The organism is Streptococcus sp. CF8_St5-17 (assembly GCF_024295665.1).
In the GTDB taxonomy this organism is placed as follows: domain Bacteria; phylum Bacillota; class Bacilli; order Lactobacillales; family Streptococcaceae; genus Streptococcus.
Genome location: NZ_JANCOU010000002.1, coordinates 113,898 through 171,568, shown reverse-complemented (window position 1 = coordinate 171,568; position 57,671 = coordinate 113,898). Strand labels below are relative to the sequence as shown.

Here is a 57,671-nt window from a genome sequence, read left to right as displayed (position 1 = left end):
GTACCACCGACACCAACGTAGATATCTTTAATCCCTTGGTATATCAAATGGAGAATCAGTTGACCAATTCCCTTTGTTTGAATCTCTAGAGGATTACGTTTTTCAAAAGGAATTTTAGCAAGACCTATTAAATCTGCAACTTCAAATAGAGCTAGTTTCTCTTTTTGAAAGTAGGACATCAAAACCTCATCACCAAAAGGTCCAGTTACCTGGACTGTTTTTTCTTTCAAACCTAGAGAACTTTTAATGGCGTCTACTGTTCCTTCACCTCCATCACCAACAGGTAAAAGTAGACATTCAGCATCTGGTATCACCCTTTTAAATCCTCTTTTTATAGCTTCTGCTACTTCGTTTGCAGGAAGACTCTCCTTGAAGGAGTCAGGCGCAATAACAACTTTCATTTTGATTCCTCTTTCTATCTAAAGGAAGTCTATCATTTCCAAAACTTTCCCAAAATCTCTCTCATCTACCTGAAGTTTTATTTCCTTTTTCACAATATCCTTGGCACAAAAGGCTATACCAAGTCCTGCACTTTTAAGCATTTTTAAGTCATTAGCTCCATCACCGATAGCTATTGTCCTCTCGAAAGGTACCTCTAACTCTTTAGCCCAACTGAGCAATGTTTTTTCTTTAACTTCTCTGCTTATAATAGGGCCAATAAGATTTCCAGTTGAATGACCATCTCTGATTTCTAGCTGATTTGCAGTATATAATGAAATTCCTAAATCTTTTGCTAATCTATCCACGATAGTGGTAAATCCACCTGATACTAAACCGACTTCTATCTGATTTTCTTGAAGAACTTTTATAAACTGGGTAGCGTTTTTACTAAGGTGAAGTTCATGATAAATCTTATCAAAAACATTGATAGAGAGACCTTTAAGAAGGGAAACACGTTTTTTTAAACTTGCTTCGAAGTCTAATTCCCCTCTCATAGCTTGAGCTGTTAGCAAGGCTACTTCTTCTTCGCACTCTGCCTCTTTCCCTAATAAATCAATCACTTCTTCTTCTATCAAAGTTCCATCAACATCTAGGACACAGAGTCCTCTAGCTTTATTCATTTATTCCCCATACTTCCATCATCTCAAAAAATCGTATGAAAACTTCATACGATTTTAACTATTTAGTTTGCTAAACTGTGATACAAATCAAGGTAAGACTGACAAGCTGTATCCCAAGAAAAGTCACATTCCATAGCTTGAACTTGAAGATTTTTCCAAACATCTGGATGATTATAGTAAACATCCAAGGCAGTTTGTAGAGCCCAGTTAAGCCAATATGGAGTTAAGTTATCAAAACTAAATCCAGTGCCAGTTCCTTCAATCGGATTAAACGGTTGGACAGTATCTCTCAACCCGCCTACCTCATGAACAAGTGGTAATGTTCCATAACGCATAGCCATCATTTGAGAAAGTCCACAAGGTTCAAAACGACTTGGCATGAGGAAAATATCACAGGCTGCATAAATTTCTTGTGCTAGCTTGACATCAAAGGTAATATTTGCAGAAAGTTTATCTGGGAATACTTGACCAAACCATGAGAACGCTTGTTCAAAACCAGGATCACCTGTACCCAAGAGAACAATTTGAACATCTTCTTGAAGCATGCGATGCAAACCTTCAACAACGACATCAAAACCTTTTTGTCTTGTCAAACGCGACACAATACCAATCATTGGAACATTGGGACGAACTGGAAGACCAACTTTTTCTTGAAGTTTAGCTTTATTCTGAGCTTTTCCTGACAGATCAGATTTATTAAAATGGTAATCCAATAAAGGATCCGTCTCTGGATTGTAAAGATCTGTATCAATTCCATTTACAATACCAGAAACCTTACCAGACTCCATTCGAAGAATTTGATCCAAACCACATCCAAACTCTGTTGTCATGATTTCATAAGCATAGCTTGGCGATACAGTAGATACACGATCTGCATAGAGGATACAAGCCTTCATCCAGTTAAGGCAATCATTCCAACGAACTGTACCATCCGCATAACGCTCAAAACCAACTCGGAACAAATCCCAAAGCATACCTTCAGAGAATTGTCCTTGGAATTCCAAATTATGTATAGTTAAGACAGTCTTAATGTTTTGGTAGGCCTGTATCCATCTGTATTTTTCCTTCAATAAGAAAGGGATCATAGCTGTATGGTAGTCATGAGCATGGAGGACATCAGGGATAAATCCGATTCGCTCCATAGCTTCTAGAGCCGCAAGTTGGAAGAAGGCAAAACGTTCACCATCATCAAAATCCCCATACACATGACCACGGAAGAAATAATACTGGTTGTCAATAAAGTAGAATGTAACACCATTTAAAACTGTCTTCTTAATGCCACAAAATTGTCTACGCCAACCAACGTATACTTCAAATTGAAGAACATCTTCAATTTGATCACCAAACTTGGCTTCCACCATGTCATAGTATGGCAAGATAACAGCAACTTCATGACCAGCTTTAACTAATGATTTTGGAAGAGCCCCGATAACATCTCCCAAGCCACCTGTTTTAGAGAAAGGGGCTCCTTCGGCTGCTACAAATAAAATTTTCATGAAAGAATGTCCTCTGTTACTTTTTCACCTTTTTTGATGACAACAGGATTTTCTGCTGTACCACGAATAACAACTCCATCAGCTACTTCAGCACCCTTATCAATAATTGCATACTCAACTTGAGCGCCTTCACCAATGATAACACGAGGGAAAACAATAGATTCTTTAACTAAGCTATCTTTATGAATTTGAACATTACGAGAAATAACTGAACGAACAACTTTACCTTCGACAATACTACCAGAAGCAAACTGCGAAGTATTTACTTCACAACCAGGTGCATAATAAGTTGGTTCTTCGTTTTTCACCTTTGTATGAATCTTTTGATTTGGAGAGAACAAAGAGTAGAATTTATGCTGATCAAGCATATCAATATTCGCTTGGTAGTAAGTTTCTACAGAATGAATATTTGCCAAATAGCCAGTATACTCGTAGGCAAAAGCACCTTCTTTAGCTGCCAAATCACGAAGAACATAGCGAAGTTTTTCTGGATGTTCTTTCTGAGCTTCTTCTTCAAGACGTTCAATCAACCATGGGGTATCAACGACAAAGATATCGGTAGACATGTTGTAAAGATTTTGGTCTAATTTTTTATCAAAGAGCTTGTGAGAAAGTACATGGTCAGTTTCATCGATATCAAGGATTGCATTTACTTCTGAAATATCCTGCTTAGGTAGTTTCTTATAAACAACTGTGATAGGAGATTTGGTAGTATTGTGCAAATGGAAAACCTGAGCAAGATCAATATTTACCAAAACATCGCAGTTCAAGGAAACAGTTTGGTTAGATCCAGAACGTTTTAAATAAGTCAAGAGTTGTTGATAATACTCTTTACCGACTGTGCTACTTTCTACACGTGTATTGTAAATACCTAAATAGTAGTGACTAAGTAGTGTATTCAAGCCCCACTCGCGACCTGAACGAATGTGGTCGAAAACTGAGCTGATATTATCTTGTTGGAAGATTCCAAAGACACTACGAACACCAGCATTTGCTAAACTTGAGAGTGGGAAGTCAATCAAGCGATACTTTCCTCCGAATGGCAAACTCGCCACAGGACGATTACTCGTCAAGGTTGACATATCATGAAAACCAACAGTGTTTCCTAAAATCGCTGAATATTTATCAATCTTCATCTGTTGCTACCCCCACTACTTCGTTATATCCGACTACTTCAACTTCTTCAGTTCCATCAATTTCTACACCATCAGCAATGATAGCACCTTCACCAATAATGGCACGTTTAATCTTAGCACCTTTTCCGACTACTGCTCCACTCATGATGACAGAATCAACAACTTCTGCTCCTTCACGAACTTGTGCTGCTGTAGATAAAATGGAGTGCTTCACAGTACCATTTACATAACATCCATCTACTACAAGAGAATCTTCTACATGAGCATGTTCTCCAATAAAGTTTGGTGGAGAGATAAGGTTACGAGAATAGATTTTCCATTGACGATTACGACTATCTAGAGCGTTGTCTGGAGAAATATATTCCATATTTGCTTCCCAAAGCGATTCGATAGTGCCGACATCCTTCCAGTATCCACTGAATTCATAGGCATAAACACTTTCTCCAGACTCTAGGTAGTTAGGAATAACATTCTTACCAAAGTCTGACATGTCAATATTATTCTTTTCAGCTGCAACGAGCATATTGCGCAGACGTTTCCAATCGAAAATATAAATCCCCATTGATGCCTTAGTTGATTTTGGTTGGGCAGGTTTTTCTTCGAATTCAACAATACGATTATTAGCATCTGTATTCATGATACCGAAACGACTAGCTTCTTTTAATGGTACATCCAAGACAGCTACAGTCAAGCTGGCATTGTTATCCTTGTGTGATTGGAGCATATCATCATAGTCCATCTTGTAGATATGGTCTCCTGAAAGAATCAAAACATACTCAGGATTAATGCTATCGATATAATCGATATTTTGGTAAATCGCGTGACTTGTACCTTCAAACCAACGATTTCCTTCACTTGCAGAGTAAGGTTGAAGGATTGAAACACCTGAATCAATTACATCTAGACCCCAGCTTGAACCATTCCCGATGTGATTGTTAAGAGCAAGAGGTTGATACTGTGTGATAACCCCAACATTGTGGATTCCAGAGTTGGCACAGTTAGAAAGAGCAAAGTCAATGATACGGTAGCGCCCACCAAATTGCACAGCTGGTTTTGCAATGCTTTGGGTGAGTTTACCAAGACGAGTTCCTTGCCCACCGGCAAGGATTAAAGCTAGCATTTCATTCTTCATTTTCTACTCCTTTTTGAGATTTATTCGATTCATTTTTTGTAGGTTTCAAGCGACGTTTGATTTTCCAAATACTTGCACCCATAGCTGGCAAAGTAAAGGTCAATGTCTGCTCATAATCCTTCCATAACCCTTCTTGAGTTTGAACAGTTTGGTTGTGTTCTTTCCAAACTCCACCCCATTGTTCCAACTCTGTATTCCAAATTTCTTCGTAAATACCTGCAACTGGTAATCCAATTGTAAAATCAGGACGTTCAACCGGTGCCATGTTGAAGACACAGACTAGCATCTCGCCTTTTTTACCCTTACGAATAAAGGAAAGAACACTTTGATCTCTATTATCAGCATCGATGATTTCAATTCCATCATAACTTGTATCAATTTCCCAAAGACAACGATGGTCTTTATAAAGTTGATTCAGTTGAGATGTGAAGTATTTCATCTTAGCATTCATTGGATCTTCAAGGTTTGACCACTCTAATTGCTCTTCTGATTTCCACTCTAAGAATTGACCGAATTCGCTACCCATAAAGAGTAATTTCTTACCAGGGTGACAAATTTGATAAGTATAAAGGTTTCTCAGGCCTGCAAATTGATTGTAACGATCCCCCCACATCTTATGCATCATACTCTTCTTACCATGAACCACCTCATCATGTGAAAATGGTAGGAGATAATTTTCATTAAAGACATACATAAAACTGAAGGTTACAAGGTTAAAATCATACTTGCGGTAAATTGGATCTTCTTCGTAGAAACGGAGAATGTCATTCATCCAGCCCATGTTCCACTTGTAGTCAAATCCAAGACCACCAATCTCTTTCGGACCTGTAATTTTAGTAGCTGAGGAGCTCTCTTCTGCAATCATCATGACATCAGGGTGAGCTAGCTTAATAACAGTATTTAAACGCTGAAGGAAATAGTAGCCTTCGTAGTTAAGATTTCCACCGTCTTTATTTGGTGTCCAAGGTGCATTATCATAATCAAGATAAAGGATATTACTTACAGCATCTACACGAATACCATCTAAATGATAAAAATCAATCCAGAACTTAATGCTAGAAATTAGGAAAGATTGTACTTCGTTTTTCCCTAAGTCGAAGTTTAATGCTCCCCAACCATAGTTATGAGCTTTGTTATGGTCTTGATATTCAAAAGTTGGTGTTCCGTCATAATAAGCTAGAGCATCATCATTGATTGTAAAGTGACCAGGAACCCAGTCCACAATAACTCCGATATTGTTTAAATGACACTCTTCAACAAAGTCTTGAAACTCTTCAGGTCTTCCGTAAGAATGTTCTAAACCAAAATACCCCATCAGTTGATAGCCCCAGCTCAAACCAAGCGGATGCGCCATCAAAGGCATAAACTCAATATGAGTGTAGTTCATCTCAACTAAGTAAGGAATCAACTCTTCTTTTAATTGAGCAAAACTGTATGGAGTTCCGTCTGGATTTCTCTTCCAAGAGCCTGCATGAGCCTCATAGATATTAACTGGTCTTTCAAAAAATCCCAAACGTTTTCTACGAGCTAACCAAAGTCCATCCTTCCATTTCTTTTCTGGGATTTCTGTTAAAACAGCCCCTGTTCCTGGACGTGCTTCATACCGAACAGCTAAAGGATCAATCTTCATAAGCTGATGACCGTTAGACCGTGTGATATGATATTTATAAATCTGACCCTCTTGGGCTAAAGTTGTAAAAACTTCCCAAACTCCAGATTCATTTCGAACCATAGGGATTTGATTTTCAACCCAATTAGTGAAATCACCAACTAGATGAACAGCTTGCGCATTTGGAGCCCAAACACGGAATGTGTAACCCCATTCCCCGTCTTTCTCCTCACGATGTGCGCCCAAATAGTGCTGAAGATGGAAATTTTCGCCTGTTGTAAAAGTTCTTAAAGCTTCTAATGTATCCATAAATCCCCCTTTATATTGTAAGCGTTTTCTATATTTCTATTATACTATCTTTTAAGAGAAGTTTCAAGTAAATTACTATATTTTAAAAATTATTTTGAAAATCTGAAAATAATTTTCTGATGTGTCCCAGGAAAATAGTTTTAATTTTCTGTTTTATCTTCGTTTCTTTTCATTTCCTTACATTTTTATATAATAGTAACAAAATATTCGGGTTTAAGCAATTTTTAGCCTGATATTTTTTAAAAATATATTCAAACTCAGTAAATATAGAGTTTATGATATTCAACTTAGATTGAAATTATTCAGAAAGCAAGGATTTTCCCCTAAAAAATAGAGCAGATCTTCCAATCTGCTCTGTCTTTATTTACTATTCTTTACGATTTATCTGCATTTCCCTGAAAAATAAATTTCTCTGGATATTTTTTGATAAAACTTAGTTCATTCTCATTTCCATCATAATCATAAACAAAATCATCTGCTTCATCCAACTTCTGATAAAAAGCATCACCATGCTCTTCTTCCATCTGTGCTAGCATCTCCGATCTCTCTTCTCTAACAAAGGAGATAGCTCCACCAAAGTATGCAAGAAGATTTTTGAAATTAACAGCATGCTCCGTCATTCCAAATAGTTCCAACCCCTTTAAAGTATCTTCCCAGACAATCCCTGTCGAATTATCGAAAAATTGATAGTGGCCTCCATTGTTTACTTCGATAAAATACCAGATAATCGCCAGAAGGTATCTTTGTTCTAAAGTAAAGATTTTTGCAGAATCGAGATAGTCTTCATAGGTGTTATAGATGTTAACAGTTTCGTATACTGGTTTAATAATATCCCATGAGTCTCTTGCCTTTTGAACGTCTTCTACCGTAATATTCTTGTATAATTTCTTATTCTGCGCAATTGTCATTTCTTGATTAGTTTCATTAACATCTTCAAAATAGTATTTTTCTAGCAAGGGATAATCTGCTGGCTTAGCTTCAAGAACTTCCCTTAGAGAACCTACTTTAACCAACTCAATACACCATTCAATGACTGGATTTGTTGAGGAATCAGCATTTTTGATAGCATTTTCTAATAAAGCTAGAGCCTGATTAGCTTCAGTTTCAAAGTCATTCTTCGGGTCACTAGATAAACGCCAATGGGTAAAACCATTTCTATAATACCAAATAGCATCCCTATCTTCTTCAGAGACTATCTCTAAAACTGTTTTTGCCTCTTCAAATTGACTCCAATTATTACAAACTTTGGCTAGTTCACTAAGTACTTGACCACTTAAATTTTCTAAACCAAGCTCTGAGATGATTTCCTTTATCTTTTCGAATTGGTAGGTATGCTTAATGTCTTTGAGACACTGAAGTTTCTCCTCTTCATTTAAGGTGATAAATTTTTCCAGAGTAATTGTATTGATATCCATAAGTATCTCCCACTAAAAGTAATGAACTTTTCTAATTTTAATTCAATTAATAATGAAACTTCTGCTTTTTTCTATCTGTCCGGTACTTGAAAATGAACTACTTTTTCTGAAAATTTTAGTTTTATTTTCGACTTCAAAGAAGACTTTCTAGAAGTATAGGCCGGGATCAAAAATCCCGACCTCGTATTTTTAGTAGAAATGAGCCTTTGAAACATTTTTGTTCATTCATTGGACTCTACAAAATAGCTTTGCCCTACATTTCATTGACTCCGTCTTCAATCTAAGACTTAGGATAAAACATTCATAACTGCAACACTCACATTATCAAGAGTGTTTTCTTGGTTTGAACGACTATTAGTGATTCGCATTTCAAGATTTCCCGCATTTTCATAATAGTGGGATTCTCCCTTAGCATTAAAGACCACTAAATAATGCTCGTCATCTTCTTGAATTTCATAGACAATCCAGCCACTATTTTCAATAGCTGTGTGAACAAAGACGTGACGGTATACTTCCTCGTATGTAGGGTATGAAAAGGCACTACTCTTTGTTTTAAGACCTATAATCTGACGAATAAATTCAATACTATCCTGACGCTCATTGATTAAGTCCCAGTCCACCTGGTTAACAGCGTCTGGAGCATTGTAACTGTTCATGGCACGTTCGCGATCATCATGAGTCAACTCACCGTTTTCACCTGTAGGAACCAGTTTGGTACGTCCAAACTCTTGACCAAGTTCCATAAAGGAGATACCTTGCATGAGTAGATTCATTGCAGTTGCTGTTTCTACCTTTTTCATGATACTTGCTTGGTCTTCTGTTGGATGAAGTGTCGCTAATAAATCATGCAAGTTATAGTTATCATGGGCTTCTACATAGTTGACAACCTGGTTAGGGCTTAAATAAGAGCCCAGTTCACGACTACCAAGAATAGCTTTGGCAACAATTGGTTCAGTTGCAGCACCACTTACGAAGCCTGATTTGATATCACCATAAACTTCAGCACCCTTAACTGCATTACGTTGATCATCATTGAAAAATCCAATATTAGGCAACTGATAGGCATTGTCTTTCTTAGCCTTATCGTAAGGTGCTAGACCAGTACCCATATCCCAACCTTCTCCATAAAGGATGATTTTAGGATCAACTTCATCCATAGCCCAACGGATCATCTGCATGGTTTTAATGTCATGGATTCCCATCAAGTCAAAGCGGAAACCATCAATATTAAACTCATTCACCCAATAGAGAAGTGAATCAATCATGTACTTACGGAACATTTCGTGTTCACTAGCAGTTTCGTTTCCTACACCTGTACCATTTTGATAACTTCCATCACGGTTCATTCGGTAATAATAATCTGGTACTGTTGTTTGGAATGGAGCATCAACAGTTGAAAACGTATGGTTGTACACCACATCCATAATAACGCCAATTCCAGCATCATGATAAGCTTGAATCATCGTCTTCAAATCGCGGATGACTTGCCCTGGATCATTTGGATTCGTAGACATGCTGGTTTCTGGTGCATTGTAATTTTGTGGATCGTAACCCCAGTTGTAGGTCACATTACCATCTGCATCATACTCTTTGTGACGATCAGCAATTGGCTGTAGTTGAACATAATTCACACCAAGTTCCTTGATGTAGTCAAATGCCGTAGACTGTCCATATTGATTGATCGTTCCAGTTTGAGCAGCCCCCAAGAATGTTCCTCTTAACTCTGGAGCGACACCAGAAGTTTCAGATTTTGTCAAGTCACGTACGTGCATTTCGTAAACAACCGCTTGGCACGGATTTTCCAATCGCCAAGTTGCTTCCGCCCCGTTCTTAACTTCAAATCCATCAACTTGACGTTCTTCTTCTGAAAGGATTGCTGAACGTTTCCCATTTGGACTTGTCGCAATTGTGTATGGATCGCGGGTCAATGATTGATGATGTGGAAAATCAATCTGATATTGATAGGCACGACCTGCAAGACTTTCAGGAATTGTCAAATTCCAAACGCCAATTGTATTATCCTTGTGACTATAGGAATAACTATTCCCACGTTTCATTTCATAAGTTTTTAGGATAGGAGCGTCATTGCTTGCGGATTCATAGACTACAACTTGTACAGTTGTTGCTGTTGGCGACCAAAGTTTAAAGCTTGTTTCTTCTTCGGAAACCTGGCATCCCAACTCTCCTTGGTAACCCCAGTGGTGATCAAAACTTGCACTATTGATTGCTTTATCAAAAGCAAATGGATTTTGGTCTTTATAGTGTGGACTTGCAATGGCTGGATTTTCAGAATAATAAACCGTATCATCGCCATCCAAAATCCATACTTCTGTCAATAGTGGATAATAATTAAATCGGATAGGGTATTCTTTGGTAACTCCATCTTTTTCAACCATAAAAACCATTTGTGAAAGAGCACTTTCACTTGATTGAGTAAATGAAAACTTCTCTCCAAAATATTCTTCCTCTTTAACAAATTCTACTGAATCAGCTGACCCCTTACTAAAGTTGCAATTCTGATACGCTCCATCCTTACGATGATAATGAATAAGTACAGGATAATTGTACATAGTTCTCCCTAATTTCTAATTGTTAAATTTTAAAAAATAATTTCTTGTTTATATTTTCGAGTTGGAGCAAGAAATCTAAGATAGTCATTCTTTAGTGTGTAATGATTATAAACTCTCCAACCAAGCTTCATCTCGAATCTCAATTCCAAGTTCTTGTGCTTTTTGGAGTTTGCTTCCTGCATCGGCTCCTGCTACCACAAGGTCAGTCTTCTTCGATACGCTACCCGTTACCTTGGCACCAAGATTTTCTAGCTTACTTTTGGCTTCCGAGCGAGTAAGACGTTCAAGTTTCCCTGTCAATACAACAGTTAGACCTGATAAGGCAGCATCTGCTGCAACGACCTGGCCTTTATAGTCTAGATTAACACCTAATTCTTTCAATTCACTTAAAAGAATTTTTGCACCCTCAGTCTCAAAATAAGATTGGAGACTTTGAGCAATAACACTTCCCAAACTTTCGATGCTTGCTACTTCTTCAGGATTTGCTTGTGCAAGTGATTCGATTGAATGGAAATGTTGTAAGAGTAACTGACTTGCCTTGCTTCCAACATGACGAATCCCTAAACCAAACAAAAGTTTTTCAGCAGAATTTTCTTTAGAAGCTTGAATAGCCTGGTAAAGTTTTTGAGCTGATTTCTCCTTGATGCCATCTAGCAAGAGAAAATCTTCCACAGTTAAGCGATAAATATCTGCAACATCTTTAACTAAATTGGTGGCAAATAATTTTTCTACGATTGATGGACCAAGGCCAGAGATATTCATGGCATCACGGGATGCGAAGTGAATTAGACCTTCCTTGATTTGAGCTGGACAACGTGGGTTTATACAACGAAGAGCCACCTCATCTTCAAAGTGTAATAGCTTGCTCTCACAACTTGGACAGTTTGTTGGAATATCTAGTTTCTCCTCAGAAACTCGCTTAGACTCAACCACTCGTAAAACAGCTGGAATAATATCGCCTGCCTTGTAGACAATGACTGTATCATCCTTGCGGATATCCTTTTCAGCGATATAGTCTACATTATGCAGGGTTGCACGACTAACTGTTGTACCTGCCAATTGCACCGGAGTAAGATTAGCAGTCGGAGTTACAACTCCCGTACGACCAACTGTCCAGTCAACAGAAAGCAATTTTGCTTCTTTTTCTTCTGCTGGGAATTTATATGCTACTGCCCACTTAGGTGCTTTAACTGTAAAACCAAGTTGCTCTTGACCAGCTAGATCATTGACCTTAATCACGACACCGTCGATATCATAAGGCAATTGGTCTCTTTCTTGACCTACTTCTTGGATAAATTCCCAAACTTCGTCCATGCTATGGGCTAATAGTCGTCTAGGGTTAACCACAAAGCCCAACTGTTCCAGATGATTTAAAACCTTCTCTTGGCTGTCTCTAGTTGAAGGACTTGCTTCCTGATAGAGGAAAGTTGCAAGATTACGCTTAGCTACTACTCCTGTGTCTAACTGGCGAAGGGTTCCTGCAGCTGCATTTCGTGGATTAGCAAACTCCGGCTCCCCGTTTTCTTGACGAGCAAGATTGACTTGATTGAAAGAAGCTCTTGGCATATAACATTCACCACGAACTGTTATATCTATTTTTTCAGATAATGATAAAGGAATGTCCTTGACACGTTTGAGATTTTCTGTGATATTCTCACCGACTGAACCATCACCACGAGTAGCTCCAGCAACAAAAATTCCTTGCTCATAAGTCAAGGAAATCGATAAACCATCAATTTTCAACTCACAGATATAAGTAACATCATCCAATTCTTTACGAACACGCGCATCAAAGGCATCAAGCTCTTCACGAGAAAAAGCATCCTGCAAACTATAGAGAGGATACTGATGACTATATTTTTCAAAACCATCTAGAATCTTACCGCCAACACGGTGGGTTGGACTATCTGGCAAGACTTGCTCTGGATGAGCTTTTTCCAACTCTACCAATTCACGATAAAGACGGTCATACTCACTATCAGATACAGATGGATTGTCACTTGTATAATACTCTGTCGCATAGCGATTGAGCAACTCAACGAGCTCTTTCATTCTTTCATTCATAGAACCATTTTACCATAAAAAGGGCCATAGAAACAATACTCAAGCTCTAAAAAAGAAAATGAGAAGGGCTTTTCTATCCCTTCTCACTAATTTTTATTTTTTACGGTTCAAAATAGCGTTCAAGATAATAGCTACTGTACTTGCAATAACGATACCATTTGAGAAAAACATTTGTAATTCAGTCGGTAAAGTATTGAAGAGATTGCTTCCATTTAATCCCACCCCTGCAGAAATAGAAACTGCTGCAATGAGGAAGTTGTGTTCATTGTGCTCAAAGTCTACACGAGCCAAGATTTGCATCCCTTGGAGAGACACAAAACCGAACATAACAAGCATAGCTCCACCAAGGACAGGGCTTGGGATAATCTGTGCCAAGGCTCCAAACTTAGGCAAGAGACCAAGCAAGATAAGGAAACCAGCTGCGTAGTAGATTGGTAAACGTGTACGAATACCAGAAAGTTTCACCAAACCTACGTTTTGTGAAAATCCTGTATAAGGGAAGGTATTGAAAAGTCCACCAAGTAAAACAGCAAGACCTTCAGCACGATAACCATTACGGAGACGAGTGCTATCAATTGGATCTTTAGTAATATCAGAAAGGGCAAGATAAACCCCAGTTGATTCTACCATGGATACAGTAGCGATGATACACATCATGACAATAGATGAAATCTCAAATTGTGGAGCGCCAAAGTAGAATGGAGTTGGGATATGAACCAGTGGAGCTTCTGCTACTGGAGAAAAATCAACCAAGCCCATAGTCGCTGCAATAATCGTACCGGTAATCAAACCAATCAAAATCGAAATAGATTTGATAAATCCTTTTGTAAAGATATTGACCAAAAGAATGATGAGAACAGTAATCATTGCCAAGGCTAGACTTTGTCCAGTTGGTTTTTCAACGTTATTTCCCATATTTCCGATAGCAACTGGAATCAAGGTCAATCCGATAGTTGTGATAACAGAACCAGTTACGATTGCAGGGAAAAGATTGGCAACCTTAGAGAAGATACCTGAAATCAGGATAACATAAATCCCTGAAGCAATCAAGGCACCAAACATGGCACCACTACCATGACTTTGTCCAATCATAATAAGTGGAGCAACAGACTGGAAGGCTACCCCAAGAACAATAGGCAAACCAACACCGAAGTGTTTATTGAGTTGCAATTGTAGGAGAGTTGCAACCCCACACATAAAGATATCTGTAGAGATAAGGTATGTCAACTGTTGAGCTGAATACCCCAAAGCACTTGCAATCATGATGGGTACTAGGATTGAACCTGAGTACATAGCAAGTAAGTGTTGCAAACCAAGAACGGCTGCCTGTGAGTGTTTTTCCTGTTGTTTCATTAGATGTCTGCCTCCTTGAAGATAACTCTTCCATTTTCAAAACGCTCTAAACGAGCAAGTGATACTACCTGATGACCTGATTTTTCTAACAGCTCACGACCATCTTGGAAGGATTTTTCAATCACAATTCCGACGGCCTCAACTGTAGCACCAGCTTGCTCGATAATCTGAATCAAACCTTTAGCTGCTTGACCATTAGCCAAGAAATCATCAATAATTAATACTTTATCTCCTGGAGATAAGAACTTCCCTGCAATAGATACAGTGCTAGTAACTTGTTTCGTGAAAGAAAATACTTCTGCAGTTAAAATTCCTTCATTCATGGTAATATTTTTTGCCTTCTTAGCAAAAATCATAGGTACATCTAATTGTTCTGCAACATATAGAGCTGGAGCAATTCCAGATGCTTCAATGGTTACAACTTTTGTAATGCCAGCATTTTTAAAATGCTCTGCAAAAGTACGACCAATCTCACGCAGCAAGGAATAGTCAACTTGGTGGGTCAAGAAGGAATCCACCTTAAGAATATTCTCACCTAGAATATTCCCATCTTTTAAAATACGTTCCTCTAGTAATTTCACATTAACCTCCGAAATAAAAAGGGACTTACAAAGTAAGCCCCTTAGAAAGATTGAAACAGATATCTCTGCTTCTTTTATCTCTCTTGACTTACTCATTGTTAGGTATTTACGGTACCTTGTAGAAACGCCACGCCAATTCGCGGCATAAATAAGTAATGATATTTTTTAGTGAGCATCTCCATTCCAGATAGAGTTCTTCACAATTACATAATCTACATGTCTAAGATCAGCTACTTTACGACCTCCAGCATAAGAAATTGAACTTTGCAAATCTTGTTCCATCTCAGTTAGGGTATCTTGTAAATGTCCTTTGGCAGGAAGAAGAATTTTCTTACCTTCGACATTCTTATAGGCACCTTTTTGGTATTCTGAAGCAGAACCATAGTATTCTTTAAATTGTTTACCATCGACTTCGACAGTTTTACCAGGGCTTTCGATATGGCCTGCAAATAAAGAACCAATCATAACCATACTTGCACCGAAGCGGATTGACTTTGCAATATCTCCGTGTGTACGGATACCACCATCGGCAATAATCGGTTTACGCGCAGCTTTAGCACACCAGCGAAGAGCTGCTAGCTGCCAACCACCTGTACCAAAGCCTGTTTTAACCTTAGTAATACATACTTTACCTGGACCGATTCCGACCTTAGTAGCGTCTGCTCCAGCATTTTCAAGTTCACGAACTGCCTCGGGAGTACCAACGTTACCAGCGATGACAAACGTATCTGGCAATTCTTTTTTGATGTGCTGAATCATTGAAATCACACTGTCGGCATGTCCATGAGCGATATCAATAGTGATATACTCTGGCGCATCTTCCTTTAATTGACTAACAAAATCATATTCGTATTCTTTAACACCAACAGAGATAGAAGCAATCAAACCTTTTTCATGCATGCGTTTCACAAAAGGAATGCGCCCAGCTTCATCGAAGCGATGCATAATATAGAAATAACCACCTTTTGCAAGTTGTTCTGCAACATCTTCATCCAAGATAGTTTGCATATTTGAAGGAACAACTGGTAACTTAAAGGTGTGCTTCCCAAGTGTCACTTGTGTGTCAGCTTCTGCACGACTTTTAAGGACACATTTGTTAGGGATTAGCTGAATATCTTCATAGTCAAAGATCGGAAATTCGTTTAACATTTCGATGTCTCGTTTCTTTTATAATGACCTACCTATGCTTTCGCATCGCTACGTCTTTTCCGACGTTTCCTCTAACGATTATAAACTAAGGTAAAGTTTTTGTCAAACATTTTGAAACATTAAAATTATTATGTTCGGATTTTACTTGTGATTTCATAAAAAATAGAGAGATTATGAGCTCTCTATTTTTGTTTTATATTATCTTGAAAAATTTTTTCTGATATCCCCAGCATTTCATAAAATTCGCTGTAGGATGAAGCCTTCTGAGGAATTTGGATAGAACACTTTTTAAGCAAGACCTCATAACCTACAACCGTTCCTATTTCACTACTTACTGTCTGATCTATGCTAGGGAAAATCAAGCCAGCTTTCTCTGCTTGTAAGATATAAGCATAAGAAATCAATTGAAATAGATCATCACGATTGATTCCTTTTTCAGTCAATTCTAGTTTTTTATATTTAGCATCTAGTACAGTCTTTAATTCCCTATTATAAAAATCTGGATATACCTTTCGTTTCCCACCAGAAAATACAGAGATACCATCTTTCTTTTCTTTATTGCGTGGATGTATGAAATCTTTTGGCAACAAGGTATGAACATATTCTTCCCAAAGCCAAGCAACGTCAAAGAGAATGCCATGAATTTTTTGCTCTTGATATCCTAAACCGTGCTTTTCTCTGTTTAATATCATCAGACACAGCTCTTGCAACTTTCTGTATTCTCGAAAGTAGGCATGACGAAGGGGGTTAGTTTGATTTCGTCGAATAATCTTAGCACGATCAGCTAGTTTATAAGATGGGGTTACACGAATTATTTCTGTAATATTTTCGCGATTACTATCAATAATACTTCTCCCTAGAGATTTCTGATTTTTAATGTACTCAATCGTATGACGAATCAGCTGCATTATTGGATTATCAAAAGTAAACTCTCTGGTTGTATAAGCAATATTACCTGTGAAAGGAAGATTTTTCTTGAGATGGTTTCTTACATCAATCACTCCCTTAATATGGCTATCATTATGAGAAAACCTCTGGTATTCCTTATAAAGTCCCTTTCGCATAGCACCTTCCAGATACTTTGGAAAGAGGTAAATTAAAAGTTGATAGAGTCTATCCTCATACGATAACCCTACATCTAAGCTAGTGAGATTGATATTTAGAACTTTCTGCAATAGATAATGCAAAAAATAGTCATCACTTTTACTCGAAAAGCGAGATGAAATCGTTAATCTCTCCTGACCACAACCCAGAAAACCAATCACATTTCCTGTCTTAATTTTCTGATTGACTGTTTCCAAAATCTTTAGGTCCTTATCCAAATTAAGTGAATTTTTCAGGTCATTTGGAAATATAAAGATACTATCTTCTTGAGAGAGATTATCTAGGGTTCTATCTAAAAAAACTTGACTAATTTTAGGATACTTTGCGATAAACTCTTCTTTGCTTATGCTCTGTTGATTATCAGTTAACTGCATCGTCATCACCAATATCTTGCTGAATTGTCAAATCAAACGCTTTTTTCAAAGTAATCAGTGTCGTATCCTCTTCATAAGAACCACGCAGGTAATCTTCCAAAAGTGGTTTAAGATAATCGGACCAGAGTAACTCATAGTCAAAGTCTACTTCTTCTAGTTTAAGGAAATAACTTGGTCCGATATGGTAATGACTATTTAATTCCTGAACTTTCTCAATTTCGGCATTCAAGTTTCTTAGACGCGCCTTCGCTTCTTCAGCTTTATCGCCAAGAACATCATCCAGCATTCCTAGTTGGCTTTCAGCTGTAACTTCAATAAAACGGAAACGTCGACGCATAGCAAAATCAAAGGTATCCACTGATCGGTCAATATCATTCATAGTTCCGATAATATAGACATTTTTAGGGATATAAAACTTGTCATCAGTTTCGTGTAAATTTGCATATTGAGTAGAAACACTTCCCTTTTCACCACGATAGCCAGGGTCAATAGAGAAAAAGAGCTCTCCAAAAATCTTAGAAATCTCACCTCGGTTAATTTCATCAATGATGAAGACGAATTTCTTATTAGTATCAATTTCTGTTGGGGAAATATAGTCTTTCAAACCAAATCTCTTTCTCAATCTTTCTAGGACAGTTTTCCCACCACTTTTGTAGTATTCTTGCTTATTATAATTTTTATCTTTATACAACTCATAAACATATTTACGAGGTATTGACCATCCTGGAACACCACTATCATAATTTACTGACAAATTTTGTCTACTATTAACAGATAAGTAAGATGTTCTTGTTATATATTCTTTTTCTTCAGCAACATTTATATATTCTAAGTAAGAATCCCAAGCTTGGTCAAAATTATCTTGCCCCCCGATCTTCTGAGCTTCTTTAGCTAATTGACAAAACTTCTTAAAAATACCATCTTGTAGTTTAAAATCAATAGTTCCATCCTCATTTGAATCCGGTCTTAACCCCTCAACAAAATCCGTATAGTCATAAGATGGGTGGAATTGCACAAAGCCTATTTGATCTTCATTGCCACCTGTTAATTCTAAGGCAATTTCTTTAGCAAGATATGTTTTTCCCGTACCTGGTGCACCACGGAGAATGAGGTTTTTGGACGAGAGTAAAGTTCTACTCAATGGATTTTGTAGATTAATTTGTGTACACATTCGTTCCTCCCGTTTATTATCATTACTGTCCATAAAACCTTTTGAATACTCATGTAGTATTCTTCCTAACATTGAAGATGTTAGTTCAGGAAAAGTTTTAGAAACCAGTTGACAAATTTCATGATTCTGAAGGTAGGGTCCTCCTTGATTTTTCTGAGAAACAAAGCTGTTCCAAAATTCTCTATTACTATTAGTATTCACACCGAAGAAAGAACTTTCCTCAGAATAGATACAAAGTAATTTTGTTACCATCGCAGAACGACCAATAAATTCATTTGTTGATTTTTTTATATCAAAGATAGGTTTATCAAATTTGAAATGAATACCTTCTTTAATAATTTCATACAAATCTGATTTTAATTTAGTAAATCGATGATCCAACTCTGAAAGCGGAATTACTTTATTAGCTTGATCTTTATAACTCTTTGTTTTTTCATTCCAATAAATACCAAATTTTGAAGATCCACCTCCACCAATTCCCAAAAATAGTGTTTTGTATTTTCCATGCTCTAGTTCATAGCAAAAAGAGTTGTTTTGTCCCCCTTTCCCAATGACATAATCATCAATAGACATAGTTAAAATCTTGTCAAGTGGCCACTCCTTAAGAAACTCTTCTTTAAATTTTTCAGTATAAGCGTCTTCAATCATTGCGTTACCTAATAAATATTCTCTAATTGAAAGGTACCATTCGCAGAAGTCTTCGAAACCAGCTTTTCTATTCTTCATCAATCTTACTCCTTTTTTCTATCGATGTTTGAATATTGCTATTTGCTATTTACATATATAATATCATATCCTATGGAAAATGAAAAGAATATCTAAAGAAAAAGCCCAGTATTAGGAGCGTCAACTCCTCTTAATACTAGACTCTTTTTATCTTAATAATACTCACCTTGACGATAATCCCATGAGTTAAAGGTATCTGATAAGTGCATCATGATTTTATCAATATCCAGTCCTTTACGGATCACAACTGGAGCTGGTGAGATTGAACGTGCTCCACCTTGTTCTGGTATGAGTTTGCCATCCTTATCAACCATAGACACCATCACACCTTGTTCGTATCGTGTTTCAACTGTTTTGTCTGGTTGGATAGATGCAACATAGTCGTCTGCTTCGATGACAAGATCCACTACTCCTTCGATACGTTCACCGATTCCTTCAACCTTACCTCGGTTTCCTTTTCCAGAAGGGTTTGCAGATGAAGCATATACCATTTTGCCTTCTTCCCAAAGTTTAGCTGCCAATTGTTCACCAGCTTTCCCAAATTTGATAACAAAACAGCTAGTACCACGCACATCAGTCATAAGTTCTTCACGTTCATCACCGTATGCTTTGAGTTTCTCAAAGGCTTCTGGTTTCCATGGAAGGATACAACCGAGGAGAATGTCTTCGTCCCAATGTTTTTGGTAGAAGGCTGCAATTTCTGGGTTGAGTTGTGCTAAAGCACGAAGCTCGTCCATGCTACCACAAAGTACAACACCTGGTTTGTTACGGTTACACTCTTTAGCTTCAAATTTGCGTTCAAGACCTGCCTTATCGCTAGTCATGATAATGTAACCAACTTTAGTAGGACAAACGATACATCCGCCCTGACCCTTTAAAATGTCATATCCTTCTTGTGAAAGTGTTCCGTTCCATTGAATGTGTTTTGTCATAATTCTATATTTCCTTTTCTATTTTTTCTAATCCTGCCAGTAGGCTGGTCGTTGTTTTTCATAAGCAGCAATCAAGTCTTCATACTGCAAAGTAATACCGATATCATCCAAACCATTTAAGAGCTTGTGTTTCCATTCGCTATCAATTTCAAAGGGGAATTCTCCAACTGGCGAGATGATTGTTTGCTGTTCCAAGTCCACAGTTACCTGGTCGGTCGGTTTGAGTTGGGCTAGCTTTTCTCTAACCTCCCTAGGCTGAACAATAGGTAACATGCCATTATTGAGCTCATTATTGTAATGTATATCTCCAAAAGAGCCTGCAATTACGACCTTAAAGCCGTAGTCTGCTAGTGCCCAAGCTGCGTGTTCCCTCGAAGAACCAGCCCCGAAATTATCTCCTGTGATGAGAATACTGGCTTTGCGATATTCAGGTTGGTTAAAGACAAAGTCTGGATTCTCAGTATACTGATCATCAACATAACGCCAAGCATACATGAGATATTTTCCAAAACCTTTCTTATCAATCAACTTCAGAAACTGTTTGGGTAGGATTTGGTCGGTATCGATATTATCATTCATAAGAGGAACCGTTGTTCCTGTATAAACTGTAAATTTTTCCATATCCCTCTCCTTACTGGGCCTCTGGCATTTGCCGAACGTCTACAAAACGTCCTGCGATAGCTGCTGCAGCTGCCATTGCTGGACTACAAAGATGAGTCTTCGCTCCAAATCCCTGTCTATCTTCAAAGTTACGATTGCTAGTTGAGGCGCAGTGGACACCATCAGGTACCTTGTCAGGATTCATCCCTAGACACATAGAGCAACCTGGATCTCTCCACTCAAAGCCAGCATCTTGGAAAATCTTATCCAAGCCCAACTTTTCAGCAGCTCGCTTGACTGGTCGAGAACCCGGTGCCACGATTGCTGTCAGGTTGGGAGCAATTTTCTTCCCTTCGACAAATCGAGCTGCTAGTTGCAAATCACTTAGTCTTGCATTGGTACAAGAACCTATAAAAACATAGCCAAGTTCGATATCTGCTGGTTTCTGACCTGGCTGTAAATCCATGTAATGATAGGCCCGTTCATCATTCATATCCTTTATTTCTGGGAAACTAGAATCAAAGTCAACTCCCATGGCAGGATTGGTTCCCCAAGTCACCATAGGTGCTAATTCAGAAACATCCATACGAATCACCTTGTCATAAACAGCATCGTCGTCGCTAACAAGCCTTTTCCAATCAGCAACTGCTGCGTCAAAATCCTTTGGGACACACTCGCGCCCCTTAAGATAGTCATAGGTGGTCTGGTCTGGATTCATAATTCCCATCTTAGAGCCAAATTCAATGGACATATTGCAGATGGTCATTCGCTCTTCCATACTAAGTGCATCAACGGCCTGACCTCGATACTCCACCACGTAGCCTACACCACAGGCAACGCCGTACTTAGCAATCAAGGCTAAAATGAAATCTTTGGCATAAACTCCTTTTTGAGGAATTCCAGTGAATTCCACCAACATTTTCTTGGGTTTAACCTGCCAAATGGTTTGAGTAGCAAATACGTGCTCGACCTCACTGGTTCCAATCCCAAAGGCGATGGCTCCAAAGGCTCCATGGGTCGCCGTATGGCTATCTCCACAAACGATAAATTTTCCTGGTTGTGTTCGTCCTGTTTCTGGACCAACCATGTGAACGATACCTTGTTTTTCAGAACCGTGGGCCGCATGTTCAATCCCGAATTCCCCAACATTTTCTGCCAACTTATCAATCTGTGCTTTAGAGATTACATCTCGAATATCGTAGATATTTACTGTCGGTACATTGTGGTCAAAAGTGCCAAATGTTAAATCTGGTCGTCTCAATCTTCTCCCTTCATCTCGTAATCCTTGAAAAGCTTGAGGACTGGTCACCTCGTGAATATAGTGCTGATCTACATACATGAGTTGTGGTTGTCCCTCTTCTCCTGTAATCACATGGAGGTCCCATAATTTATCAAAAATCGATTTTCCTGCCATTCATTACCTCCATATCAAATACAAAGTTGCTAGTGTAGTCACTATTCCTAGGAACCAAACCGTTTTAAAATACCATTTTCTGGTCTTGTGGTGAAAAGTAATTCCTGCCAACCAAGCACCAAAACCACCACATAAGAATGCAAATGATAATAAATATTTTTCAGGGATGCGCCAAGCACCTCTTTTGGCTTTGGATTTGTCAATGCCATAGATGACAAAAATCAAAAGATTCCAAATTAAGAGAGCAAAAGTAATTCCTTCGTTTAGTTTCATAGTCTTTCAATGATGGCTTCTGTCATTTCTCTAGTCGAAGCCTGTCCTCCTATATCTCTCGTTAAAATACCTGCAGCTAGACTTGCCTCAACAGCACGCTCGATACGCTCCGCATCCTCATAACGTCCAAAACTATCACGCAACATCATAGCGACTGATAAAATCATGGAAATAGGATTGGCAATGCCTTGACCTGCTATATCAGGTGCTGAACCATGAATCGGTTCATAAAGACTTGGTCCATTTTCAGAGTGACTAGCCGATGGCATAACTCCAAGTGTACCAGATAGAACGCTTGATTCATCAGATAAGATATCTCCAAAAAGATTCTCTGTCACGATAACATCAAACTTGGCTGGATTTGTAATCATGATCATGGCAGCTGAGTCAACAAGCTGATGCTCCAAGGTTACATCCGGAAAATCTTTTGCGACTTCTTCAGCCACTTTCCTCCATAGTTTTGAAGTTGCTAACACATTTTGTTTATCGATACTGGTAAGGATTTTTCTCCGACTTCTTGCAATCTCAAATGCCTTGCGTATAATCCGCTCTACTTCCTCATAGCTATAATCGTTGATATCACGCGCTTTGCGCTCTTCGAGCATATGTTCTCCAAAGTAAATTCCACCTGTCAACTCACGCACTACTACAAAGTCAGCACCAGCAATTCGTTCTGGCTTCAGGGGTGATAAGTGCTTGAGACTCTCAAATATCTTTACTGGACGAATATTAGCATAGAGATTTAATTCCTTTCGGAGAGCCAGAAGCCCTTGTTCAGGTCGAACTGCGGCATTATTATACTGAGGACTACCGATAGCTGCTAGGAGAATAGCGTCCGCTTCTCTACATGCCTTGAGTGTTCCGTCTGGTAAGGGATGACCTGTGGCACCAATACCTGCACCTCCAAATGGTCGTCTGTCTATCTCAAAGCCAAATCCTGTTTTTTCGGCTATCGATGCTAGAACTTCTAAACCAGCTTCCATGATTTCTGGTCCAATTCCGTCGCCTGCTAGGGCAACTATTTTCTTTGTCATGGTATTCTCCTTTAAAGACTAGGCATGTCGCGGTAGGAAACATTTGGACCGATCTCGCCAGTATTCTCTTTTTGAACAAAAGTATTGGCATTGATATAGGCAATAGCTGAAGCCTTCAACACATCGAAATCAAGTCCGGCTGCGTTAAAGATAGTTTCAGTATCTCTGTTTTCAACAGTAACTAAGACACGTGCCTGGGCATCAATCCCGTCTGTTACCGCATCAATGGTGTAGGATACCAAGCGAACAGATTGATTAAAGAATTTGTCGATAGCGTTAAAGATGGCCTCAACCGAACCTTGTCCAGTCGCATTAAAGTCGACTTTCTCACCATCCAAATTAGCCAAACTAACAGTCGCTTCAATGTCATTTCCCGCATGAGTTTGAAGATGTAAATCATCAAAGTGAAAGCCTTCTGGGTTTTCAACCATGGTTCCAGCTATCAGAGCACGAATATCCGCGTCTGTGATTTCTTGTTTCTTATCAGCCAAAGCTTTAAACTTAGCAAAGAGTGACTTGATATCTTCGTCTGTAAAGTCTAGAGCTAAATCTCTCAGTTTTTCTACAAAGGCATGGCGACCAGACAATTTCCCAAGCGGAAGACTGTTACTCTTAACACCCACCAGTTCAGGTGTGATAATTTCATAGGTAAGAGGGTTTTTAAGAACACCATCTTGGTGAATACCTGATTCGTGAGAGAAGGCATTTCCACCGACAACTGCCTTATTTTTTGGAACTGGAATTCCTGAGAAGCGAGAGACCATTTCGGACGTATTAATCGTTTCGTTTAGAACAATACTTGTCTCTGCTTGATAATAATCTTGGCGAATTTTGAGGGCCACCGCTATTTCTTCTAAAGCAGCATTCCCAGCTCGTTCTCCAATACCGTTAATGGTTCCTTCAACACGTCCTGCACCATTCTTAACAGCTGCAAGGCTATTTGCTACTGCCATCCCAAGGTCATCGTGACAGTGAGGGGAATAGATTATCTGACGGTCAGTTTTTACATTGTCAATCAGATATTTAAAGATACTTCCATATTCCTCAGGTGTAGTAAAACCAACCGTGTCAGGAATATTGATATAGGTCGCACCTGCGTCAACTGCTGTCTGAACGACTTGTAGGAGAAAATCGAGCTCAGTTCTTGTCGCATCCTCTGGAGAGAATTCTACTATTTCAAACTTGCTCCTTGCATAGGAAACATGCTCTTTAATAGCTTCCAATATTTCCTCTTTACTCTTATTCAACTTAAATTCACGATGAATAGGACTAGTTGCAATAAAGACATGGATTTGTGGATACTTAGCATTCTTCAGTGCATCATAACAAGCGTCAATATCAGATTTAACAGAACGAGCTAAGCCTGTCACTGCTGTTGTTTTCATGGCTTTGGCAATCTCTTGAACAGCTGTAAATGAATCTGGACTAGCTGCTGGAAAACCAGCTTCGATGGCTGAAATACCCCATTTTTCAAGCTGTCTAGCTATAGCAACCTTTTCTTTAATTGAAAAATTGACACCCGGCGTCTGCTCACCATCTCGGAGACTGGTATCTAAAAACTCAACTACACGCATGAGAATTCTCCCTTCACATTTTCGATATAGAAAAAACATCTCACTCGGAGTTCCAAGCGAGATGTTGATTTACTCCCGCTTGGTAAGCCAAACAGGACTAATGCTTTTGCACTAGTCCGAGTACCTCAACAACAAAGCAAATTGATTAAACTTAGCTGTTTTCATGTTTGGCTTTCTCCTTTGTTTGATGTCTTGTTTAGTATTCTAGCATAGGAAAAATCACTTGTCAAGAAAAAATCCAATATTTTCTGAAAATTTCTTCAATAAAGAATATTTTGCCGATTGAAAGTATTTGAAAACTCAAATATGTTCCTTCATTTCTTAGAGGTTAAAAACCAGCTTCTTTCAAATAGTTCAAGAACCTGTTCATCCGATAAAGTGTCATCTAGTGGAAGACTTATCCAATAGCGTTTATTCATATGAAAGGCAGGGTAAATGACTTTTTCTAGTAATAAGTCAGCTACTTGGTCATGCTTAAGATTAACGACTTCTACGTGTCCTTCTCGTGCCTTATCTAGCCTATCCCAAGGAATTCTCATTAAAATAGCATACCATTTCTGATTATCTTCATGGCGCAAAACCGCCGTATCAGGTGATTTCTCCCATAGATATTCCAGCTGATTGCCATACTTTTCTTGAACAAGCGCCATGATTCTCTTGGTCTGCGGACAGAGAAATTCCTGTACCTCAAAACAAGCCTTTCGAATGCCATAAAGAACTTCTAAACAAGCCTCTCGAACGCTTCCGACAAAAGTACCTCTCATACTTTCCATATGAACTTGAGGATATAGGTCACCAGTTTCTTGGTCATAAACTTGAAAATTTAAATCTCCATCCTTAACTGTAAGCATCATGAGAAAATCTCCCTGCAAGATAGTCGAATTATAGGTCCATACACCTTGATTTTCTACAAATCCATACTCTTTAGCCTTTTTACTATTAAACTGATAGGCTTTAAAAATTTCAAACATAAGCGAAAACTGCTACCAAAAGCTAGCAGTTCCTTTCTATTTTTTAAAAGACAACCTTAGTTCCATGTAATTGTGTCACGCCTAATTGATCGATAAAGGTTTGACGGTTGTCCATGTCAATCCCTCCTCCAGGTAAAATTTCAATTTTTCCTGCAGCGTGTTCTAGAATTCTGCGGTAGTGAGCAAAACGTTTCTCTAACGAATCGCCAGATACACCTGCTCGAGTCAGGATGCGTGTCACTCCAGCTTGACTAAGCCAATCAATAGCTTCTAGTTGATCTTGGTCACTTAAGTCATCAAAAGCCATATGGAAGACAATCTCCATACCTTTAGATGCAGCAATCAACTTTTCAAGGTTGGCCTTATCCAATTTCTTATCTGCTGTTAAAGCACCGAAGACGACCCCTTGGCTACCTGCCTGAGCAGTTAGACGAATATCCTCGAGCATAATAGAAATCTCGAGGTCATTGTAAACAAAGTTACCACCACGTGGACGAATCATAGTCATAATAGTCGTATCGTAGTTTGATGCAAGTTCAACAGCTGCCTTGGTTACTCCGTAGCTTGGTGTCGTTCCACCAACAGCAAGATTATCACAGAGCTCAATACGGCGAGCTCCAGCCTGCATAGCCTTTTCAAGCAAGGTCACATTTTCAGCACAAAATTCGTAAATCATTTGATACTCCTTGACGATTTATTTGATATTATTATATCATATTGTTTTAAGTAAACCCTACTTTTTAACAAGGAAAATCATTACTTTTTTAGCTATTCTTTATCTGGAATCACCTTAAAGAGATAATAGGTTATAAATATTGTTAAACATCCTAAAGCAATTTTTACTGGTAAAAGCGGTGCGAAATAAATGGAAATTCCCATCAAGATATAAATTGAAACAATGATCTTCTTTTTACGTTCACGCGCAATAGACTTGGTTTCTCTAAAATCCGCAACATAAGTTTGATAAAGCTTGGTATGATAGAGCCAATCTTCAAAACGTTTAGAAGATTTTGAAAAACAAGCTATTGACAACAAGAGAAAGGGTGTTGTCGGTAATAGTGGCAAGGCAACTCCAACGATAGCCAAAGCTAATGAAATGAATCCAATGCTAAGATAAATAATGCGCATATCTACTCCTAAGAAAGAATAATCTTCTTCTAGTTAAGCATAAAAAGATAAAATCTGTCAAGTTTAAATTAAAAAGAGCTGAAATTATCATTTCAGCCCTAATTATTTTTATTTAATCTTTTCTTCTTCGTAGTCACCATTGCTACATACAATTTGTTTCCCACCACCACGGATTTTTTTCTCCATGAGGAAGTGACCACATTTAGGACAATCACGTCCAACAGGTTTATCCCAAGAGGTAAACTCACATTCTGGATAACGATTACATCCATAGAAAATACGATTACGTTTGGTTTTGCGTTCGATGATTTGCCCTTGATGACAATTTGGACATGTAACACCAACTTCTTTAACAATGGCTTGTGTATGTCGGCAATCAGGGAAATTGCTACATGCGTAAAACTTACCGAAGCGTCCAATCTTAATCACCATAGGACTGCCACAAACTTCACAGTCAAATCCAGCTGGCTCATCCTTGATTTGAATTTTTTCCATCTCTGCTTCAGCTTTTGCAACCTCTTTAGAGAATGGTTTGTAAAATTCATCAATAACCCGTTGCCACTCTTCTTTTCCGACCTCAACATCGTCCAGTTTACCTTCCATTTCAGCGGTAAATTTCACATTAACAATGTCTGGGAAGTATTCGACAATCAGCTTGTTAACGACTTGTCCTAAATCAGTTGGTTCAAAGCGTTTAGATGCAAGTCTTACATAGTAACGTTTTTGGATTGTTTCAATGGTTGGAGCATAGGTAGATGGACGTCCAACTCCATTCTCTTCCAAGGTTTTAATCAGTGTTGCTTCTGAATATCGTGCAGGCGGTTGTGTGAAATGTTGTTCAGGTTTGCTATTGATCTGTTTGACTACATCTCCTACTTCCATATCTGGCAGCATCTTATTCTTATCAGAATCGTTGTAAATGGCTAAATAACCATCAAACTTAACCTGACTACCATTCGCTGCAAATTGAACACCATTTTGCGAAAGCTTAACAGCCATAGTATCAAAGATAGCACCCGTCATTTGACTCGCTACAAAGCGGTTCCAGATAAGGGTATAAAGTTTAAGCTGGTCTTTATCCAAATACTTAGCAATTTTTTCAGGAGTATTAAAGACACTTGAAGGACGAATAGCTTCGTGGGCGTCTTGAGCGCCAGAGGCATTTTTTACCTTGCTACCATGTTTAGAATACTTACTACCAAAACGTTCATTGATGTAGCTAGCAGCTTCATTCTGAGCAACTGGACTGATACGAGTAGAATCCGTACGCATATAGGTAATCAGACCTTGGACACCTGTACCAATATTGATTCCTTCATAGAGTTGCTGAGCAACCATCATAGTCTTGCGAGTACGGAAATTTATCTTGTTAGCAGCATCCATCTGCATAGAAGACGTTGTATATGGAAGAGGAGCATTGCGCTTTCTTTCCTTTTTATCTACTTGATCAACAGTAAAGTCTTTACTGCTAAGGTGAGATAAAACTTCTTTGACTTCTTCATTGGTAGTCAACTTCATCTTCTTGCCATTCATTCCATAAAAAGAAGCTTGGAATTGCTTGGTACCTTTTTTAAAGACACCATCAATCGTCCAATATTCTTCAGGTTGGAAGGCATTGATTTCATTTTCACGATCAATGATTAATTTAAGCGCAACAGACTGAACACGTCCTGCCGATAAGCCTTTTTTAACTTTTTTCCAAAGAATTGGTGAAATTGAATACCCTACTAAACGGTCCAAAACACGACGGGCCTGTTGGGCATCGACCAAATCCATATTGATTTTACGAGGTTCTTTAAAGGCATTTTTTACCGCATCCTTGGTAATCTCGTTGAAAACAACACGGTTAGTATCATTCTCGTCAAGATTTAAAATATGCGCTAAATGCCAAGAAATAGCTTCTCCTTCACGGTCCGGGTCACTTGCAAGAAAGACTTTATTGGCTTTCTTTGCTTCTTTTTTCAAATCATTGATAAGAGGACCTTTACCTCGAATATTGATATATTGCGGCTCGTAATTATTTTCAACGTCAACTGACATACTTGACTTTTTCAAATCACGGATATGTCCGACACTGGCTAAAACCTTATAATTACGTCCTAGATATTTTTCAATCGTTTTAGCCTTTGCAGGCGACTCTACGATTACAAGATTTTTTTTACTTGTTGATTTTTTCTTTTTGGTTGCCGTTACCACAGTATCACACCTTCTCAAAGTAATTAAACTTTATAAAGTGTAAACCATTTTTAAAAACCTGTCAAGACTTAACACCCATATAATAGAAGAAAAGTTTGCTAAATGAAATGATTCTATTTCTAAAACTCAAACTCAGCGAGAATATCCTGCCCACATGTTGCTAGTTTTGCTCCTTCTTGGATCAAATGATGACAGCCGTCTGAGCGTCCATCTAAAATGGAACCTGGAATCGCAAAGACATCTCTACCTTCCTCCATCGCACGCTCACAAGTGATTAAGCTACCAGATCTCATTTTAGCTTCTGCAACGATAACTCCTCGACACAATCCTGCAATAATGCGATTTCTGGCAGGAAAGTGAAATTTCAAGGGTTCTTCCCCTGGTCCGTACTCACTTAGTATTAAATGATTGTCTCCAATATATTCTTGAAGACGTTTATTGGAGCGGGGATAATGGACGTCTAAACCAGTTCCGATCACTGCAATCGTTTTGCCACCAGTTTGAAGAACTGACATATGGGCTGCTGTGTCAATTCCTCTAGCAAGTCCGCTCACCACAACTAATTCATTCTCCAGTTCTTCGATGACTTTCCGGACTGATTTAGTTCCGGTTTGACTACAAGAGCGACTACCTACAACTGCTATCTTTGGTAATTTTAAGAGATTTAAATCTCCTTTATAAAAAAGCAATACAGGTGCATCGTAAATTTCACTGAGTGCAATTGGATAAACATCATCCAAAATCGAAAATGATGGGAACTTTTCAAAATCTTTCTTTAAACGTTCCATACTTTCAAAAGTCAGCTTATGATACCGCTCCATAAAAACTACTGGGTTACGACACTCCGAGGCTTCAGCGATTGTCTCTAAACTCAATTCCTGATCATAAATTTCTCCGTATTGAAGTACTTTCAGAACCTGCTGATTACTTAATCCTGCTTGCTTTAGCTTATAAATTTCAAAATTATCAATCTTAATTTTCATGATCGACTCCTTTTTCTCTCTCTATTTAACTATTCGTAGAAAAAGAAAAAAACTCCCAACAATTTTACTTGTTAGGAAGTTTCTATTTATCTTAGTTATATTAGTAATCAGGTCGAAGAACTCCAGTGACAGTCGCTTTAGTTGCTTCGTAGTCTCCGTCAATAACAACCTTGATAATGCGTTTAGCATCCTCTTCAGGCGCAGGAACCAATGGGAGGCGAGTTGGACCAGCTTCAAATCCCATATAGTTGAGTACTGCCTTAACAGGTGCAGGACTTGGGTATGAGAAGAGAGCATTAACCTTGGGAATAAATTTACGTTGAATAGATGCCGCTTTCTTCATATCACTCTCTTCAATCGCAGTGAACATTTCATGCATTTCATCACCATTCGTATGAGAAGCAACAGAAATTACACCGTCAGCACCAAGATTCATAGCATGGAAAGCATCCCCATCTTCACCAGTGTATACCAAAAAGTCTTCAGGCTTATGCTCAATCAAGTAGGCCATATTGGCAAGACTAGTACATTCTTTGACACCGATAATATTTGGATGGTCAGCCAAACGAAGTAAAGTATCTGGAGTCATTTCGACAACTACACGACCTGGGATGTTATAGATAATAATTGGCAAATCTGATGCGTCTGCAATGGCTTTAAAGTGTTGGTACATACCTTCTTGAGATGGTTTATTATAGTAAGGTACAATCGCTAGACCGGCTGCAAAACCACCAAACTCCGCTACTTCTTTAACGAACTCGATCGAGTCGCGAGTATCGTTAGTACCAACACCCGCAATTAAAGGAACACGGCCTTTAACAACCTTTTGTACAGCCGCGAACAACTGCAACTCTTCATCGTGGGTTAGGGTTGGACTCTCAGCAGTCGTACCTGCTAAGAGAATTCCATCTGTATGATGTGCCAATAAGTGTTCAATCAACTTTGGAATAGCGTCGAAATTTATTGAACCATCTTCATGAAAAGGAGTAATAAAAGCAGTGATAATTTTACAATCTTTTAAATCTTGATAAGACATAGGAAAACCTTTCTCTATATAAGAAAGAGGCTGGGGCATACTTGCCTTTGCCTCCCGTTCTGTTCGTAAAATAAGTAGATTCGCTAGCTAGCGAGGAAGAAAACAACTCTTCGAGTTACTGATTTCTGTTTTGCTCCCTATTTCAATTCAAACTTCAACTCAGCTGTTGGGCGAACTAGACCACGTTCATGAAGGGTTTCTGCAATTTGAACCGAGTTCCAAGCAGCACCCTTGAGAAGGTTATCGGAAACAACCCACATATGGATCCCTTTTTCAGCATCCAAGTCTTTACGGATACGTCCGACAAATGTATCACGTGAACCGACAGCATTGACTGCTTGAGGATAGATTTGGTGAGCCACATCGTCTTCAAGAACTGCACCTGGAAAGGCAGCAATCGCAGCCTTGACTTCATCGATTGGAGCCACTTCTTTTGTTTCAATGTAAACAGACTCAGAGTGAGCTGACAAGACAGGAATACGCACGCAAGTTGCTGAAACGGCAATGCTATCGTCTTCCATGATTTTCTTAGTTTCGTTTGTCATCTTCATTTCTTCATAAGTGTAGTCATTATCAGTGAAGACGTCGATTTGAGGAAGAGCATTAAAAGCAATTGGATAATGTTTCTTGTCTCCACCTGATGGCAAGATTTCCGCATGCAAATCACGTGGATTCACACCGTCATTTAAGACTTCACGAAGCTCACGTTGAGTTTCAAGAATAGCTCCCATACCAGCACCTGAAACTGCTTGATAAGTTGATACGATGATACGGTCCAAGCCCCATTTTTGACGAACCGGCTCTAGAGCAACCATCATTTGAATAGTTGAACAATTAGGACAGGCGATGATCCCGTTATGAGCATCAAGAGCATGGGCATTGACCTCAGGTACTACCAATGGTACATCAGGATTTTGACGGAAGTAAGAAGTGTTATCTACAACTACTGCCCCTGCTTTAACAGCATAAGGTGCGTATTTTGCAGAAGTTGAACCTCCAGCTGAGAAGAGAGCAATATCAACTCCTTCAAAAGCTTCTTCTGTTGTTTCTTCAATAGTCACATCTTGGCCCTTGAATTGCAAGACCTTTCCTGCAGAACGTGCAGATGCAAGGTAACGAATCTTATCGATTGGAAGAGTTGATTCTTCCAACATTTTGATCATTTGAGCACCAACGGCACCTGTAGCACCGACAACAGCAACTGTATATCCCATAACAAACCTCTTTTTGAATTTTCTAAAAATTTCTATAATAGAAACATTATACTACTTTTTAGAAAAATTGAAAAGTCTTTACCTTATCTATTTTCTGAAATTGACAAGAAAAGGCGGTGGGACAGAAATCGATAGACAAAGTCTCGATTTCGTAGTCCCAGCCCCGCGAGGATGATTAGGTGCTTTTTGGAGTCTAAAAGACGAACAAAAAGTTCAATCAGCTACCGCGTCAAAGTTTGATTGCTAATAAAAAATGAGGTCGGGCTCTTTTGTCCCAACCTCTTCTACTATTCATAAAATTGTTTATATGGTTTATTAAATGATTGCAATATTTCTGGGGAAGCTTCTAAATAGTTTTTAACTTCTTTCAAATTTGCTTTAACAATAATCCGTTCTGTAGCATTAGCATCTTCACAGGTTACTAAAGTCAACTCGTCAACCCCATCTCGGTCTTCTATAACATCGATTCTATCTGGAGTCACCTTATTAACTTCTACAATTTCATATTTATAAACCTTTTCTTTATCAGTTAGATAAATGAACATTCCATTAGTAGCGCGTGCTAAGGGTGAAAATAGCTTCTGATCTGCATCTTTACCAGTAAAAATACGGTGGCTTGCCAATGAATAATTTCCCTGTCCCATAACCTGATTGGCTTTCATCGTTCCAGCGCCGTAGAAAAGGTTAACATTATCCAGCCCCTTAAAAATAGGCAAGTTCATTTCAAGTTCTGGGATAGAAATACCACCAATTACTGGAAGTTGCTGGGAACTCCATTGAGCAGAAAGTACTGCCTCTGAAGATAAGGATTTTACAGAGTCAAAATCAAAATTTCCAGTAGCAGTTTTATTTTCCTCAATTTCCTCTTTTGAAACCTGACTTACTTGATATTTATTGGTATTCCAAATCATAATTACGTCACGTATCTTCGAGTTAAAAATCAATGCTAGAGACAAAAGGATTAGAAAGCCAGCTAAAATATTAATCAGCAGATTCTTACGTTTATTTTTTTTACTCTTAGTTCTTTTTTGAGACATTATTCTTCACTTTCTGTTTCGTTTTCTGCCCCAACTTCTTCTTTCTCAGCTGCCGCAACTGTTGTAAAGGTTACAATCTTAGCGTTCTCATCTAGACGCATAACCTTAACTCCCATAGTTGAACGTCCAGTCTTAGAAATATTGGCAACATTTGTACGAATCATGACACCGGTATCTGTGATAACCATCAAATCTTCGTCGCCTTTTACTGTTAGAAGACCAGCAAGATGACCATTCTTATCTGTAATATTAGCAGTCTTCATACCTTTACCAGCACGACCTTTAGTTGGATATTCAGTGGCAACTGTACGCTTACCGTATCCTTTTTCAGTAATGATAAGAACTTCATCTTGATCGGTAATCACTCTAGCACCAACTACAGCATCACCTTCACGAAGATTTACTCCTTTAACACCTGTAGCACTACGACTCATGCTACGAACGGATGATTGATTGAAACGAACTGCATATCCCAATTTAGTACCAATGATGATATCAGTATCTTCTTGAGTCAGAAGAACATTAATCAATTCGTCCTCATCTTTCAAATTCAAGGCTTTTAGACCATTTTGACGAATGTTAGCAAATTCTTTTACGCTAGTTCTCTTAACAATACCTGCTCGAGTCGTAAAGAAGATGTATGCATCATCACTTCGTTCTGATTCGACGTTAATAATGGTTTGGATACTTTCTCCCTCATCCAGTTTCAAGAGGTTCACTACAGGTAATCCCTTGGCTGTACGACCATATTCTGGGATTTCATAACCTTTCAAACGATAGACACGACCTTTGTTGGTAAAGAAGAGCAAGTGATCATGGGTGCTGGTAGAAACCAACTCCCTGACAAAGTCATCATCCTTAACACCAGTACCTTGAACACCACGTCCACCACGTTTTTGGGCAGTAAACTCGTCTTGGTCCAAACGTTTAATGTAGCCTTTATTTGATAAAGTGATGAGAACATCAGACTCTTCAATCAAGTCTTCATCTTCAAGTGTCAAGACTTCACCAACCATCAACTCAGTACGGCGTTTATCTCCAAACTTCCGTTTGACTTCATCCAATTCTTCTTTGATGATTTGTGCTACGCGTTCTGGTTTTGCAAGAATATCAGTTAAATCAGCAATCAAAGCAATCAATTCGTCATACTCTGACTGAATCTTATCACGTTCCAAACCTGTCAAACGACGGAGACGCATGTCTAGGATTGCTTGACTTTGACGTTCAGAAAGCTTGAACTTGCTCATCAATTCTGCTTGAGCCTCTTCATCAGTTTCACTGGCACGGATAATACGAATAACTTCGTCGATGTGGTCTAGTGCAATCAGCAAACCTTCCAAGATATGTGCGCGTGCTTCGGCTTTCTCTTTATCAAATTGAGTACGACGAGTCACAACTTCTTTTTGGTGCTCAATGTATGCATCCAAGATTTGGCGAAGCGATAAAATCTTTGGAACACCATTTTGGATAGCAAGCATGTTAAAACCAAAGCTAGTCTGCATCTGAGTCATCTTGAATAAGTTGTTCAAAATAACATTAGCTGATGCGTCGCGTCTAACTTCAATAACAAAGCGAACACCTTCACGGTTAGATTCATCACGAACAGCAGTAATTCCATCGATACGTTTCTCTTGAACCAGACGCACAATATGTTCATGTACTTTGGTTTTGTTGACCATATATGGGAATTCAGTAACAACGATACGTTCGCGACCTGTTTTAGTTTCTTCAATTTCCGTACGAGAACGAAGAACAATAGATCCCTTACCAGTCTCATACGCTTTATGAATACCTGATTTACCCATAACTAGGGCACCAGTTGGGAAGTCTGGACCAGGCAAAACCTCCATCAAGTCTTTGGTTGTAACTTCAGGATTATCCATGACGAGTTTAACAGCATCAATGGTTTCACCCAAATTATGAGGTGGAATATTAGTCGCCATACCAACGGCAATACCTGTGGCACCATTGACCAAAAGATTTGGAAAACGAGCTGGTAAAACAACAGGTTCTCGTTCATTGGCATCATAGTTATCAACAAAGTCAACGGTATTTTTATTGATATCGCGAAGCATTTCAAGAGCAATCTTACTCATACGTGCTTCGGTATAACGTTGCGCAGCAGCACCATCACCGTCCATAGAACCAAAGTTACCGTGCCCATCTACAAGCATATAGCGGTAGCTCCACCATTGAGCCATACGAACCATAGCTTCATAGATAGATGAATCCCCGTGTGGGTGGTATTTACCCATTACGTCCCCTGTAATACGGGCAGATTTCTTATGAGGTTTATCAGGCGTAACTCCTAATTCGTTCATTCCGTACAAAATACGACGATGAACAGGTTTTAACCCATCACGAACATCAGGAAGAGCTCGCGATACGATTACACTCATAGCGTAGTCGATAAAGCTAGTCTTCATCTCCTTTGTCAGATTGACATTCACTAGATTTTTATCTTGCATTAAAAAATGCCTCATTTCCCTATTAGTAACTAGATATATTATACCATAGTTTAGCCTAAATTTCAGTCTCTGGATATGCCTAAAACGTTTACATTCTCATCTGGATGTTATATCCGTGACAAAGCTATTTAAAAGTGATAGAATGAAATCAAATGGGGAATCCCCCCTGAAAAAAACAAAGGAGATGTTTAGACAAATGACAGTTACTAAACAACACAAAAAAGTTATCCTCGTTGGTGACGGTGCCGTAGGTTCATCTTACGCTTTCGCTCTTGTTAACCAAGGTATTGCTCAAGAACTTGGTATCATTGAAATTCCTCAATTGTTTGAAAAAGCAGTTGGTGATGCTGAAGACCTTAGCCACGCGCTTGCTTTTACTTCGCCTAAGAAAATTTATGCTGCTAAGTATGAAGACTGTGCGGATGCTGACCTTGTAGTTATCACTGCTGGTGCTCCACAAAAACCAGGTGAAACTCGTCTTGACCTTGTTGGTAAAAACCTTGCTATCAACAAATCAATCGTTGAACAAGTTGTTGCGTCTGGTTTTGACGGTATCTTCCTTGTTGCTGCTAACCCAGTTGACATTTTGACTTACTCAACTTGGAAATTCTCAGGATTCCCTAAAGAACGTGTTATCGGTTCAGGTACTTCACTTGACTCAGCTCGTTTCCGTCAAGCACTTGCTGAAACTATCGGCGTTGACGCTCGTTCAGTTCATGCTTACATCATGGGTGAGCACGGTGACTCAGAATTTGCAGTTTGGTCACACGCTAACGTTGCCGGTGTTAAATTGGAACAATGGTTGCAAGCTAACCGCGACTTAAATGAAGCTGACCTTGTTGAACTCTTCATCTCAGTTCGTGATGCTGCTTACTCAATCATCAATAAAAAAGGTGCAACATACTACGGTATCGCAGTTGCTCTTGCTCGTATCACAAAAGCTATCCTTGATGATGAAAATGCCGTACTTCCACTTTCAGTCTTCCAAGAAGGACAATACGGAGTTGAAAACGTCTTTATCGGTCAACCAGCTATCGTTGGTGCACACGGTATCGTTCGCCCAGTTAACATCCCATTGAACGACGCTGAAACACAAAAAATGCAAGCTTCTGCTCGTGAATTGCAAGAAATTATTGACGAAGCATGGAAGAACCCTGAATTCCAAGCTGCTTCTAAAAACTAATTTAATTAGATATTTAAAAAAATGTCTAGACAGTCCAGTCTAGACATTTTTTATATCGTTAATCCATCTGAGCAAAAGCTGCTTCCGCATCTGCGTTACTAATTGCCCCTAATTGAATCTTAGCAATTTTACCATTTGAATCAATTAGGTATTCAGTTGGGATACTTCGAATCTGATAGGCTTGGAAGGTTGTTCCCTTAGTGTCATATAAGACAGGTATATCCTTATAGCCCTGCTCCTCAAACCATTTTGGAAATTGGTCTATGGTTTTTTCGCCTTGAAGACCTGGTGCAATCACAGATAATATTTCGAAATCACGATCTTCTTTTGCAGCTAGTTCCATTAGTTCAGGCATACTCTTTTTACAAGGTCCGCACCAAGAAGCCCAAAATTTAAGATAAACTTTTTTACCTTTATAATCAGATAATTTGACTTCTTTTCCATCCATAGATTGTAGCGTAAAATCCGGTGCTTCGGCTCCTACAGCTATTTGCTTAACCGTTGCTTGTTGCTGAGTTTGACTCGTTTTAGTTTGCTGACTTGATTCCTTCCCTTGCTTACCACAAGCAATCAAAAGAAAGATAGATAAGAAACTAAGTCCAAAATAGATTATTTTTTTCATAAATAACTCCTTTTATCCTAATATTCCAGATAAGACATTTAACTGTCCCAACATCAATAAAATTCCCATGAGAATAATCAGTAAACCACCAATTCTTTTCAGTAAGAGCAGGTGAGATTTAATTCTACTAAAATAAGGCATGATCAGACCTGATGCCAAGGCCAATACTAAAAATGGGAGCGCCATTCCGAGAGTATAGATAAAGGTCAATAAAGCCCCCTGAAGAGCTCCATTTCCTCCCGAGGCAGCCAGTGCTAAAACAGAACTTAAAACTGGACCAATACAGGGAGTCCAACCAAAGCTAAAGCTGATACCAAGTAAAAAGGCCGATAGATATTTACTAGACTGTTTTTGATTAAATGTTACTGTTTTTTGGAACTCTAATTTACGTAGATGAAGGATTTCCATCTGATGCAACCCCAATATGATAATAATGACTCCCATGACATAACGGAACCAATCAGCATAAAGTAAGTTACCTAGAAATCCTGCTCCAAACCCTAGAATAAAGAAAATCAAAGAGATACCTGCAATAAAACAGAGTGTCCGAATTAATCCTGACCAGGCAACCTCTTTACCTAAAAAACGAAATGTTTTTGACTGTTCTTGATCATCTAATAAAACACCTGCATAGACTGGTAACAAGGGAAAAATGCAGGGCGAAAAGAATGACAAGACACCAGCTAAAAACACAGAGATAAAAAATATAATACTTTCCAATTAAGAACCTTCTTTCATATAGTCATCTTTTATTTTACTACAAAAGAAAACGTTTGTAAGATATCTGCTACGCAAATTTAATTTCAACTTTAACGAATAAAAAAAGGAGCCCAGCTCCCTTTTTTGATTAATAAGTACCCTCTTCACCTTGACTTGTCAAGATTACAGGTCCATCCTTGGTAATAACAAACTGGTGTTCATACTGACATGATAAACCACCGTCAATAGTTTTGTGAGCCCATCCTGTTTTCATGTCTGTATCGATTTCCCAATCACCTGTATTAATCATCGGCTCTATTGTCAATACCATACCTTCACGAAGACGAAGGCCACGACCTGCAATACCATAGTTAGGAACCATTGGCTCTTCATGCATCGTTGGACCAACACCATGTCCTACAAGATCGCGAACAACTCCATAGCCACGACTTTCAGCATATTCTTGAATAGCAGCTCCAATATCACCGATACGGTTTCCTACAACAGCCTGTTCAATTCCTTTATACATAGCCTCTCTGGTAACATCCATCAAGTTTTTAACTTCTTCTGACGGTTTACCAACTGCATAGGCCCAACAAGAATCGGCTAATCCACCCGTAAAGTTTTGCGTATATTTCTTAACTTGCTTGACATTATTGAAATTCAATTTAGAAACATCAAGGTCTGATTTAGCTATCGGTCCTCCAAGAACCATATCAACCTTGAGCAAATCACCTTCTTTTAAAATATAGTGGCGAGGAAAAGCATGAGCTACTTCGTCATTGAGTGAGCAGCATGTTGCATATGGATAATCCATGATGGCTCCATCCACACCGATTTGTAGTGGAAGGAAATTCTCTTCTTTACAACGACGGCGAACATACTCTTCTACTTCCCACATATCTACACCTGGTTTGATGATATCACGCAAGCCAATGTGGATACTTGCAAGAAAATCACCAGCCTTATCCATAGCTTCGATTTCTCTAGCTGATTTTAATGTAATCATGTTTTCTCCTAGATTCTAATTAATTTTTACAGTAACATTTGCTTTTGATACAATTTGATGATTGAGATAAATGTCATAATCAATAATAGCCGACCGTCTCGTATGGTGAATAATTCTAGCTTGAATACGTAGAACATCATCAATCTGAACAGCCTGTAAGAAATAAATCAACATCTGTTCAATGATGAGGTTACGCCCACTATTAACGACCAAGTCCTGAGTCATATGGGTTAAGATTTCTGCAAGGACACCATTTGCAAGGACACCATTTTTCTCAAGCATAAAGGGTTCAACTGTAATGACAACTTCATCATGATGATAAGACAACTTTTGTCCAATCTGTTCTGAAAATGTTGGGAGTGCTGAAACCTGAGAACGACTCATTTTTTCCATGACATCCCGTCTAGTAATGACACCTAGCAAGGTCTGGTTACTGCGCACAACGGGTACCATTTCAAAATCTTCTGCAATCATTCTCTGGCTCACGTTAGCAATATTCGTTGCTAAGCCTGTCATATAGACTGTTCTTGTCATAACCTTATCAATGGTTGTACCTGGTGATTTATCTCCAGCATCTCGCATGGTTACAACACCCACAACAACCTTATGCTGATTGATAACAGGGAAGCGACTAGTCCTATTCTTTCGAACCAAGTCCAAATAATCCTTTACGGTATCTGTTTCCTGTAAAAAACCATATTCATGACTAGTACGATAAATCTTTTCAACCGTTAAAATATCCGTCTTAATCTGAACATTTGAAAGAGCGCGGTTAATCATCGTCGCAATTGTAAATGTATCATGCTTGCTTCGTAATACTGGAATATTCTTCTTATCAGCTGTATTCAAAACATCTTTATGGACTTCAAATCCACCTGTTACCAAGACAGCATTCTCATTTTCAAGTGCCAATAATTGGATACGTGTTCGGTCACCAACAATGACTAGTCCACCATCATGAAGGTATGAAAGTATATTTTTCTCAGTCATTGCTCCGATGGAAAATTTACTGAATTCTCTATCTAAACCAGCTTGACCAGCTAAAACTTCCGAACCAGTGACCTCTGCGATTTCTGCAAAGGTCAATCTTTCAATAGCAACTTTTTTTGACTTTACTCGAACAGTCCCACTTCTAGGACGTGTTTCAACTAAACCTCTATTTTCAGCCTCTTTGATAGCACGATAAGCCGTACCATCACTAACTCCCAAGCGATTGGAAATACTCCGAACGCTAACCCGTTTTCCGACTGGTAATTCTTCTAAATAAGCTAAAATCTCTTGGTGTTTACTCATTTAGCTCTCCTTTTGTATAGCGAAATTCTAGATAATCCCGCATCTTACGAGTATAGCGGTCACTACCTTTAAAACGACGAGATAGAACAAAGCCTGATTTTTGCGCAACTTTTTGACTGGCGCTATTTTCCAGATGCGTTACAATAAATAGTTGCTTTAAGTCAAATTCTGTCATGGATAAATCCCGCAATTTGCTAACAGCTTCAGTCATATATCCCTGAGACCAAAAATCTTTCCTCAAAAAATAGCCAATTTCTGCTTCTTTTCTAATTTCGTCCAGTTTTTCAAACTTAATTGCTCCAATCATTTTTTCTGTTTTTTTATCACAAATGGCCCAAATACCCAAAGGTGATTTCATAAAGTAGTTTGCAAGCGCATATTGACTTTCATCAATACTAGCTTGTGTAGGAAAAATAAATTGAAGATTTTCAGGGTCTGATGCCAACTCATGAAAGTCATCTACATCTGTAAAAAAGAATGGACGGAAATACAAACGTTCCGTCTCATAAAAAGAAAACATTGCTAATTTTGTCCAGATATTCATTCTTATCCTCAAATTGCTAATCTTCGATCAGCTCAATATCTGCTCCAAGCTTACGTAATTTCTCAATGATATTTGAGTATCCTCGTAAAATAAACTCAACACTGGTAATCTCTGTTCTACCTTCAGCCATTAGACCAGCAATAACCAAAGCTGCACCTGCACGTAAGTCTGTAGCTCTTACGCTTGCACCATGTAGAGGATTCCCACCTTTATAGATAATGTGATCATTCGTGGTACTAATATCTGCATTCATTTTAGCTAATTCGAAGACGTGGTTGACACGTTTTTCATAAATGGTATCAATCAGTGTTCCTCGTCCTTCAGCTTTCAACAAAAGAGGGGTAATCGGTTGTTGAAGGTCGGTAGCAAATCCTGGATATGGAGCAGTCTTGATATTAACAGCTTTTAGATTTTTTTGCTCTTCTACAAATATACTATCTTCAGAAACAGTCATGTGAACTCCCATCTCTTCAAGCTTAGCAATAAAGCCTTCAAGATGCTCGTAAAGTACATTATTAATACGAATCCCTTTACCTACCGTAGCCGCCAAAGAAATATAAGTACCAGCTTCGATACGGTCTGGAATAACTTGATGGCGCGTGCCATGTAGGGACTCAACACCATCGATAGTAATCATATCCGTACCTGCACCACGAATATGAGCTCCCATATTATTTAACAAAGTAGCTACATCAATAATTTCAGGCTCCCTAGCAGCATTTTCAATGACTGTACGTCCTTTAGCTTTTACTGCTGCAAGCATCGTATTAATAGTTGCTCCGACACTGACAGTATCCATATAAATACTTGCGCCTTGTAACTTTGAACCATTAGTTGAGAGATTCATATTATCTCCCTCGTATGTTGTCTTTGCTCCCATAGCTTCAAAGGCTTTTAAGTGCAAATCAATGGGACGAGGTCCCAAGTCACATCCACCAGGTAAACCAACTGTTGCTTCACCGAAACGACCAAGAAGACTACCGTAGAAATAATAGGATGCTCGAAGACTATTAATCTTACCATATGGCATTGGTTTATTCTGAACACCACGAGGATCAATCTCTAAAACATCATCATAGCGCTTAACACTCGCACCCATGATTTCCATAATTTCAATTAAACTGGCTACGTCTGAGATGTCTGGTACACAGTCCAAGATAACAACATCATCTGACAAAATAATAGCTGGAATCAGAGCTACCACACTATTTTTTGCACCACTAATGGTTATTTCACCCTTTAATGGACGCCCACCGTTAATGACAATTTTTTTCATTATTATATATATACTCTTTCACTATTTATTCATAAGGTCTCACCCTATATTATACCATATTTCTTTCTTATTATCTATCGTAATAAATCAAATAAGTTTCTTAAAACTTAATTGAATTCTAATAGCTTCCGTATCGTATTTCAAAATTTTCTTTCTCAAATTTCACTCAAAAAAAGCTTCCCGAAAACTCGGAAAGCCTTATTTAATGGTATATAGAGCGATTATTTTGCGATAGGGTAAACAGAAACTTGTTTCTTATCGCGACCTTTACGTTCGAAACGTACTACGCCTTCAACTTTAGCGAACAAAGTATCGTCTCCACCACGACCAACATTAACACCTGGGTAGATGTGTGTACCACGTTGACGGTAAAGGATTGATCCACCAGTTACAGTTTGTCCGTCAGCTGCTTTAGCTCCAAGACGTTTAGCTTGTGAATCGCGTCCGTTTGATGTAGAACCTCCACCTTTTTTGTGGGCGAAAAGTTGCAAGTTGTTAAGAGTCATTTTTAACATAATGTTTTCCTCCGTGTTAGTTTTCTGTGATAACTCTGGTTTGGACGAACTCAGAAGAGTTCTCCGACAAGTTTGCCATACCTAAGAAAAATGATTCAAAGAATAATTGTGTCATTTCTCTCTGGTGAGAAGGAAGATCTTTTGGAATTTCAACCATCAGATAGCCACCTTCATCTTCGTTTAATTCTAAGATTGGTTCATAGCCTGCAAATTTCTCAATGGAATTGATAAAGTTAATGGCAAGCGTAGAAACCGATGCACACACGACATCTAGGCCGTATTCGCCACTCTCGGCGTGTCCAGTAATCTCCGCACTCCTCAGCTCGCCATCTTCGGCTCTCTCAAAGACTGCTTGTATCATGTGTTCTCCTTAAAATTAAGCGTTGATTGCGTTGATGACAACTTTAGTATATGGTTGACGGTGACCTTGTTTACGGTGGCTACCTTTTTTAGGTTTGTACTTGTAAGTAACAACTTTCTTTTGTTTTCCTTGTTTTTCAACAGTTCCAACAACAGTAGCTCCAGCAACAAGTGGAGTTCCGACAACAGTGTTTTCACCACCAACAAGAACAACTTCGTTAAAAGTAACTTCTTGACCAGCTTCAACGTTCAATTTTTCAACGTAAACTGCTTGACCAACTTCAACTTTAACTTGTTTTCCGCCAGTTTTGATAATTGCGTATGTGCTCATCATGCACCTCCTATGATTTTTTGGGGTTTCCCCGAATTTTTGTGAAGACTCGCCTAGCATCGTGGGACGAACCACTTATACTTGAATATCAAGCGACGATGTTCGTGCGGTTGCACAGGAATGTGCATAGTCAACTCTACAAGTATAGCATGATTCCGATTTTTTGACAAGTATTTTCACTCAAAATTCAGCCTTTTATTAGACTTTTTTTTGCAAAGAAGATAAAACCATACTTAGATAAAAAATACTCATCATGATAGGGACACCTAAAATTGTTTTTTCGTTGAAGATAATCGTTAAGTAAGCTGAAAATACTACTCCTAGAATGAAACTAACAAGTAGGCTCACAAAAATCAATCCTTCCATCAAAAAGGCTGTATGCTTGGTCCGGAAGTATTCACCAAAAGCCAACATAGTTCGCTTAATATTTCCCGTCATAAAGGCATTGTTATAGGCAATTCCAGAAACCTCTCCAAAAGCTGTTGTAACGAGACCCATACAAAAAGCCAGAGGAGGAACAATAAACAAATTATCAACACTCAATGGAATAAAGCCGATTATCAATGATAAAATAGCTAATGGAACAAGTGATAGAATGGGTTTTTTAACAATGCGAAGTTTTTCCTTGTAAATCGTAAGCAAAAAAACGCCTAACATGAAAGATAAAAGTGTCAATATCTTTATTTCAGCATCAGCCAAATTTCTCTGAACGATTCCGACTGATAGAAATACCACATTCCCCGTTTGCCCAGCGACTAAGGTATTCCCTCTTACAATAAATGTATAGGCATCTACATAGCCTGCACAAAAAGTCAAAAAAAGCGCCAATCTTTTTGAATGACGAGAAATTTTTCTCATAGGTAATAATCTCATACTAAACTCCTAAATTTACTGTAACTATTGTACCATTTTTTCTAGAAATTTCGAAGTATCAAAGCAAAAGAATTATCTCAAGGTAACGAGTTGGCTCTTTCTATGATATAATGAAATCAATCATTACTTGTGGAAAAGGAGTAACTATGCTAAAACTTGGTATCATAGGAACTAGTTCAATCAGCCATCATTTTCTAGAGGCTGCCCATACTAGCGGGAAATTTCAACTGAGTGCAGTCTATTCTAGAAAAATAGAAACCGCAGAAAAGTTTGTTGAACAGTATCAAGGCGTTAAGCTATTTGATCAGCTAAATGATTTCTTTAATGATTCATTCGAAGTGGTTTATATCGCTAGTCCGAACTCATTGCATTATAGTCAGGCAAAGATGGCTTTATCTGCTGGAAAACATGTCATCCTTGAAAAACCAGCTGTTACCCAACCACATGAATGGCAGGATTTAGTTCAAACAGCCAAGGAGCATCAATGTTTTATCTTTGAAGCGGCACGTAACTACCATGAAGATGCTTTTGCCACAATTAAAGACTTTCTTGCAGACAAACATATTTTAGGGGCCGACTTCAATTACGCAAAGTACTCTTCAAAAATGCCTGATCTCCTTGCTGGACAGACACCAAATGTTTTCTCAGATCGTTTTGCTGGTGGTGCGCTTATGGATCTTGGTATCTATCCAATTTATGCTGCCGTCCGCTTATTTGGGAAACCTCTTGGCGCAACCTATCAAGCTCAGAAACTAGATAATAGCGTCGATTTGAACGGTGACGGCATGCTATACTATCCTGACTATCAAGTGCATATCAAAGCAGGAAAGAATATCACTTCTAATCTTCCTTGTGAGATTTATACTACTGATGGAACCTTGACACTTAATACAATCGAGCATATCCAATCAGCTGTTTTTATAGACCATCAAGGAAATGAACTTCAACTTCCTATCCAGCAGGCACCTCACACTATGACAGAGGAAGTCGCTGCTTTTGCACATATGATTAACCAACCAGACCAGACTCTCTATCAGCGATGGCTTACCGATGCAACAGATGTTCATCAAGTACTTTATACCATGCGACAAGATGCTGGCATTAGATTTGAGGCAGAAAAATGAAAACGAAACTACCAAACGAATGGCAAAAATTGATTGACCAACTAGGTTTCCAAGAATTCACTCCCATTCAAGAACAACTGTTTAATCCTATTCTAGAAGGAGAATCACTCCTCGGAGTTAGTCCAACCGGAACAGGAAAGACTTTAGCCTATCTCCTACCTAGTTTACTTAAACTCCAAAAGAAAAAATCCCAACAACTATTAATTTTGGCACCTAATACTGAGCTTGCTGGACAAATTTTTGAAGTCACTAAAACCTGGGGTGAGGTTATCGGATTAACAGCTCAGCTATTTCTATCCGGTTCGAGCCAGAAACGCCAAATTGAACGACTTAAAAAAGGACCAGAAATTTTAATTGGAACACCTGGGCGTATCTTTGAACTCATCAAATTGAAAAAAATCAAGATGATGAATGTAGAGACTATTATTCTTGATGAATTTGACCAGTTGCTAGACGATTCTCAGATCCATTTTGTCGAAAAGATTACCCACTACGCTCCTCGTGACCACCAACTCATCTATATGAGTGCGACTACAAAGTTTGACCAAGATAAGATTGCAGCTAACACGCGCACCATTGACCTCTCTGATCAAAAGTTGGACAACATCCAACACTTTTACATGCAAGTAGACCAACGTCACCGAGTAGATATGCTTCGGAAACTAGCACATGTCGATGACTTCCGTGGACTCGTCTTCTTTAACAGTTTGTCAGACCTTGGAAGCGCTGAGGAAAAATTGCAGTATCGTGATATTTTAGCTGTTTCGCTTGCGAGCGATGTCAACGTTAAATTTAGAAAAGTTATCTTAGAAAAGTTCAAAGATAATCAACTGACTCTACTTCTTGCGACAGACCTTCTAGCTCGTGGTATCGACATCGATAGCTTGGAATGTGTGGTTAACTTTGATATCCCTAGAGATATGGAAACTTACACTCACCGCGCTGGACGTACTGGACGTATGGGCAAAGAAGGATATGTGATTACTCTTGTAACCCATCCAGAAGACCTCAAAAAACTGAAGAAATTTGCAAGTGTACGTGAAATTGTCTTGAAAAATCAGGAACTATATATCAAATGAGAGTGGGACAGAAATCGGTAATTCGTTAGAATTCGATTTCGTCGTCCCACCTCCGCACAGTTGAGTAGGGCTGTAAAAGCTGATGAAATCAGCGTAGTAGAGCCCACTCAACCACTGCGTCTTGCTCGAATTGAGAGGCTAGAACTTTTGTCCCAGCCTCTTTTTCTTATCCCCAAGTAATTTCTAAACGGTAGTCCGCAAATGGAACTCCTTCTTTGTTTTGAAGTTGATAGGCTAGTTCAATCTTCTCTTCACCAACTTCATAGTGGCTGGTTTGAATGATAAACTCCTGCATACCCATAGGTGTTGGAATATAGGCTAAACTATCGGAATCCTTCAGAAAACGCATGATAGTATTGGGATTTGAGAAGCGCGTCATGACGAGCTCTTCTTCTTGAAACTTAATTACAACTTTTTCTTGCTCTTCATTGTAGAAAAGGAGATAAGAAAAATCTCCCTTTTCACGTAGTTCTACATCATAAAGTTGGTCGATTACTTCCAATTGTTCATCGAACTGGATAGTATTTCTCATACTAATCTTCACAAGAGTTCCTCTTTCTTCTCACTTATCCCTACTATTTTACCAAAAAGCCACGGAATTTGCTATAATGGTCTTATGAATGAAAAAGTATTTCGTGACCCTGTTCACAACTATATCCACGTTAATAATCAAGTCATTTATGACCTAATCAATACCAAAGAATTTCAACGGCTTCGTCGCATCAAACAGTTAGGGACATCTAGCTATACTTTCCATGGTGGAGAGCATAGTCGTTTTTCTCACTGTTTGGGTGTCTACGAAATTGCCCGTCAAATCACTGAGATATTTGAGGAGAAATATCCTGAGGAGTGGGATTCTAATGAGTCTCTCTTAACCATGACTGCAGCCCTTCTACATGACCTTGGACATGGTGCCTACTCTCATACTTTTGAAAATCTCTTTGATACTGACCATGAGGCAATTACTCAGGAAATTATTCAGAGTCCTGAAACAGAGATTCACCAGGTTCTTTTGCAGGTGGCACCCGATTTCCCGAAAAAGGTAGCCAGCGTTATCGACCACACTTATCCAAATAAACAAGTGGTTCAGCTGATTTCTAGTCAGATTGATGCGGACCGCATGGACTATCTCCTTCGTGACTCCTACTTCACTGGTGCTTTTTATGGCCAGTTTGATTTAACACGGATCCTTCGTGTCATTCGTCCTGTTGAAAATGGAATCGCCTTTCAGCGTAATGGGATGCATGCCATCGAGGACTATGTCCTTAGTCGTTATCAGATGTACATGCAGGTCTATTTCCACCCAGCCACACGTGCCATGGAAGTCCTTTTGCAAAATCTTCTCAAACGTGCCAAAGAACTCTATCCAGAAAACAAGGACTTCTTTGCTCTAACCTCTCCACACTTACTACCATTCTTTGAAAAAAACGTTAGCTTGTCTGATTATCTAGCACTAGATGACGGAGTTATGAATACCTACTTCCAGCTCTGGATGACAAGTACGGACAAGATATTGGCTGACCTGTCCCAACGTTTCATTAATCGGAAGGTCTTTAAATCTATTACTTTTTCTCAGGAAGACCAAAATCAACTTGAAATCATGCGAGGTTTAGTAGAGGAAATTGGTTTTGATCCCAACTACTACACTGCTATTCATAAGAATTTTGACCTTCCATACGATATTTACCGACCAGAGTCCGAAAATCCAAGAACACAAATTGAGATTGTGCAGAAAAATGGTGAGTTAGCTGAACTTTCTAGTCTTTCACCTATCGTCCAATCTCTTGCAGGAAGTCGTCATGGTGACAACCGTTTCTACTTCCCTAAAGAAATGCTCAATCCAAACAATATTTTTGCTTCTACCATTCAACAATTTTCACATTTGATTGAGAATGATCATTTCGCTCCAGACAAGAAATAACAGAGGAAATTTATGAGTATAAAACTAATCGCCGTCGATATTGATGGTACCCTAGTTAATAGTAAAAAAGAAATTACTCCAGAAGTTTTTGCAGCTATCCAAGATGCCAAAGCAGCTGGAGTCAAGGTTGTCATTGCAACAGGACGCCCCATCGCTGGTGTTGCCAAACTCCTTGACGACTTGCAGTTGAGAGATGAAGGTGATTATGTTGTGACCTTCAACGGTGCCCTTGTCCAAGAAACTGCTAATGGTCATGAGATTATCAGTGAATCCTTAACTTACGAGGACTATCTGGATATGGAATTTCTCAGCCGTAAACTTGGAGTCCATATGCATGCTATTACCAAGGACGGCATCTACACTGCCAATCGCAATATCGGAAAATACACCGTACACGAATCAACCCTCGTCAGTATGCCAATTTTTTACCGTACACCCGAAGAGATGGCCGATAAAGAAATCGTTAAATGTATGTTTATCGACGAACCTGAGATTCTAGATGCTGCGATTGAAAAGATTCCAGCAAAATTTTACGAGCGATACTCTATCAACAAATCTGCTCCATTTTACCTAGAACTCCTTAAAAAGGATGTAGACAAGGGATCTGCTATCACTCACCTAGCTGAGAAACTTGGACTAAGTAAGGATGAAACCATGGCGATTGGGGATGAGGAAAATGACCGTGCCATGCTAGCAGTCGTTGGTAATCCCGTTGTTATGGAAAACGGAAACCCCAAACTCAAAAAAATCGCCAAATACATCACCAAAACAAATGATGAATCAGGCGTTGCCCATGCTATCCGAACTTGGGTCTTGTAAAATTATTAGAATTTAAAAAAGCACCCCAGAAGTTAGAGATACAACTCTAACTCCTGGGGTGTTTTAAATTACGGATTATTCTTCCTCATCAAACATAAGTGCGTCTAACTCTTCTCTTTCAACCGCAATTTCTTCATAGGTGGTAATGATATTACTTAATATCTCTAAGGTGATAATACCAGTCGAATCTTTCATAGTAACCATGGTTCCAATGTCACTCAAGTCATGAATAAGGGCTCTTACTTTTTTTAATTCGTCCAAATCTAGAATATCCACTTCCATAACTGTATCATGATTTTTTATTCTTGATTGGATTAGAGAAAGAGACAAGGATGAATAGTTTCTTAACAACTTATAGGTCACTGACTTATCCCCTATAGAATCAATATAAATAGCTAACATAGAACGTACTCCTTTACTCACTTTTTTGTATGTTCTACCCTTCAATCTCATATCAGTATCTTATAAGTCTTTATAAGCAGCATTAGCATAGTAACTCCTACTGTAAATCTTTGATAAACTCCACAACTTGACGATTCTCAATCTTCACATAATATCCACCGCTATTATTGACAAGTTTATCCCCTTCATATTTATCAATCTTTACAGCATAAAGACCGCTTGGAAGGGGTTGATTGTTAAAAAATTCTTTCATTTGCGATTCAAGGTCTTCAAGATAGGCATCATATAACTGATCCTTCTTGTCTTCTGGAGTGTAGTATCGAAATTGAAATTCTGGTATAAAAATATCTTTTTGGAAAAGATATTGAGCATCCATAGGATACATCCCTTGTAATGCTTGTCCATTTCTTTGATTTTCCTCTAATATTTTATCATAAAGATACATGTTGCCAGATTTACTATTAAATTGAAAATCAATCCCTTCGTACTTCAAAGCAGTCATTTTAGGATCTGTTATTGAAGTGTCCAATGTTTTTAAAAACTCACTGGTGCCTGGACTTATTTCAATCCCTAGATAGGCTAATTCTGGAAAAGCCTGATAAATTTTTTTGTTTTGTTCATAATCTACTTCTGCATCCGTCTTTTTATACTTTTTGTTTTCCGAAGGACGAGTATAGTATTCAAAACGGGAATTAGCTTGATAGGTTTTACCATCTATATTTTCAGTGTAAGTACCATGGATTACAAATCCTCCTACACTTGTATAGTTTTTTTCGTATTTTTCTAACTCAAACTGACCTTTAAGACCGTAGTTCTTATAAGAACGATGTACAGCTTGCTCAAGTTCATTCTGACTTGCATGGGCAAATAGACCCCACATATCCATCATAGCAATAATAGGACTAAGCACTATGAACATTGCAAATAGTATAACTATGGATAAGCAGCCAATTAATATGCCTTTTTTCATCTTTTTCTCCTTAACATTCTATGTCCATTATAACACACCATAGATATCTTATGAGTGGTTCAAAATTTGATCAAAGAAAAAACACTGGTTATCCAGTGTTTTTATTTCTAGTTCTGCCCCCTGCAGGAATCGAACCTGCAACTACTCCTTAGGAGGGAGTTGTTATATCCATTGAACTAAGGGAGCTAGAGAAAAACCCTGCCTTGCAGCAGAGTTTTGTTCATCGAATTAACGACGGATTTCTTTGATACGAGCTGCCTTACCTTGAAGAGCACGCAAGTAGTACAATTTCGCACGACGTACTTTACCGTAACGAACAACTTCGATCTTTTCAACACGTGGAGTGTGGATTGGGAAGATACGTTCAACACCTACACCGTTAGAGATTTTACGAACTGTGTAGTTTTCTGAGATGCCAGCACCTTTACGTGCAATAACAACACCTTCAAAGATCTGAACACGTTCACGGTTTCCTTCGACAACTTTCGCGTGTACACGAACAGTGTCACCAGGACGGAATGAAGGGATATCTGTACGAAGTTGACCTTCAGTCAAGCTTTGGATTAATGGATTCATTTTATTCTCCTATCTTTGTCAATCTTGAGGAAACTTCCTCAGCGGATAAACTGTATTTTTGTGCGTCCATTACACACAAGATACAGTTTATCAAATTTCCTAGAAAAAGTAAAGAAATTTAAAGCAAAATTCCCAAAAAAATTGCAAGAAAACCAAGCAAGTAGGTTAATAATAAATAACTATAAAATTCCTTCTTGTCATTGATCAGTCTTTGGAGTTCATCATTCAAAGTTGAGAAAGTAGTCAAACCACCACAAAAACCAGTTGCAAGAATAAGATAGACTTCTTTTGACTCCACATGGTTATAGCATAATCCAATCAAAAAACAACCTAGAAGATTAGCTATGAGTGTTCCTAGTGGTAGCACTGACCCTTGATTATAACGGGAAAAGAAATAACGAACAAGAGCACCCAGTCCACAAGCAAGCGCTAGATAAAATACTACCATTTCTTCCTCCCTAGACAATAAGCTAATAAAAGTCCGCCACCAACGCTCAAAAGCAAATAGGTCACCAAACTAAGGTATCGCCCTGTGTCCAGTAATTTCACAGCATCTAATAGGAGACTAGAAAATGTCGTTAAGCCGCCACAGAATCCTGTTCCAAGCGCTAGAATAGTTCCTTTACTACTTCCCTTATAAACCAGATAACCTTTTACAAGGTAGACAAGGCAAAAAATTCCTAAATAGTTGACTACTAGTGTTCCCCAAGGGAAGTCTGGACTAGATGGCAACCATCTCGAAATCTGAAAACGCACAATTCCTCCCAGCATACCAGCTAGAAAGATTCCTAGAGGGTAAAATTTTTCTTTATTCATTTGATCGTTTTATCCTGATAATCACGTGAGCGTTTGAGAATATCTGAAAAAGTCTCAACAATTGTATCTTCGTATTTTTTATTGCTGACGCGATTTCTGACTTTTTCAAAGATAACTTCTTCTCTTTTGGTATCCAAGATTGGTTTTCCTGTAGACTTTTTATAAGCAACTACACCCTCAACTAGATGCATTCTTTCTTCTAAAAGTTGAACGATTTGGTCATCGATTTGGTCAATTTCTTGTCTAATAATATCTAAATCCATTGAGTCTCCTTCTTTATTTGAATCATTGTGTACAAAGCTACTAAATAGGCAAGTTATTCTCAGGCATATCTAACAAAAAACTGCACTGACATCTATCATCAGTGCAAGTTCATGCTTATCCCACTTTGGCAGCCAATTCTTCTGCAAATTGCTCCAAGCGTTCGATATCTTCATCTTCTGCTGAAAGGTCTACTTTAACGCACTCTGAACCTTTTTCAGCTCCTGTTGTTACAAATACACGATCAAAATCGTCAACAGCTTTACAGAATTCATCGTAGAAAGTATCACCTGAACCAACTACACCATAGATTTTGCCACTTAAGTTGAGGTCTGCTAGGTCTTCGTAGAAGTCCATCATTTCGTCTGGTAATTCTCCATCACCGTAGGTGTAGGTTGCGACAATGGCGATGTCTGCTTCTAAAAAGTCAGAAGCATCAACTGTTGTACACTCATCAACATCGACATCTAATCCACATTCTCTTAATTTATCTGCTACAATATCTGCGATTTCTTCAGTATTACCGGTCATACTGGCAAATACAATTTTTGCTAATGCCATAAGGTCCTCCTCAATTAATCTTTCTCCATTATATCACATCTTTTTCATTTTAAAAATAAAAACTCTTATGCTACAATGAAATGAGAAAGAATTGAGGTTCAATATGGAAATTTGTCACCAAATTTTAGAAAAAATCAAAGCATACGATACTATTATTATTCATCGCCATATGAAACCAGATCCAGATGCCTTGGGTAGTCAGGTAGGATTAAAAGCCTTACTTGAGCATCATTTTCCTGAAAAAACTATCAAAGCAGTGGGTTTTAACGAACCAACCTTAACTTGGCTAGCTGAAATGGATCAAGTAGATGACACAGACTATCAAGATGCCCTTGCCATTATCTGTGACACAGCAAATACAGCTCGTATCGATGACAAACGATATACTCAAGCTGATACCATTATTAAGATTGACCACCATCCAAACGACGAAGTCTACGGTGATCTAGTTTGGGTAGATACTAATTCAAGCAGTGCGAGTGAGATGATTGCTCTCTTTGCTGAAGCAACTAATCTAGTACTATCAGATTACGCTGCTAAAATGCTCTGTGCTGGAATTATTGGCGACACAGGCCGTTTCCTTTTTCCGTCTACTTCTGCACGAACACTTCGAGTAGCAAGTCAACTCAGAGAACACAACTTTGACTACGCCGAATTGACACGTAAAATGGAAACTATGAGCTTTAAGATTGCCAAACTCCAAGGTTATGTTTATGATCACTTAGAAGTTGATGAAAATGGTGCTGCTCGTGTCATTCTTACTCAAGAAATTTTGAAGAAATATGAAGTTACTGATGCAGAAACAGCAGCTATCGTAGGGGCTCCAGGCCGTATCGATACTGTCAGCCTTTGGGGAATCTTTGTGGAGCAAGCTGATGGTCACTACCGCGTACGTCTTCGTAGTAAATTTGTTCCAATCAATGAAGTCGCAAAAGAACATGACGGCGGTGGACATCCACTTGCTAGCGGAGCAAATTCTTATAGTTTAGAAGAGAATGAGCTCATCTACCAAAAATTAAAAAACTTACTGAAAAATAGATAAAAAGTCTTGCCAAACTTATGATAATCTGATAGACTAGTATGGTAACAATCTATGGCTCGCAAAGAGACCATGGCAGAAAGGAAATATTGCAAAATGAAAAAAGATATCCATCCAGAATATCGCCCAGTTGTCTTCATGGACACAACTACTGGTTACAAATTCCTTAGCGGTTCAACAAAACGCTCTAGCGAAACTGTTGAGTTCGAAGGCGAAACTTACCCATTGATCCGTGTGGAAATTTCATCAGACTCACACCCATTCTACACTGGACGTCAAAAGTTCACTCAAGCAGATGGACGCGTGGATCGTTTCAACAAAAAATACGGTCTCAAATAATCAACCGCATCACTTGCATAAGGTTGAACAAAAACAACTTCGATTCGAAGTTGTTTTTTTGTTACTTTCAAATGTAGTTCGACTAGAAATACTAGTTTATCTTCTCCTGCTACTTTCATGCCCCCTATACACAAAAAAAGCCCGTCACGCAAGCTCAAATACTTGATATGACAGGCTTTTTATAAAATCATTATTTAACTGCTTCTTTAAGAGCTTTACCAGCTTTGAATGCTGGAACTTTAGAAGCTTTGATTTTGATTTCTTTACCAGTTTGTGGGTTGCGACCTTTACGAGCTGCACGTTTACGAACTTCGAAGTTACCAAAACCGATCAATTGAACTTTTTCACCAGCTGAAAGGAATTCAGTTACAGCTGCGAATACAGCGTCAACTGCTGCTGCTGAATCTTTCTTAGTCAATTCTGTAGCTTCTGCTACTTTAGCGATCAAATCTTGTTTGTTTGCCATGTTAATGAATCCTCCAAAATTATTTCTAATTAACACTTATAATCATAACCTAAATTTCCTTTTTGGTCAAGTCAAAAACACGTTTTTATTGATTTTTCTCAATTTTTTTAGGAATTATATCGAATTAAGATTGCCCAGGCGTTTTCTCCGGTGTGAGTTTGGATAATTGAGCCCGTTTCAAGGACTGAAATCGGCTTCTCAACATAAGGTTGTAGAACAGCTTTCATCTCATTTGCCCATTCATTTGTACCTGCATAAGAAATACCAATCTCGGCTACTGGTCTATTTGCTAGAGTGGCTACTAACTCATCCAACCATTTCTTAAAGGTTTTGGCACCACGGCCCTTCACAATCGGTTGAAGTTCATGGTCCTTCATTTGCATAACAACTCGAATATTAAGTAAAGAGCTCAGCAAACCAGTAACACGGCCAATGCGACCACCTTTTACTAGATTTTCTAAAGTTGAAACACCGATGTAGAGTTCAGTGTGATTTTTTACGTCCTCTACATGAGTTAGAATAGTTTCAAGGTCTTTTCCTTCTTGAGCTAGTTTAGCAGCTTCCACAACTTGGAACTTCAAGGCCTGATCTGTGAATGAACTATCCAAAACAGTGACATCTGCTGTTGATAGACTTGCTCCTTGACGAGCCGCTTCTACTGTTCCTGATAAAGCATGGGACATGTGAATAGCTAGAACCTGACTACCATCCTTACCCAAATCATCAAAAATTTCTGCAAAGAGTCCAACTGGTGGTTGACTAGTCTTAGGAAGATTTTTACTAGCTTGCATCAAGCGAAGAAATTCTCCTTCTTCAAGATCTGCATCCGAATAAAGGACACTATCAATCATTACTGATAGTGGAACGACAGTAATATCGAATTCTTTGACTACTTCTGGTTCAATAGTAACAGAAGAGTCCGTTACAATTTTTACTTTTGTCATATTTCAAATCTTTCTATTTCATGAATTTTAATTATTCAACTTAACAATATCAATTATATCAAAAAATTATCAAAAATTCATACAATATCTATTTATTTTAAGGGCTTATTCCCTAATTATTTTTAAAAAAGTTTATAAAAAATAACCGCCCCTTTTCAGGCGATTATTATGGATATCTTACATTAAATGATTATATAATTCCTGCATCTGCATATCGTCTGGTACTAAGTGAAGATAAGCTAGGATATATGTTTTTGCCTCTTCTAACTTACCTAGTTCTCTTAATAAATAAATATACTGCTCCAAAAACTCAGGATTGTCCTTGAGTTCTGTTGCAAGGTCCTTATAGAGTTCATAGGCTGCATCCAATTCCTCAGTCTCTTGGTGGCTTCGGGCAATCATCCATTTAGTTAAGAGATTCTCAGGCTCATAAACTTCTAAATCAAGAATATCCTCGTATCTCTCTTGTTCCTGATACATAGTCGCTAAGCGCAATAAAATTTCTTCCTGGTCATCAGCATTCTCTTGAGCTTGTAGTAGATAAGCTTCTGCTTGTTCAGGTTGGTGTAACTCGTAAGATAACTGAGATGCAAGGAGTAAGAGACGGGTTTCAAAAGGATTTTTTGATAATCCTTGTTGCGCTATTTTCAGAGCTTCTTCTGTCTGGTGTTCTTTATGAAGGGCTTGGCTATAGCCGTACTCATATCCTTCAAAATCTGGGGAAATGGTGTCTATTTGTTTAAAGTATAAGACTGCTTTTTGGTAGTCCTCTTGATCAAAATAGAGACTGGCAAGTTCATAGGCTGTTTGGTCATCATATTCTAACTCTAAGGCTTTTTCTAGAAACTCAATAGCAGATTCGAACTTTCCAAGTCTTGCATAAGCAAGACCAATTCTCTGATAAGTCGAAATTCCAGTTTGATCATAGATAGCACGATTATCTAATTGGGCATAGCCCTGAATAGCCTCTAAATCGTTTCCTAACTCGCTATCTAATTCTGCTAGTCCAAATATCAAGAGAGGATCATTAGAGTAGCTACGAGCTTCTAAGAGCTTCTCACGCGCAACATCAGTCAGTCCTTCCATCTGATATAAATCAGCTTTTAAGGCAAGAGCTGATACATACCATTCGCTTTCAGGACCAATATTCTCTAAATAATCAAAGGCTTCCTCAATCAATCCATCCTCACCAGCAATTGCAGCTAGATTGATGTAGACTTCTGGAAATTTCGGTGCTAGTTTCTCATAGATTTGTGCTGCCTGTGGATAGAAACCAATCCCTTCGAGATATGCAGCAAGTTCAAGAAGAACTTCATCTGAATCTTCCTCTATTGCTTTTTGAAAATAGGAATCTGCTTTGGGCAAATCTTGTTGTTCTAAAGCCTCGAGCATTTGTTGACTATTGTTCACGATTAGTCTCCTCTACTGGTTCATAAAGTCCACTAATTTCTTTGTACCAATCAAAAATAGCTGAAATCACTACTTTTGCAGAAGCGTAGATTGGAATCCCTAGCAATACACCCCAAATACCAAACATGG

Annotated in this window: 58 protein-coding genes, 1 tRNA gene, 1 riboswitch and 1 other annotated feature (2 of these 61 cut by a window edge); of the genes, 7 read left to right on the top strand and 52 right to left on the bottom strand. The window is 38.5% G+C overall.

What is annotated here, in order from left to right; all coding sequences use genetic code 11:
* The 29 genes from NMM19_RS03170 to gyrA form a co-directional block, all read right to left on the bottom strand.
* On the bottom strand, window positions 1-401 hold the 5' end (the start) of the coding sequence (locus NMM19_RS03170) for a glycerate kinase (RefSeq protein WP_254729943.1). Its footprint begins 709 nt before the window's first position; the window shows 401 of its 1,110 coding nt (coding positions 1-401); its start codon is at window positions 399-401; the stop codon falls past the left edge of the window.
* Window positions 402-419: 18 nt separating this feature from the next.
* Entirely contained in the window at window positions 420-1,061 is a 642-nt protein-coding gene (serB, locus tag NMM19_RS03165; protein WP_254729941.1) for a phosphoserine phosphatase SerB, read from the bottom strand.
* 62 nt (window positions 1,062-1,123) lie between these two features.
* Complete coding sequence (gene glgA, locus NMM19_RS03160; RefSeq protein WP_254729939.1) at window positions 1,124-2,557, bottom strand: glycogen synthase GlgA; 1,434 nt, start codon at window positions 2,555-2,557, stop codon at window positions 1,124-1,126.
* Entirely contained in the window at window positions 2,554-3,693 is a 1,140-nt protein-coding gene (gene glgD / locus NMM19_RS03155) for a glucose-1-phosphate adenylyltransferase subunit GlgD (protein ID WP_254729937.1), read from the bottom strand. Before glgD ends, glgA begins: the two co-directional genes overlap by 4 nt.
* Entirely contained in the window at window positions 3,683-4,825 is a 1,143-nt protein-coding gene (locus tag NMM19_RS03150; RefSeq protein WP_214261847.1) for a glucose-1-phosphate adenylyltransferase, read from the bottom strand. Before NMM19_RS03150 ends, glgD begins: the two co-directional genes overlap by 11 nt.
* Window positions 4,815-6,743: a 1,4-alpha-glucan branching protein GlgB gene (gene glgB / locus NMM19_RS03145; protein ID WP_254729935.1), complete on the bottom strand. Its 1,929-nt coding sequence runs from the start codon at window positions 6,741-6,743 to the stop codon at window positions 4,815-4,817. The genes NMM19_RS03150 and glgB overlap by 11 nt, the downstream gene beginning before the upstream one ends.
* Before the next feature lie 374 nt (window positions 6,744-7,117).
* On the bottom strand, window positions 7,118-8,158 hold the full coding sequence (locus NMM19_RS03140; protein WP_254729933.1) for a DMP19 family protein: 1,041 nt from the start codon (window positions 8,156-8,158) through the stop codon (window positions 7,118-7,120).
* 287 nt (window positions 8,159-8,445) lie between these two features.
* Window positions 8,446-10,728 (bottom strand): type I pullulanase, encoded by a 2,283-nt coding sequence (gene pulA, locus NMM19_RS03135; protein ID WP_254729931.1) that lies wholly within the window; start codon window positions 10,726-10,728, stop codon window positions 8,446-8,448.
* A gap of 105 nt (window positions 10,729-10,833) precedes the next feature.
* Window positions 10,834-12,792, bottom strand: a complete 1,959-nt coding sequence (gene ligA / locus NMM19_RS03130; protein ID WP_254729929.1) for an NAD-dependent DNA ligase LigA — start codon at window positions 12,790-12,792, stop codon at window positions 10,834-10,836.
* 93 nt (window positions 12,793-12,885) lie between these two features.
* A complete protein-coding gene (locus NMM19_RS03125) occupies window positions 12,886-14,145 on the bottom strand; it encodes a nucleobase:cation symporter-2 family protein (protein WP_254729927.1) in 1,260 nt (419 codons plus the stop codon).
* Window positions 14,145-14,726 carry a xanthine phosphoribosyltransferase gene (locus NMM19_RS03120; protein WP_178894947.1) on the bottom strand — a complete coding sequence of 194 codons (582 nt, stop codon included), beginning with the start codon at window positions 14,724-14,726 and terminating at the stop codon, window positions 14,145-14,147. The genes NMM19_RS03125 and NMM19_RS03120 overlap by 1 nt, the downstream gene beginning before the upstream one ends.
* 75 nt (window positions 14,727-14,801) lie before the next feature.
* Window positions 14,802-14,898, bottom strand: a riboswitch (purine riboswitch).
* Window positions 14,892-15,875, bottom strand: coding sequence for a GMP reductase (guaC, locus tag NMM19_RS03115; RefSeq protein ID WP_178894946.1), 984 nt, complete (start codon window positions 15,873-15,875; stop codon window positions 14,892-14,894). It overlaps the preceding riboswitch by 7 nt.
* Before the next feature lie 182 nt (window positions 15,876-16,057).
* Window positions 16,058-17,353 (bottom strand): McrC family protein, encoded by a 1,296-nt coding sequence (locus NMM19_RS03110; RefSeq protein ID WP_254729925.1) that lies wholly within the window; start codon window positions 17,351-17,353, stop codon window positions 16,058-16,060.
* A complete protein-coding gene (locus NMM19_RS03105) occupies window positions 17,340-19,250 on the bottom strand; it encodes an McrB family protein (protein ID WP_254729923.1) in 1,911 nt (636 codons plus the stop codon). Before NMM19_RS03105 ends, NMM19_RS03110 begins: the two co-directional genes overlap by 14 nt.
* 152 nt (window positions 19,251-19,402) lie before the next feature.
* On the bottom strand, window positions 19,403-20,182 hold the full coding sequence (locus NMM19_RS03100; protein ID WP_254729922.1) for an L-threonylcarbamoyladenylate synthase: 780 nt from the start codon (window positions 20,180-20,182) through the stop codon (window positions 19,403-19,405).
* A 27-nt stretch (window positions 20,183-20,209) separates the two neighbouring features.
* Window positions 20,210-20,803 (bottom strand): 3-isopropylmalate dehydratase small subunit, encoded by a 594-nt coding sequence (gene leuD, locus NMM19_RS03095; RefSeq protein WP_254729920.1) that lies wholly within the window; start codon window positions 20,801-20,803, stop codon window positions 20,210-20,212.
* Window positions 20,804-20,813: 10 nt separating this feature from the next.
* Window positions 20,814-22,196: a 3-isopropylmalate dehydratase large subunit gene (leuC, locus tag NMM19_RS03090; protein WP_254729918.1), complete on the bottom strand. Its 1,383-nt coding sequence runs from the start codon at window positions 22,194-22,196 to the stop codon at window positions 20,814-20,816.
* A 3-nt stretch (window positions 22,197-22,199) separates the two neighbouring features.
* Window positions 22,200-22,469: a DUF1294 domain-containing protein gene (locus NMM19_RS03085; protein ID WP_254729917.1), complete on the bottom strand. Its 270-nt coding sequence runs from the start codon at window positions 22,467-22,469 to the stop codon at window positions 22,200-22,202.
* Complete coding sequence (gene leuB, locus NMM19_RS03080; protein WP_254729916.1) at window positions 22,466-23,503, bottom strand: 3-isopropylmalate dehydrogenase; 1,038 nt, start codon at window positions 23,501-23,503, stop codon at window positions 22,466-22,468. The genes NMM19_RS03085 and leuB overlap by 4 nt, the downstream gene beginning before the upstream one ends.
* An 11-nt stretch (window positions 23,504-23,514) precedes the next feature.
* On the bottom strand, window positions 23,515-25,077 hold the full coding sequence (locus NMM19_RS03075) for a 2-isopropylmalate synthase (protein ID WP_254729915.1): 1,563 nt from the start codon (window positions 25,075-25,077) through the stop codon (window positions 23,515-23,517).
* A gap of 314 nt (window positions 25,078-25,391) precedes the next feature.
* Complete coding sequence (locus NMM19_RS03070; RefSeq protein ID WP_254729914.1) at window positions 25,392-26,048, bottom strand: MmcQ/YjbR family DNA-binding protein; 657 nt, start codon at window positions 26,046-26,048, stop codon at window positions 25,392-25,394.
* Between the two features lie 43 nt (window positions 26,049-26,091).
* A complete protein-coding gene (locus NMM19_RS03065; protein ID WP_214261831.1) occupies window positions 26,092-26,724 on the bottom strand; it encodes a copper homeostasis protein CutC in 633 nt (210 codons plus the stop codon).
* 92 nt (window positions 26,725-26,816) lie between these two features.
* On the bottom strand, window positions 26,817-27,176 hold the full coding sequence (locus tag NMM19_RS03060; protein ID WP_045614983.1) for a YbaN family protein: 360 nt from the start codon (window positions 27,174-27,176) through the stop codon (window positions 26,817-26,819).
* A gap of 108 nt (window positions 27,177-27,284) precedes the next feature.
* The gene (topA, locus tag NMM19_RS03055; RefSeq protein WP_254729912.1) at window positions 27,285-29,372 is read right to left on the bottom strand and encodes a type I DNA topoisomerase; all 2,088 of its coding nucleotides are present in this window, start codon (window positions 29,370-29,372) and stop codon (window positions 27,285-27,287) included.
* Window positions 29,373-29,491: 119 nt separating this feature from the next.
* Entirely contained in the window at window positions 29,492-30,349 is an 858-nt protein-coding gene (dprA, locus tag NMM19_RS03050) for a DNA-processing protein DprA (protein ID WP_368407196.1), read from the bottom strand.
* Window positions 30,350-30,455: 106 nt separating this feature from the next.
* Entirely contained in the window at window positions 30,456-31,391 is a 936-nt protein-coding gene (gene dapA / locus NMM19_RS03045) for a 4-hydroxy-tetrahydrodipicolinate synthase (protein WP_254729910.1), read from the bottom strand.
* Window positions 31,392-31,528: 137 nt separating this feature from the next.
* Entirely contained in the window at window positions 31,529-32,605 is a 1,077-nt protein-coding gene (locus NMM19_RS03040; RefSeq protein WP_254729908.1) for an aspartate-semialdehyde dehydrogenase, read from the bottom strand.
* Between the two features lie 287 nt (window positions 32,606-32,892).
* Window positions 32,893-33,642: a class A sortase gene (locus tag NMM19_RS03035; RefSeq protein ID WP_214261826.1), complete on the bottom strand. Its 750-nt coding sequence runs from the start codon at window positions 33,640-33,642 to the stop codon at window positions 32,893-32,895.
* Window positions 33,642-36,110: a DNA gyrase subunit A gene (gyrA, locus tag NMM19_RS03030; RefSeq protein ID WP_178894932.1), complete on the bottom strand. Its 2,469-nt coding sequence runs from the start codon at window positions 36,108-36,110 to the stop codon at window positions 33,642-33,644. Before gyrA ends, NMM19_RS03035 begins: the two co-directional genes overlap by 1 nt.
* A 196-nt stretch (window positions 36,111-36,306) precedes the next feature.
* Between gyrA and NMM19_RS03025 the strand changes: the two genes are divergently transcribed.
* The gene (locus NMM19_RS03025) at window positions 36,307-37,293 is read left to right on the top strand and encodes an L-lactate dehydrogenase (protein WP_045614994.1); all 987 of its coding nucleotides are present in this window, start codon (window positions 36,307-36,309) and stop codon (window positions 37,291-37,293) included.
* 58 nt (window positions 37,294-37,351) lie between these two features.
* Here NMM19_RS03025 and sdbB read toward each other — a convergent pair whose 3' ends face one another.
* The 10 genes from sdbB to NMM19_RS02975 all read right to left on the bottom strand — a co-directional run bounded on the left by sdbB (window position 37,352) and on the right by NMM19_RS02975 (window position 44,815).
* Window positions 37,352-37,915: a thiol-disulfide oxidoreductase-associated lipoprotein SdbB gene (sdbB, locus tag NMM19_RS03020; protein WP_254729906.1), complete on the bottom strand. Its 564-nt coding sequence runs from the start codon at window positions 37,913-37,915 to the stop codon at window positions 37,352-37,354.
* Between the two features lie 12 nt (window positions 37,916-37,927).
* Window positions 37,928-38,635, bottom strand: a complete 708-nt coding sequence (ccdA2, locus tag NMM19_RS03015; RefSeq protein ID WP_254729904.1) for a thiol-disulfide oxidoreductase-associated membrane protein CcdA2 — start codon at window positions 38,633-38,635, stop codon at window positions 37,928-37,930.
* A 127-nt stretch (window positions 38,636-38,762) separates the two neighbouring features.
* Window positions 38,763-39,623: a methionyl aminopeptidase gene (locus NMM19_RS03010; protein ID WP_254729902.1), complete on the bottom strand. Its 861-nt coding sequence runs from the start codon at window positions 39,621-39,623 to the stop codon at window positions 38,763-38,765.
* A 15-nt stretch (window positions 39,624-39,638) separates the two neighbouring features.
* Complete coding sequence (gene spxR, locus NMM19_RS03005; protein WP_254729900.1) at window positions 39,639-40,916, bottom strand: CBS-HotDog domain-containing transcription factor SpxR; 1,278 nt, start codon at window positions 40,914-40,916, stop codon at window positions 39,639-39,641.
* Window positions 40,909-41,460 (bottom strand): GNAT family N-acetyltransferase, encoded by a 552-nt coding sequence (locus NMM19_RS03000; protein ID WP_254729898.1) that lies wholly within the window; start codon window positions 41,458-41,460, stop codon window positions 40,909-40,911. Before NMM19_RS03000 ends, spxR begins: the two co-directional genes overlap by 8 nt.
* A gap of 16 nt (window positions 41,461-41,476) precedes the next feature.
* Entirely contained in the window at window positions 41,477-42,736 is a 1,260-nt protein-coding gene (locus tag NMM19_RS02995) for a UDP-N-acetylglucosamine 1-carboxyvinyltransferase (protein WP_254729896.1), read from the bottom strand.
* A 221-nt stretch (window positions 42,737-42,957) separates the two neighbouring features.
* Window positions 42,958-43,251 carry a 50S ribosomal protein L27 gene (gene rpmA / locus NMM19_RS02990; protein WP_000916509.1) on the bottom strand — a complete coding sequence of 98 codons (294 nt, stop codon included), beginning with the start codon at window positions 43,249-43,251 and terminating at the stop codon, window positions 42,958-42,960.
* A 16-nt stretch (window positions 43,252-43,267) separates the two neighbouring features.
* Window positions 43,268-43,612 carry a ribosomal-processing cysteine protease Prp gene (locus NMM19_RS02985; RefSeq protein ID WP_000613699.1) on the bottom strand — a complete coding sequence of 115 codons (345 nt, stop codon included), beginning with the start codon at window positions 43,610-43,612 and terminating at the stop codon, window positions 43,268-43,270.
* 15 nt (window positions 43,613-43,627) lie between these two features.
* On the bottom strand, window positions 43,628-43,942 hold the full coding sequence (gene rplU, locus NMM19_RS02980; protein WP_000109141.1) for a 50S ribosomal protein L21: 315 nt from the start codon (window positions 43,940-43,942) through the stop codon (window positions 43,628-43,630).
* A gap of 35 nt (window positions 43,943-43,977) precedes the next feature.
* Window positions 43,978-44,064: a sequence feature (ribosomal protein L21 leader region), on the bottom strand.
* A gap of 76 nt (window positions 44,065-44,140) precedes the next feature.
* Complete coding sequence (locus NMM19_RS02975; protein WP_178894925.1) at window positions 44,141-44,815, bottom strand: YoaK family protein; 675 nt, start codon at window positions 44,813-44,815, stop codon at window positions 44,141-44,143.
* A gap of 146 nt (window positions 44,816-44,961) precedes the next feature.
* Here NMM19_RS02975 and NMM19_RS02970 point away from each other — a divergent pair, with 146 nt between their 5' ends.
* On the top strand, window positions 44,962-45,939 hold the full coding sequence (locus NMM19_RS02970) for a Gfo/Idh/MocA family protein (RefSeq protein ID WP_254729894.1): 978 nt from the start codon (window positions 44,962-44,964) through the stop codon (window positions 45,937-45,939).
* Window positions 45,936-47,018, top strand: coding sequence for a DEAD/DEAH box helicase (locus tag NMM19_RS02965; protein WP_254729892.1), 1,083 nt, complete (start codon window positions 45,936-45,938; stop codon window positions 47,016-47,018). Before NMM19_RS02970 ends, NMM19_RS02965 begins: the two co-directional genes overlap by 4 nt.
* A 166-nt stretch (window positions 47,019-47,184) precedes the next feature.
* Here the strand turns inward: NMM19_RS02965 and NMM19_RS02960 are convergent, their stop codons facing one another.
* Window positions 47,185-47,562, bottom strand: a complete 378-nt coding sequence (locus NMM19_RS02960; protein WP_254729890.1) for a DUF1934 domain-containing protein — start codon at window positions 47,560-47,562, stop codon at window positions 47,185-47,187.
* A 72-nt stretch (window positions 47,563-47,634) separates the two neighbouring features.
* Between NMM19_RS02960 and NMM19_RS02955 the strand changes: the two genes are divergently transcribed.
* Together NMM19_RS02955 and yidA are read left to right on the top strand one after the other, a co-directional pair.
* Window positions 47,635-48,939: an HD domain-containing protein gene (locus NMM19_RS02955; protein ID WP_254729888.1), complete on the top strand. Its 1,305-nt coding sequence runs from the start codon at window positions 47,635-47,637 to the stop codon at window positions 48,937-48,939.
* A 12-nt stretch (window positions 48,940-48,951) separates the two neighbouring features.
* Entirely contained in the window at window positions 48,952-49,758 is an 807-nt protein-coding gene (gene yidA, locus NMM19_RS02950; protein ID WP_247921441.1) for a sugar-phosphatase, read from the top strand.
* Window positions 49,759-49,833: 75 nt separating this feature from the next.
* Here the strand turns inward: yidA and NMM19_RS02945 are convergent, their stop codons facing one another.
* From NMM19_RS02945 to NMM19_RS02910, 8 genes are all read right to left on the bottom strand, one after another.
* A complete protein-coding gene (locus NMM19_RS02945) occupies window positions 49,834-50,160 on the bottom strand; it encodes a hypothetical protein (RefSeq protein WP_049496555.1) in 327 nt (108 codons plus the stop codon).
* Between the two features lie 97 nt (window positions 50,161-50,257).
* Window positions 50,258-51,130 (bottom strand): hypothetical protein, encoded by an 873-nt coding sequence (locus tag NMM19_RS02940; RefSeq protein ID WP_254729886.1) that lies wholly within the window; start codon window positions 51,128-51,130, stop codon window positions 50,258-50,260.
* A gap of 114 nt (window positions 51,131-51,244) precedes the next feature.
* Window positions 51,245-51,316: transfer RNA gene (locus NMM19_RS02935), tRNA-Arg, on the bottom strand.
* 42 nt (window positions 51,317-51,358) lie between these two features.
* Entirely contained in the window at window positions 51,359-51,706 is a 348-nt protein-coding gene (gene rplS / locus NMM19_RS02930; protein WP_001068670.1) for a 50S ribosomal protein L19, read from the bottom strand.
* A gap of 118 nt (window positions 51,707-51,824) precedes the next feature.
* Window positions 51,825-52,154, bottom strand: a complete 330-nt coding sequence (gene crcB, locus NMM19_RS02925; RefSeq protein WP_254729884.1) for a fluoride efflux transporter CrcB — start codon at window positions 52,152-52,154, stop codon at window positions 51,825-51,827.
* Complete coding sequence (crcB, locus tag NMM19_RS02920; protein WP_254729882.1) at window positions 52,148-52,522, bottom strand: fluoride efflux transporter CrcB; 375 nt, start codon at window positions 52,520-52,522, stop codon at window positions 52,148-52,150. The genes crcB (NMM19_RS02925) and crcB (NMM19_RS02920) overlap by 7 nt, the downstream gene beginning before the upstream one ends.
* Window positions 52,519-52,785: a chorismate mutase gene (locus NMM19_RS02915; protein ID WP_254729880.1), complete on the bottom strand. Its 267-nt coding sequence runs from the start codon at window positions 52,783-52,785 to the stop codon at window positions 52,519-52,521. The genes crcB (NMM19_RS02920) and NMM19_RS02915 overlap by 4 nt, the downstream gene beginning before the upstream one ends.
* 115 nt (window positions 52,786-52,900) lie before the next feature.
* Window positions 52,901-53,344 carry a flavodoxin gene (locus tag NMM19_RS02910; protein ID WP_254729878.1) on the bottom strand — a complete coding sequence of 148 codons (444 nt, stop codon included), beginning with the start codon at window positions 53,342-53,344 and terminating at the stop codon, window positions 52,901-52,903.
* Window positions 53,345-53,447: 103 nt separating this feature from the next.
* On the opposite strand from NMM19_RS02910, the gene NMM19_RS02905 reads away from it, so the two are divergent.
* Both NMM19_RS02905 and NMM19_RS02900 read left to right on the top strand, forming a co-directional pair.
* The gene (locus tag NMM19_RS02905; protein WP_254729876.1) at window positions 53,448-54,386 is read left to right on the top strand and encodes a bifunctional oligoribonuclease/PAP phosphatase NrnA; all 939 of its coding nucleotides are present in this window, start codon (window positions 53,448-53,450) and stop codon (window positions 54,384-54,386) included.
* Window positions 54,387-54,479: 93 nt separating this feature from the next.
* Window positions 54,480-54,722 carry a type B 50S ribosomal protein L31 gene (locus NMM19_RS02900; protein WP_004253349.1) on the top strand — a complete coding sequence of 81 codons (243 nt, stop codon included), beginning with the start codon at window positions 54,480-54,482 and terminating at the stop codon, window positions 54,720-54,722.
* Window positions 54,723-54,912: 190 nt separating this feature from the next.
* Here NMM19_RS02900 and NMM19_RS02895 read toward each other — a convergent pair whose 3' ends face one another.
* The 4 genes from NMM19_RS02895 to NMM19_RS02880 all read right to left on the bottom strand — a co-directional run.
* Entirely contained in the window at window positions 54,913-55,188 is a 276-nt protein-coding gene (locus tag NMM19_RS02895; protein WP_004253345.1) for an HU family DNA-binding protein, read from the bottom strand.
* A gap of 107 nt (window positions 55,189-55,295) precedes the next feature.
* The gene (locus NMM19_RS02890; protein WP_254729874.1) at window positions 55,296-56,132 is read right to left on the bottom strand and encodes a DegV family protein; all 837 of its coding nucleotides are present in this window, start codon (window positions 56,130-56,132) and stop codon (window positions 55,296-55,298) included.
* Between the two features lie 177 nt (window positions 56,133-56,309).
* The gene (locus NMM19_RS02885) at window positions 56,310-57,542 is read right to left on the bottom strand and encodes a tetratricopeptide repeat protein (RefSeq protein ID WP_254729872.1); all 1,233 of its coding nucleotides are present in this window, start codon (window positions 57,540-57,542) and stop codon (window positions 56,310-56,312) included.
* Window positions 57,532-57,671, bottom strand: partial view of an AI-2E family transporter gene (locus NMM19_RS02880; RefSeq protein WP_254729870.1) — the end only. The gene runs 1,024 nt beyond the window's last position; 140 of the gene's 1,164 nt are visible here — the last part of the coding sequence; its start codon lies beyond the right edge, outside the window; it ends in the stop codon at window positions 57,532-57,534. The genes NMM19_RS02885 and NMM19_RS02880 overlap by 11 nt, the downstream gene beginning before the upstream one ends.

Bases quoted from the DNA above. Each gene is read 5' to 3' on its own strand.
- NMM19_RS03150 (WP_214261847.1), bottom strand. From the start codon at position 4,825: ATGAAGAATGAAATGCTAGCTTTAATCCTTGCCGGTGGGCAAGGAACT.
- sdbB (WP_254729906.1), bottom strand. From the start codon at position 37,915: ATGAAAAAAATAATCTATTTTGGACTTAGTTTCTTATCTATCTTTCTT.
- leuB (WP_254729916.1), bottom strand. From the start codon at position 23,503: ATGACAAAGAAAATAGTTGCCCTAGCAGGCGACGGAATTGGACCAGAA.
- NMM19_RS03025 (WP_045614994.1), top strand. From the start codon at position 36,307: ATGACAGTTACTAAACAACACAAAAAAGTTATCCTCGTTGGTGACGGT.
- guaC (WP_178894946.1), bottom strand. From the start codon at position 15,875: ATGTTAAACGAATTTCCGATCTTTGACTATGAAGATATTCAGCTAATC.
- NMM19_RS02955 (WP_254729888.1), top strand. From the start codon at position 47,635: ATGAATGAAAAAGTATTTCGTGACCCTGTTCACAACTATATCCACGTT.
- yidA (WP_247921441.1), top strand. From the start codon at position 48,952: ATGAGTATAAAACTAATCGCCGTCGATATTGATGGTACCCTAGTTAAT.
- pulA (WP_254729931.1), bottom strand. From the start codon at position 10,728: ATGTACAATTATCCTGTACTTATTCATTATCATCGTAAGGATGGAGCG.
- NMM19_RS02900 (WP_004253349.1), top strand. From the start codon at position 54,480: ATGAAAAAAGATATCCATCCAGAATATCGCCCAGTTGTCTTCATGGAC.
- NMM19_RS02940 (WP_254729886.1), bottom strand. From the start codon at position 51,130: ATGAAAAAAGGCATATTAATTGGCTGCTTATCCATAGTTATACTATTT.
- crcB (WP_254729884.1), bottom strand. From the start codon at position 52,154: ATGGTAGTATTTTATCTAGCGCTTGCTTGTGGACTGGGTGCTCTTGTT.
- dapA (WP_254729910.1), bottom strand. From the start codon at position 31,391: ATGTCTTATCAAGATTTAAAAGATTGTAAAATTATCACTGCTTTTATT.
- leuC (WP_254729918.1), bottom strand. From the start codon at position 22,196: ATGGCAGGAAAATCGATTTTTGATAAATTATGGGACCTCCATGTGATT.
- glgA (WP_254729939.1), bottom strand. From the start codon at position 2,557: ATGAAAATTTTATTTGTAGCAGCCGAAGGAGCCCCTTTCTCTAAAACA.
- NMM19_RS02915 (WP_254729880.1), bottom strand. From the start codon at position 52,785: ATGGATTTAGATATTATTAGACAAGAAATTGACCAAATCGATGACCAA.
- serB (WP_254729941.1), bottom strand. From the start codon at position 1,061: ATGAATAAAGCTAGAGGACTCTGTGTCCTAGATGTTGATGGAACTTTG.
- NMM19_RS03075 (WP_254729915.1), bottom strand. From the start codon at position 25,077: ATGCGTGTAGTTGAGTTTTTAGATACCAGTCTCCGAGATGGTGAGCAG.
- NMM19_RS02985 (WP_000613699.1), bottom strand. From the start codon at position 43,612: ATGATACAAGCAGTCTTTGAGAGAGCCGAAGATGGCGAGCTGAGGAGT.
- NMM19_RS03125 (WP_254729927.1), bottom strand. From the start codon at position 14,145: ATGAAACAACAGGAAAAACACTCACAGGCAGCCGTTCTTGGTTTGCAA.
- NMM19_RS03000 (WP_254729898.1), bottom strand. From the start codon at position 41,460: ATGAATATCTGGACAAAATTAGCAATGTTTTCTTTTTATGAGACGGAA.
- NMM19_RS02945 (WP_049496555.1), bottom strand. From the start codon at position 50,160: ATGTTAGCTATTTATATTGATTCTATAGGGGATAAGTCAGTGACCTAT.
- NMM19_RS02995 (WP_254729896.1), bottom strand. From the start codon at position 42,736: ATGAAAAAAATTGTCATTAACGGTGGGCGTCCATTAAAGGGTGAAATA.
- NMM19_RS02905 (WP_254729876.1), top strand. From the start codon at position 53,448: ATGGAAATTTGTCACCAAATTTTAGAAAAAATCAAAGCATACGATACT.
- NMM19_RS02910 (WP_254729878.1), bottom strand. From the start codon at position 53,344: ATGGCATTAGCAAAAATTGTATTTGCCAGTATGACCGGTAATACTGAA.
- NMM19_RS02895 (WP_004253345.1), bottom strand. From the start codon at position 55,188: ATGGCAAACAAACAAGATTTGATCGCTAAAGTAGCAGAAGCTACAGAA.
- rplU (WP_000109141.1), bottom strand. From the start codon at position 43,942: ATGAGCACATACGCAATTATCAAAACTGGCGGAAAACAAGTTAAAGTT.
- glgD (WP_254729937.1), bottom strand. From the start codon at position 3,693: ATGAAGATTGATAAATATTCAGCGATTTTAGGAAACACTGTTGGTTTT.
- rplS (WP_001068670.1), bottom strand. From the start codon at position 51,706: ATGAATCCATTAATCCAAAGCTTGACTGAAGGTCAACTTCGTACAGAT.
- NMM19_RS03035 (WP_214261826.1), bottom strand. From the start codon at position 33,642: ATGTCTCAAAAAAGAACTAAGAGTAAAAAAAATAAACGTAAGAATCTG.
- NMM19_RS03010 (WP_254729902.1), bottom strand. From the start codon at position 39,623: ATGATTACATTAAAATCAGCTAGAGAAATCGAAGCTATGGATAAGGCT.
- NMM19_RS03140 (WP_254729933.1), bottom strand. From the start codon at position 8,158: ATGGATATCAATACAATTACTCTGGAAAAATTTATCACCTTAAATGAA.
- rpmA (WP_000916509.1), bottom strand. From the start codon at position 43,251: ATGTTAAAAATGACTCTTAACAACTTGCAACTTTTCGCCCACAAAAAA.
- NMM19_RS03065 (WP_214261831.1), bottom strand. From the start codon at position 26,724: ATGATTTACGAATTTTGTGCTGAAAATGTGACCTTGCTTGAAAAGGCT.
- ligA (WP_254729929.1), bottom strand. From the start codon at position 12,792: ATGAATGAAAGAATGAAAGAGCTCGTTGAGTTGCTCAATCGCTATGCG.
- NMM19_RS02970 (WP_254729894.1), top strand. From the start codon at position 44,962: ATGCTAAAACTTGGTATCATAGGAACTAGTTCAATCAGCCATCATTTT.
- glgB (WP_254729935.1), bottom strand. From the start codon at position 6,743: ATGGATACATTAGAAGCTTTAAGAACTTTTACAACAGGCGAAAATTTC.
- gyrA (WP_178894932.1), bottom strand. From the start codon at position 36,110: ATGCAAGATAAAAATCTAGTGAATGTCAATCTGACAAAGGAGATGAAG.
- NMM19_RS02890 (WP_254729874.1), bottom strand. From the start codon at position 56,132: ATGACAAAAGTAAAAATTGTAACGGACTCTTCTGTTACTATTGAACCA.
- crcB (WP_254729882.1), bottom strand. From the start codon at position 52,522: ATGAATAAAGAAAAATTTTACCCTCTAGGAATCTTTCTAGCTGGTATG.
- NMM19_RS03070 (WP_254729914.1), bottom strand. From the start codon at position 26,048: ATGTTTGAAATTTTTAAAGCCTATCAGTTTAATAGTAAAAAGGCTAAA.
- leuD (WP_254729920.1), bottom strand. From the start codon at position 20,803: ATGGAAAAATTTACAGTTTATACAGGAACAACGGTTCCTCTTATGAAT.
- NMM19_RS03060 (WP_045614983.1), bottom strand. From the start codon at position 27,176: ATGCGCATTATTTATCTTAGCATTGGATTCATTTCATTAGCTTTGGCT.
- NMM19_RS02975 (WP_178894925.1), bottom strand. From the start codon at position 44,815: ATGAGATTATTACCTATGAGAAAAATTTCTCGTCATTCAAAAAGATTG.
- NMM19_RS03110 (WP_254729925.1), bottom strand. From the start codon at position 17,353: ATGCAGTTAACTGATAATCAACAGAGCATAAGCAAAGAAGAGTTTATC.
- NMM19_RS03040 (WP_254729908.1), bottom strand. From the start codon at position 32,605: ATGGGATATACAGTTGCTGTTGTCGGTGCTACAGGTGCCGTTGGTGCT.
- NMM19_RS03085 (WP_254729917.1), bottom strand. From the start codon at position 22,469: ATGAAACTAAACGAAGGAATTACTTTTGCTCTCTTAATTTGGAATCTT.
- spxR (WP_254729900.1), bottom strand. From the start codon at position 40,916: ATGAGTAAACACCAAGAGATTTTAGCTTATTTAGAAGAATTACCAGTC.
- NMM19_RS03105 (WP_254729923.1), bottom strand. From the start codon at position 19,250: ATGAAGAATAGAAAAGCTGGTTTCGAAGACTTCTGCGAATGGTACCTT.
- NMM19_RS03100 (WP_254729922.1), bottom strand. From the start codon at position 20,182: ATGACAAAACACATTCAATGGAACGGAACACTTTCACAAGAAGGATAT.
- NMM19_RS02965 (WP_254729892.1), top strand. From the start codon at position 45,936: ATGAAAACGAAACTACCAAACGAATGGCAAAAATTGATTGACCAACTA.